Origin of the sequence: Gluconacetobacter sp. (assembly GCF_047721585.1) — a bacterium.
Classification (GTDB): Bacteria; Pseudomonadota; Alphaproteobacteria; order Acetobacterales; family Acetobacteraceae; genus Gluconacetobacter; species Gluconacetobacter dulcium.
In genome coordinates this window covers 22,065-68,193 of the sequence record NZ_JBDNXE010000002.1, presented here as the reverse complement: position 1 = coordinate 68,193, position 46,129 = coordinate 22,065, and the positions used below count along the sequence as shown (strand labels likewise).

Sequence of the window (46,129 nt, the reverse complement as noted above, 5' to 3'; positions counted from 1 at the left end):
CGTTGTGCTGTGTTGTTTGGGCGTCCTCTCTTTGGGGGGGCGTTTATATACCGGGCGCGCGGGCCGTCGCCCGGGCGGGCGCCGCGCACCGCGCCCCACGGCCTGCTGATAGAGATGGCGCGCAAACGTCAGGAACTGGAGGCCTACGACGCCTCGTCCGAATTCATCGGTGAACGTGAGGACGGGCATATCCTGTGGGAACTCGACCAGGTGCTCGAGATGGACATCGCGCGCCTCGAAGAAGCCCTGCCCGAGCTGCGCCGGGCCTTCGCCCTGGCGGCCTATCATTACTGGGAGACCTCGGTGTACCGCTGGCACCATCAGGAGCGCGGAAAGGACGCCAGGAAGAAGCTGGGATCACACCAGGACCTCACCAAGGAGATCGGCAGGCTCGGCCGGACCGCACCGGATCTGGCCTTCCATCTTCATCCTGATCTCGAAGCCGTCGCGAAACTGGCGAATGTCCTCAAACATACGAGTGCCGATTCATGGGAGTGGCTGACCGACCATTGCCCGGCAATCTTGCAGCCTCTGTTCCCTGCACTCCCGACAACCGCAGACCGCCACACGCCGCTGGCGCTGACCACCGAGCAGCTCGACTGGGTGTTCGATGTGGTCAGCCGCTCCGGGCCAGCGGGCTATCCGGGAGGTGCTGGTGCGCCGAGGATTTCCGATGCTGAGTGATATCCGGATCCTCGGTGCCCGCGCCGCGGCCCGCCGCACCCTCGCCGCGCGGGTCGATCGCCTCACCCGCGGGCGCCTCGACCTCGACCACGCCCAGCATGCCCTGCAGGCGCTGTCCGTGGCCCGTTTCGATCCGCCCCTGCCGCTGGTCCTGGCCGGCATCGAGCAGCCTGACGGCCGCTACACTCCTGACCGGCCGCTCGCCCCTGCGCTGCCCCACGCCGCCGCCGCCCTCGACGCCGCACGCGTGGCCGTTGGCGATGTCCCGGCCGGCCACGAACTGCTGATCGCCCTGGAGATCGACCAGGGCGCGCCCAGCTTCGTCGCCTGGCTGCGCCGCTGCCCGACGGCCGGGCCGGTGCCCGACCTGGGCGACAAGATGCCGCCGGCACCGGTCGGCCAGCCGGCCGCCAGCGTCGCCCAGTGGTTCGCCCTCGCCTCCAGCCAAGCGGTACCGAACCATGACGGCAGCCTGGGCACCGCCCGCAAGGCGGTGGAGGCCTTCGTCCAGCGCGGCAAGGCCGACAATACCCGCCGCGCCTACCGCGGTGCCGTGCGCGCCTGGTGCCAGTGGGCCGCCGGCCACGCCCTCCCTGCCCTGCCCGCGCGGGCCGAGGATGTCGCCGCCTATCTGGCCGACATGGCGCTGCGCAAGCGCACGCCGCGCACCATCGACCTGCATCGTGCCGCGCTGCGCTATCTCCATCACCTGGCCCGGCTCGCCATTCCCACCAGCCATCCTCTGGTCGCCGCCACCCTCGCCGGCATCCGCCGCGAGGCGCCGGGCGCCGGCCCGCAGCAGAAGACGGCGCTGACCTGGACTCCGCTCACCCGGGTGCTGGAAGAGGTGCAGGGCGACGATCTGGCCTCGGTCCGCGACCGCGCCATCCTGCTGCTCGGCTTCGCCGGCGCCTTCCGCCGCTCGGAGCTGGCCGGCCTCACGGTGGCCGACGTCAGCGTCGACGATGACGGCATGGATATCCGCCTGACGCGCTCGAAGGGCGATCCCAACCGGGACGGGGTGCGGGTCGGTATTCCACGCGGCGTCACCCGCCACTGTCCGGTCCGCGCCTACGAAGCCTGGCTACGGGCGGCGGCGATCACCGAAGGTGCGGTGTTCCGCCGGGTGTGGCTGGCCCCGGACGCCAAGGCAGGCACACCCTCCCCGCGCCCGAAAATCGGCAGCGCCGCCCTGTCCGATCGCGCGATCGCCGAGATCGTCCGCAAGCATTGCCAGGCCGCCGGGCTGGAGGGCAGCTTTGCCGGCCACAGTCTGCGTCGCGGTGCCATCAGCACCGGCGCCGGCGACGGCTACGACCTCCTCGAGCTCAAGCGCTTCTCGCGGCACCAGAGCCTGCGCATGGTCGAGACCTATATCGATGCCGCGAGCATCAAACAGCGTCACCCTGGGCGCGGTCGATTTTAACCCTCCTCTGAAACCCGTATAAGAGCTGATTGGACGGCGATCCTGATTGAGCACGTGGTCCAGAAGGCGTGCGACCGCGCTCTGTGCGCCTGGGGCCTGACCGGGGTTACGCCCCCGTCTCCCTCCTTGCCCGTTTGGCCGCATAGAGTGCCGCATCAGCGCGCTCCAGGAGCGCCTGAAATGAGATCGCCATCGGTCGCCCCACGGCTATGGCCGTTCCGACGCTCAGCGTCGCGTTTATAGGCCCACCCGGTCGCAGCCGCGCATCGTGCCGGAACGCAGCCGTGAGGCGGTCCGCAATCAAGCGGACGTCTTCCTCAGCCGTGGTGGGAAGAATACCCAGGAACTCGTCCCCGCCGATCCGATAGATCGTCTCGCTGTCCGGCAGCACACGGCGAGCGACGTCGGCGGCCATCCTGAGTAGTTGGTCGCCGGTCGCATGCCCGTGGTTGTCGTTGATCGACTTAAAGTGGTCCAGATCAAAGGTCAGGAGCGCAATATCGCCTGGGCAGCCGCCGCGGCGCGCCAGCCATTCCTCCAGGGCGCGTCGGTTTCCCAGATCGGTCAACGGATCCCGCCTGGCAAGGCGGAGGTGCTCCGCCGCCTGACGCTCTCGCGGCAGCGCGATCAGCAAGGCGGTGACCAGCAGCACCTCGATCATAGCCTGCGCATTAAACGCAACGACCGCCCACAACGCGGTCGGTTCCGCACCGAGCGGTTTCGGTAGCCAGGCCGCAAAAGGCACGCGCGCCCATTCGAGCGCCGCGCAAATGCCAAGCACCCGGGCTAGCAGCCTCGCCGCATGAATAGCCCTGCCAGATGCCAGCCAGACGTCGCGGGCGGCCAATGCATTGAAGCCTCCCACCAGCAACATGCGGGACATCGCACAAGCGACGTCGCTGGTTCTTCCCGGTTCAATGACAAAGGGTAACGCGGCCGTCGCTAAACAGCACAGCATCGCGGTCCCGATCCGTGGCCGGTACCCGACCTTAATGCGAATGGCCAGCCATCCAAAACCGTAAGCGAGAGTCAGCAGGAACGCCCCAACCGGGATCCCGGCCTCACCGGGCAGGATCCACGGCGCGGTCAGAAAAGCTCCCCCCGCCCCGCCGATCAGGAAAGGCGCGGCCAGCCAGCGAGCTTTGGAAGAACGCCCGTTGCTCACCCCCGAAACGAGAAATGCAAGCCCGATCAGCAAAGTGACTGCCGTGCTGTAACCGATGATAGCCGGGGCGTATGCGGTCATGTGGCGTATGGCTGGTGTGTTAGGACGGACATTCTGGCGTCTTCATGACTTACGAACGGCCGTTTGCGCAACCAAACTCGATAACCGAACAGGATGCCCCGAAACCACACAGGGTCATTGTATCACCCGAGCCCCCGCCCCAAGAGTCCACGCCGCACCTAAAATTGTGCAGCGCTTGATGCGAATCGGAAAGGTGTGGGCTTTTAGGGCGGATAACTCTGCGCCGCCCACGTCGTTGATGTGGACTTTCAGGGCGCAACCTGAGGACTTTTGGGGCGGGCTCTAATCTGGAAATGCCTAAAACGCAGTAGCTTAACCAGCTTTGTCCCGTGGACTTTTAGGGCACAAACTAATAAATAGATTCAAATAATATCCAAATAGCTCTTCGCCCCTAAAGTCCACGGCGACATAATCGTGCGTTACCCTCTAAAGGATGAGACATGGGACGTGTCCACAACCTGATTGAGCAGCATGGACGGCAAGGGGCCCTCTCCTTCGTCGAAGATCGCAAAGAGGTTGACGTCGCTTTTGATTTTATGAGCGACGAAACAGGTGGTGTTGGGTTTCTTTTCAGCGGGTGGTGTCAGGCTGCGCTACCACACAGAAAGCAGCCCGACGACCACGTTTGGGTAATAGAGACCGACCACACAAAATTGCTGGTCGAACCGGGCTCGCTGCACACAAGCAAGGGCGTTGTCCGCGTCGGAGTTCCTTATGGTTCGCGCGCCAGGCTCATTCTCCTTTATCTGCAAACCGAGGCTATCAAGACAAACAGCCGTGAGATCGAGCTCGGTCGGAGCCTAAGAGTATGGCTCGGGAAGCTGGGGGTCTCCATCGGCGGCAAGAGTATGAAGGAGGTCAGAGATCAAGCTCTTAGGCTTTCAAGATGCCGGATGACGCTCCAGGTCGCAAAGGGCAAACAAACAGGTATCGTCAATCAAAATATCGTCGACACGGCACTTTTCACCAATGACGATACAGGTGCTCTGCTTGAGACTGTAAAATTGTCGGAAGGTTTTTTCGAGCAGCTAAAGCATCACCCCGTACCACTGCAAGAGTCCGCTATCCGGGCCATCTCGAACAATAGCCAGGCACTTGATATCTATTGCTGGCTCGCATATAGGCTCCATGCTCTTCCATCCGATTGCCAGATTTCGTGGCCCGCGCTGTACGCGCAGTTCGGGCGAAGTTATGCACGGCTGAGAAAATTCCGTGAAAACTTTCTGGATAGCTTAAAGATTGCCCTCGCGGTTTACCCGGAGGCCGACGTTACGGCCAATGAGCACGGATTGATACTCCGGCAATCCCATCCTGCCGTCCCAAAGAGGCTTGCCAGAAAGGCGGGCCTCGTAGTTTCTGAATAGCCCGCCAATCAACGGTCGGCGGGTCATGAATCCTAAGCGCGTGTATCCTCCTCACCGCGCCCCAAAACCCCACGCGGGAAGGCCTCCACAGCATTGCAATGGGATATCAGACTAGGGCGCAGTTTCCCGCCTCTAGGTCTGTCATGCGATCAAGCTACGCCCTAAAAGCCCACACGATAGAATCGGCAGCACGTCGTCGACGACGGTAACGCTAGATGTGCACTCCGCCCTCAAAGTCCACGGATTGATAGTAGCCCACGGCGCAAGATATTTCGGCTTGGAGATATCAAGCTCGCGCAGACATCTGCCGGAAACTGCGGATCGCCCCAAAAGTCCACGGCGCCCACACCGCCGGTGACATCAGATCGCTGCCATCAAACCGCGTCTGTATTGTGGTGGCGCCCCAAGAGGCCACACACGGCTTAATCCCGCAAAGTGCGTACTCAAAGCGCCCCAAAAGCCCACGGGGCCCGCTCCCGTCGGCTTCACCTGAGGGTGAGCCCGACGGTGCCGAGAGCCATGCGTGCCAGCAATACCCACCTTGACCCCTCGGCGTAGCACCTGGGCTTTTAGTCTTCCTTCCCTACCGTGACCCGCCACAGCCATGGCGTCCGAGGAGGTTTCAATGTCCGGCCCGCTGAGAGTGGTGGTGGTCCGTCCGGCGGGCTGTGACTAAAGGCCTGGTGTAGTTGCCCGTCGAAGTCTATTCCGACCGCTTCTGAAGCTTCGCCAGTATCTGAGATATTTCCCGCACCTCCCGGCTCAGCTCGAAATACTCCGCCGAAATCTTCCGTCGCCGGGAATTCAAGCGGGCTCTCTGAGAGACAAGTTTCTCAATATCGATTACGCCTCCGTTCCCTCCACCGTCAGCCCTCGCCTTCTCTCGAAATTCTTTTCGAAACTTTAATAGTCTGGGCCTGCCGACTTCAGGTCGAATTAATCCATTCGACTTCGCGGCTTCGAGCTCAATATCCGTCATACTTGTCAGGACATAAGCTGCGGAATAACTCGCAGGTAGCTGCTCCTCCGGCACTTTTCCGGCGTGGACAAAGCGAGCCACGCTGCGCAGCATCGATGCCACAGTGTCGCCAAATGGCAAGATTTTCTCAGAACTGCCTTTGAGACGTTCTCTCTGCTCTTCGGTAAGGGACGCGTCGAGATTCAACAGCGCGTTTCCCATGGCAAGGGACGCGTGGCCAGACTTTATAAAATTTCTATAGATAATCTTACGTTGTGTTATCAGAACGCGAAGCTTTGCTTCGTCCTCAATCAACCCTGTGTCACCAAAGACCTCCCGTAGGGTCGTCAAAAGTCCTTCGTCGATCTCGATTAATTCGTTTTGTGCGACACTGCGCATATCGGACGCCATAATTTCCGACGCCTTTTCCGCAGTGAGCGGCTCATCATTACCTTTGAGTTTGCGAGCCGCGTTTCTGGAGATCTTTACGTTCACAGGTCCACCTCATGCTTAATCAAGTCCCACAAAAGTTCGACGTCCTTGGACCCTCGTGCGTCCTTGATGTCGACGGCCGTCAGCCCGCCATCATTATGAACATGCATGTCTTCAGCCACGGGTATTTCAACAGGCAAGACCCGAGCAAATTTTGCGATCTGCTGCCTCGCTTGCCTAAAACTCTTCGTCTGACGGTTAACCCTGGAGAACACCACAAACGACCTTATGCCGGCTTTCTTTAGCGAGAGCAGGTAGGGTGTATTGCTCGATATATCGTCGTGAGTTGATCCGGTGGGCACTAAAACTATATCAGCCATCTCCGCAAGACCCAGGAATGCGTCCGCGTTGTTCTCCAGTGCCGGAGGTGTGTCGATGATGACGATTTCATGCTCGTCAACGACGTCCTCCGCTCCCCTCCACTTGTTCAGAGGCATCGCAATGACGGGGAAGTCTGCAACGCTAGGTATTACTTTCTTCGTCTCGTGCCGTGCGCTCGACCACTTTGAGAAAGTCTGTTGCGGATCGAAATCGATCCCGGCCACGTCAAGTCCTTCCCGTGCGGCGCATACCGAGATGCAGCGCGATAGAGTAGATTTTGACGTCCCCCCCTTCACGCTCGCGATAAGAATGGTTTTTGCTTCTGAAGCCATTGCTAACCCCATAATTCTGTGCGCACGGGCGGTCATTTTTACACATGTAAAAAGTCCAGACAGCCGTCGACGCACGTGGCACCGGTGAACCTCTTGGGCCACTTTTACATGTGTAAAAATGACCTGCCTCGATACGTAAATACACCTCCACCTGCGGTGTCAACGTGAATGCGTCGACCTGCGTTGGTTTTTTCTCGCGCCCACCAATCGTAGAAAACGCCAGACCGACAGGAGCCCTTCCGTGGTTGCCTCGATAGGCCCCCTACTCCGGCACATTCGATTGTCGCAGGAGGGGAATGAAAGAAGCGGTGAGAAGAGCACGGAAGGAATGGGGACGCACCACATGGTGGGGAGGGGATCAATCGGGTGGGTCCTCGTCATGCTCGCCGGCTGCGCCGCCTGCGCGTGCCTGCGGTCCCGGCGCAAAGCGCCGCCGTATGATCCCCTCCCCACCATGTGGTCGCGCGAATGGGTCAAGAGAGAAAAGGACCCAGACAGTGACGCTCCATATCCTTGCCCATGGCCTCCCCGATCCGGACGGCCCCGCACGACCGGTCGCCGGCCGCCAGTTCGAGGCGCTCAGTGAGCTCGAGACACTGGCCGGTGTGACCGACCGGGTGGCCTTCTGGCGCCGGTTCAGCCACCTGCCCCTGCAATATCGCGTCCGGCGCGGCCAGGAGGTCCTGCATCAGAGCGTCCATGAGCGGATCGCGCAAGGCAAGCTGACGCCCGAGGAGACCCCAAAGGAACGGGCCCTGCGCTCGCTCAAACGGGCGACGACGGCTTTCATCGAGCCCAGTGATCCGACGGCGCAACCGCTGCCGGACGTCCTTGATGCACTCGCCCGATCGGCCGACGCGGCACGTGATGCCGGCGCGACGGCGCTCGAGATCATCGATGCCAGCGAGGGGCTGGAGCATTAGAGCCTCCCCGCCCCTGCCCTCAACACCCTGACCCGTCATAGCGGCCACCCTCCAGGTGGCCGTTCGTCGTTTCGCGCCCCCGGCCAGCTCGCTGCGCCGGGCGATCGCGCATGCCCGGAGCCCTTCCATGGCCGATTTCGGAACCCAGTTCAGCCTTTTCGACAGCACGCCCCTCAGCGGGAAAGACACCTGCCTCTATTGGGGAGAACTGGAAGGAGAAGACGCCGACGCCGCGCCGGTCGCGCTCGCCAAGGCACTAACCGAAGCACCGGCCGTCGTGCCGCATCCGCCTGACGGGCCTCCGTGGCCTGGCCACGGGTTGGCAGGCCCGCGCGCGGGATAACGTTGCCGCCATCCGGCTGCTGGGAGAGCTTGAGCGAGACGAGCGCAACGCGACCGCGGCCGAGCAGCAGATCCTCAGTCGCTTCGTCGGCTTCGGTGCCGGCGATCTGGCCAACAATCTGTTCCCCCGCGCAGGCGACACCGTTGGCCGAGGCTGGGAAGAGATCGGCGCCGAGCTGACCGCCTGCACGAGCGAGACCGAACGCGCGGCGCTGGCGAGGGCAGTGCAATACGCCCACTACACCCCGGAATATATCGTGCATACGATCTGGGACTTCCTGCTCGCACGTGGCTTCCAGGGCGGATCCGTGCTCGAGCCAGGCTGCGGCACTGGCCTGTTCATCGCAACGCGACCCGCGAAGCTCGACGGCAGCATCGCATTCACCGGCATCGAGATGGACGCAGTGACTGCGCGGATCGCCCGGCGCCTCTATCCCCGGCAGTGGATCCGCCAGGAGGATTTCACCAAGGCGAAGCTCGACAGCGGATACGATCTCGCGATCGGCAATCCGCCGTTCTCCAACCGGACCGTCCATAACGCCGACGACCGTGCCCTCTGGGGCTTCAGCCTCCACGACTATTTCATCGCCCGGTCGATCGAGGCCCTGCGGCCAGGCGGGATCGCGGCGTTCGTGACCTCGCGTCATACGCTCGACAAGAGCAGCACGACGGCAAGGGCACACATGCAGGGGATGGCAGACCTGCTGGGCGCGGTCCGGCTGCCGGCAACGGCAATGCGCGCCGATGCCGGAACCGACGTCGTGGTCGACGTCCTGGTCTTCCGTCGCCGCGCAATCGGCGAGCTGCCGGGCGATGACCGCTGGCTGGAGAGCGCGGAGATTCCCGACACCGATCTCGGCGAGGGCGCTCTGCACGTGAACCGCTACTATCTGGATCATGGCGAGCAGGTCCTCGGACGGCATGCCTGGACCACGAGCCAGTTCGGGCCGGACTATACCTGCGAGCCGATCGCCGGCGTTGCGCTGGACGAGGCGCTACCGATTGCGCTCGGCCGCATCGCACCGGACGTCCGTTTCCCAGCACCGACCGACGGTCGGATCGTGGCGCCGGCGGCCGACGGCCGCCAGATCGGCACCGCGGCGGATGGCGCCGACCTGAAAGAGGGCAGCTACTTCCTGGAAGGCGGCGTGCTGCACCAGATCGTCGCCGGACGATCGAGCCGGGTCCTCATCCGGAAAGGCGAGCAGAAGGAGGGCCTGTTCCAGAAGCACGCGCGCATCATCGAGGCGCTGGTTCCGGTGCGTGACGCTGCCCGGCGCGTGCTGCGCGCCCAGATGGAAAACCAGCCGTTCGCGAAAGGGCAGGGGGACCTGAAGCGCGCCTACCAGGCGTTCGTGCGGCAGTTCGGACCGATCAACCTGACAAAGACGACGGTGCGCGTGACCGAGACCACAGGCGTCGAGACCGAGACGCAGCGGCGCCCGAACCTGCAGCCGTTCTACGATGACCCGGATGTGTGGCTGGTCAGTTCGATCGAAGAATATGACGAAGCGACGGAGACAGGCAGGCCCGGACCACTGTTCACCGATCGCGTCATCCATGCGCCGGTGGAGCCGGAAATCCATTCCGCTCACGACGCCCTGGCGGTCTCCCTGCACGATACCGGCCGCGTCGACATCCCGCTGATCGCGGAGCTTCTCGGGCGGTCCGAGAGCGACGTGGTGACGGAACTCGGCTCGGCGATCTTTCTCGATCCCGCCTTTACCTTCCCGGGCCGGGATTCCTACGTCACGGCCGACGCCTATCTCAGCGGACCCGTGCGGACCAAGCTGGCGAAGGCTCGCGACGCCGCCAGCCATGATGGCCGCTACGCCCGCAACGTCACGGCGCTGGAGGCTGTGCAGCCCGAAGACCTGCGGCCCTCCGATATCACCGCCCGACTGGGCGCGCCCTGGCTTCCGGTGAGCGACGTTACGGACTTCGTCCGGGAGGTGCTCGGGGTGGAGACGCGGATCCACCACACCGCGCAGGTGGCGTGCTGGAGCGTCGACAAACTGCCGTTCGCCGGCAAGGCCGAGGCGACATCGGTCTGGGGCACGGAGCGCCGCCACGCGGGCGAGCTGCCGGAAGACGCGCTGACCCAGGCCAGTCCGAAGATCTACGACACCTGGACCGACCAGGACGGCGAACATCGTGTGTTGAACACGCAGGAGACGGAAGCGGCCAAGGAAAAGCTGGCAGCGATCAGGAGCGCATTCTCAACGTGGGTGTGGCAGGACGCCGAGCGTGCGGATCGCCTGGTGCGGCTCTACAACGACACCTACAACAACCTGGTCGCCCGTAAATTCGACGGCGCGCATCTCCGCCTGCCGGGCGCCAGCACGACGATCCGGCTGCGCGAGCATCAGAAGCGGGTCATCTGGCGGATCATCGCCACGGGGGGCACCTACATCGCCCACGCCGTGGGCAGCGGCAAGACGTTCTCGATGTGCGCGGCCGTGATGGAGCAGCGCCGCCTCGGTCTGATCTCGAAAGCGATGATCGTCGTGCCCGGGCATTGCCTGGCGCAGATGGCGCGCGAGTTCCTGATGCTCTACCCGACGGCGAAAATCCTGGTCGCCGACGAGACGAACTTCGTGAAGGAGAAACGCCAGCGGTTCCTGGCGCGCGCCGCCACAGGGAATTGGGACGCGATCATCATCACCCACGATGCGTTCAAGTTCATTCCGGTCGAAGCCGCGTTCGAGCGGCAGATGATCGAGGCGCAGATCGCCTCATACGAGGAACTGCTCGACCAGGTGGACGGCGAAGACCGTCTATCGCGCAAGCGCATCGAGCGGATGAAGGAGGGTATGGAGGCGAAGCTCGAAGGCCTCGCCGCCCGCAAGGATGACCTCGTGCATCTGGGCGAGATCGGGATCGACCAGATCCTGGTCGACGAGGCGCAGCAGTTTCGCAAGCTCAGTTTTGCGACCAACCAGTCCGACCTGAAGGGCATCGATCCGAACGGCAGCCAGCGGGCGTGGGACCTGTTCGTGAAGACCCGCTATCTGGCGGCGCGGAATCCGGAGCGTCCGCTGATCCTGGCCTCTGGCTCCCCGATCACCAACACGCTTGGCGAGCTCTACACCGTGCAGCGCTACATGGCGCTGGAGAGCCTGCAGGAACGCTATCTGCACGAGTTCGATCCGTGGGCGGCGAATTTCGGGGAGACCCGCACCGAACTCGAACTGCAGCCGAGCGGTCTATACAAGCCGGTGACCCGCTTTACCGAGTTCGTGAACGTCGCCGATCTGATGGCGATGTATCTGCATTTTGCCGATGTCGTGCAGCAGGAGGACCTGCGCCGATATGTGAAGCTTCCGGCAATTCATGGCGGACACCGCGAAATCGTCGTTGCGCCGGCGAATGACGACTTCCGCGCCTACCAGAAAGTGTTGGCCGAGCGCATCCGCGTCATCGAGAACCGGAAGGCGCGTCCCCAGAAAGGCGACGACATCCTTCTGTCGGTGATCAACGACGCGCGGCACGCCGCGATCGATCTGCGCTTCGTCGAGCGCGACCCCGCGAACGAGAATGCGCCCAGCAAGCTCGACGTCATGATCCGCAACGTGTTCCGGATCTGGCAGGAGACGTCGGAGAACCGCTACACCAACCCGGAAACCGGCCGTCCGTATGATCTGCCTGGCGCCGTGCAGATGGTGTTCTCCGATCTCGGCACCGCGGCCGCCGAAGGGAAACGCGGCTTCTCGGCGTATCTGTGGATGCGCGACGAGCTGGTGCGGATGGGTGTGCCCCGCGACCAGATCGCCTTCATGCAGGACTACAAGAAGGCGGCGGCCAAGCTCCGCCTGTTCGGTGACCTGAACAGCGGGCGCAAGCGGATCCTGATCGGCTCGACCGCGACCATGGGGACGGGGGTGAACGCCCAGCAGCGGCTGATTGCACTGCACCACCTCGACGTGCCCTGGCTCGTCTCCGACATCATCCAGCGTGAGGGGCGGATCGAACGCCAGGGCAATCAGAACCCGGTTATCCATATCTACGCCTACGCCCAGGAGGGATCGGTGGACGCCACGAACTGGCAGCTCCTGGAGCGCAAGTTGCGCTTCATCTCGCTCGCCATGTCGGGGGACCGCTCGATCCGCCGAATTGAGGACGTCAACGACGACGGTAATCAGTTCGCCATGGCCAAGGCGCTCGCGTCAGGCGATGCACGGCTGATGCAGAAGGCGGGGCTGGAGGCCGAGCTGGCCAGGCTCGAACGGCTCCATGCCGCGCATTACGACGACCAGTTCGCGGTGCGGCGCGCGATCCAGGCCGGCGAGCGGGACATCGCCAGGGCAAACGAGCTGCTTCCTAAGATCGAGGCGGACATCGCGCGCCGGGAGCCGACCCGTGGCGACGCATTCCGCCTCGAGGCGCCGCGTGGCGCCATGGCAGAGCGGGAGAGGGCAGGGGCCTTTCTCCTGGGGCAGGCCCGCATGGCGGAGAAGCAGGGGGAGGAGGGACGCTGGGTCCTCGGCCGCATCGGCGGTTTCGACATCGTGCTCGAAGCGTGGGTGCAGCGGTTTCGTCTGGACGAGAAGCGCAAGGTCGAGGCCACGCTGGCGATCGACTTCAGCCACGGAATCGCGGGGGTAGAGTTCGACGCTGAGACCAAGCCACTGGGGATTGTGTCCAAAATCGAGCACGCCCTGTTACGTCTGGACTCTACTCACGCCGAGACGCTGCGCAGTAGAGCGGACGCCGAGGGTCGTCTGCCGGCCTATCGCGCCCGGCTTGACGTGCCGTTCCGCGAGCAGGCGCTGCTTGACGAGAAGCGGAACGCGCTGGCCGAACTGGAGGCGGAGCTTGCGGCAACGGCCAACCCTGCCGGGAACGACAACGAAGCGGATCCGGTGAATAATGCAGCGGACGGGGACAGTGCGGCTGCTGCGTAGGAGAGGCTAGGGCAAATCAATTCACCGGCGTTCCTGGAGGATGCCGGCGATGCCAGTCTGCTAGGGTACGAAAGCCGTTGCTCACGCCGGCCTTGCCCTCATGTCAGACATCAGGTGGTTAGGAGAGTTTCCCGGAAGTGGACATAAAACATCGAGCACTCAGATGGAAACTCCTGATAGCCAACTTCCGCACGCACGCTTACTGGCTCGAGATTCGAAACTCACCAGGTGATGAGGGGGTAACGGCAGTGGCGTTCGCTTCCGGACTGGTTCCCTGAGTGCTCACGCTGCTAAGTTTCTCTCTGAACGTTTCCGTAAAGCGCATCAGAATAAGGGGCGAGTGAAAGCGGCGCACCTCCTTGATTCTGGGCAAGATTTCATCCCAAATCGCCACAATTGGCTGGAGATATTGCATATTGGCTGGACTGGATTGACCGCCTCGCAGCAGGAAGCGAACGTAGAAGTCGTCGTCTTCTGTATTGGTCGATGACCAATACAGAGTGGTGAAAAAAACAGCCTTTGCGCAAAGCACTTCAAGTAGCTCTTGATTGAAAGAGTGACCTGTCTCCATCTCAATCGCACCCAAGTACTCGCAGATTTGCGATAAAAGAAGTTCCAGTCGAGTCAAGGGCCTCGGATGAGAGCCTTCAACATCCGCTATCGGAACAATAGGCTTACTTCCGTTGAAACGGAAAAAGACCAAAGAGAGGCCGCACACCATTAGGTAAAGTGTCCCGCATAAAACTTCGGGCCGCTCCTGAGCGTCGGCAAAGCTGGGATCCTCTATATGTCGAAGCAAATCCGTGGCGTAGAAGATCGTCGCCGCGAAGTCGGCGGCAAGTTCCGTAACATGAGAGACCAGCGCTTCTCGATCATTGATAGGTTTGTGATGTGAAACCTCGAAATCGTGTACGTCAGTCGTTTGCATGGCTTCATCTCCCCTGGGCCCGAACTCGTGGCGTATGATGCCATGCTCTTGCAGGAGGTGGCCGAGCTCATGGAAATACACCCACGTGATCGCCGCGATGAACATGTTCCTGACGTGTTCGTCTTCGTTGAAGCATCCGGGGAGTTTCGCGTGATTGTCATAAAACTCGTAGGGGGCAAAATCTCCTTCTGGCCTGCTTCGCAGGAACTCGCAAAAATCTTCGATGTCACGCCACACCTGTCGCACAAACTCGTAGTATATCGTGATGCTGTGCTGCGGCGGTTTGTCGCTTTGACTTAGAGAGGACGCGTAGGCGCCATAAATTTCCTTCTCACTCCAACAAATCGACAATTTTCCGCCCAGAGGGGCGTATATTGTGTCATTTGTATCATTAGTGATGCAGCTTAAAACCTCACCTGCCAACTGATAGATCTCGGCATCTTCCATCGCGCGCTTTCCTATTTTTTAGAGGCTGTCTCTTAACTCTGTTGTAATGGAGATAGCTAGCTGTGACGAGATCTGCCTCCCGCATTCTTACGAGACGGAGTTGGAATATTAGCGCTGGGACTCATATCCGATTACTTTATGCTGCTGGCTATGAGTAAATGCTCAAAGAATGATTTGCCCGATCCGTTCACTTTGTGTCCATTTTGGTAATATTTATGCTATAAGCCGACCTTCCGCTTGCCCCCCCTTGCGGACGAAGATGTAGGGGAAAAACAAGCGGAGAGTAGGCAAAGGAAGCGCAAAGCCAGACCATCCCGTCCGCACCAAGTGGTGGGTGCTCCCCATGCTCGTCGGCTACGCCGCCTGCGCGTGGGTTGCGCTCCCGGCGCCAGGGCGCCGCACTTGGCCCGGCCAGGCTGCCCCGGCTCCCCGACCCTGAAAAGGGAAGGGAAAACGATGCTGAACGGCAACACGCACCATACGATCCTCCATGGCCACCTGTTCTGCGGGTTGGGGGGCGGCGCAAAGGGCTTCAATGCCACCAAGGCCCGCCATGGGACACTCTCCGCGGATTTCGAATGCCTCGGCGGGATTGATGTCGATCCCGCGGCGATCCGGGATTTCGAGCGCCTGGCCGGTGTTCCCGGCACGGTGCTGGACCTCTTCGATCGTGGTCAATATCGAACGTTCCATGGAACGGAGCCGCCGGCGGATTGGCGGGAGGCCGGCCCGCAGGACATTCACCGCGCGTTCGGCTTCCGCCGCCCTCATATTCTGTTCCTTTCGGCGCCATGCAAGGGATTCTCCGGCCTGCTCTCGGAGCGGACCAGCCGGACGCCGAAATACCAGGCCCTGAACAGATTGACGTTACGTGGCATCTGGCTGACGCTGGAAGCGTACAAAGACGACCCGATCGAGTTCATCCTGTTCGAGAACGTGCCGCGTATTGCGACGCGGGGCCGCGAGCTGCTCGATCAGATTGTCGCCCTTCTGCGCGCATACGGATACGCGGTTGCGGAGACGACGCACGATTGCGGCGAATTGGGTGGGCTTGCGCAGCGGCGCAAGCGCTTCCTGCTGGTCGCGCGTCATGCGCAGAAAGTCCGCCCCTTCCTGTGGGAACCCCCGAAGCGGGCGCTTCAGGGTGTGGGCGATGTGCTGTCGCGCATGAAGCTGCCCGGCGACGCCGACGCCGGGCCGATGCACCGCATTCCGCGGCTGCACTGGCAGACCTGGGTGCGCCTTGCCTTTGTCGAGGCCGGGAAGGACTGGCGATCGCTGGAGCGGCTTGCCGTCCAGGACGGATTGCTGCGCGACTACGCGCTGGTCCAGGACAGCCCTGGCTGCTCACCTGCGGCGTCCGAGATCCCCGATCCCCGGCCGAGCAATCACCGGAAGTTCGCCAACATCTACCGTGTCGTCGCCTGGGACGCGGCCACGTCCACGGTTATCGGCCGCTCTCAACCCAGCGACGGTGCGATGAGCGTCGCCGACCCACGCCCCGGTCTCGCGCGCGGCAAGGGAGACGACTATCTGACCGCCGGACATTACGGCGTGGTTCGGTGGAAGGATGGCTGCGGTGCCGTGAGTGCCGCGGCCGGCCACGACAACGGCCGCTGGGCCGTGGCGGATCCACGCCCGCCGTTGCGGGCGCACGATGACCGCCTGATTTCGGTCATTCGCGCGGAAGACGGCACCTGGCACCGGCCGTTCACGACCGCCGAGCTGGCGTGCCTGCAATCCCTCTTCGACCCGGAGGAACAGGCCGAACTCGATGGCCTGAACGACACGGCGTGGCGGGAGCGGATCGGCAATGCCGTCCCGCCGGACGCAGCACAGGCGATCGCGGAGGCAATGGGCCGCACGCTGCTGGCCGCCTGGAGCGGAGAGAGCTTCATGCTCAGCGCGGCGCCGATCTGGGTCAGGCCGATCGCGATCGCAGCCAGCGTCGATGTTCCTCTCTACCAATAATCTTTGCCGATCAGGAGATCATCATGGCCGAGTATCGGGTCAAAATCGGGTTCTGGCTGCGGGCATACGACAGCTTCACGATCGACGCCGCCTCACCGGAGGAGGCGATCGAAATCGCCAAGCGGGAGGCCCGGAAAGAAATCGAAAGCAGCGGGAAGCCGGAGCATATCGAAACCGACGCGCGGCGCGAGGGCGTGATCCTGTATGTCGATCGCGTGGGCGCAGCCCTCGATGCCGCGACGATCGCCGAGGATCTCGCGTTTGATGACGATCGGATTCATCCGGCGGAGGAATGCCCGGCAGAGCAGGAAATCCAATCTGCCTGACAAACGAGAGAAGAGGCGGAACAGCGAAGAGAAGCAGAAGAGAAAGGTGGCTGCCACGACCCCGGCGCGCGCTCAAGGCCAAGGCGAGCGCGGCATAGCCGCGGCCTTGCCCGCGCGCCGGGCCCGTGCCCGCCGGGGAATATCAGGCAGGAAAGTGATGGCAGGGTGCCGCCGCTTGTCCGGATGCCTGCGCTCTCCGAAAGGCCGAACCATGACCTCTGAATTTCGCGAAGTCGACCCGCGCACGCTGATTCCCAACCCGAACAACCCGCGCACCTCTCCGCCGAACGAAGAAAGGGACCGCCGTTTCGCCTTGAATATCCAGATCGTCGGCGTGCTGCAGCCCCCGGTCGTGCGCGAGCAGGCCGACGGAAGCCTCATGATCGTCTACGGGCACCGACGGGTGCGCTGCTCGATCATGGCGAAGCTCAAGGTGATCCCGGTGATCGTGCGATCCGGCGACGAGAAGCTCGACGACCTGGCAGCGGGCTCGGAGAACATGATTCGTGAGGACATGTCGCTGCCCGACCAGTGGCGCTACGTCGACCGGATGCGCCGCGAGAAGAACTATACCGAGCGGCAGTTGTGCAAGGCGCTGATGGTCACACCTGCCTATCTGAAGCGACTGTCGCTGTTGGCAGGCCTGCATCCGCCGATCCTCGACGCGATCGAGATCGATTACGGTCCGGACGAGCGTGCCCTGCGGGTCATCGCGCGGACGCCGGCGGACGAGCAGAGAGCTGCCTGGGCTGAGATCTGGTCCGAAACGATCGCCGACGACGCCGACCCGGCCGAATATCGCATGACCGAGGACGAGGCGAAGGATTTCGATTGGACGGACTTCGCTCACGCTCTTGAGCACACCCAGTTCTTTGCCCGCGACGCCTCATTCGACGATGCTCTCGCCCGCAAGCACGGGATCGCCTGGGAAGAAGACCTGTTTGCCGAGGGCGGCCAGGATAACCGCTACACCGTGGACCGTGAGCGCTATGCGAACGCGCAGCGCGCATGGATCGAGAGCCAGCTCGGCGAAGACGATGTGTTTCTCGCGACGCATGAATATGGGCACCCGAGGATGGAAGACGGCATGCGTCGGCTGTGGCATGCCGAGGAAGGGCCGCGCGCGTTTTATCTGGATTCCCGGACGTTGCAGGTCGGCTATGTCTTCTTCGAGCGATGGACACCCCAGCCCGGCGCAGGGGCGACCATGGGGGCGTCGGCGCCGGCTCCGAAGGTCCGCCGCGACATCTCGGGCACCGGTGAGAAGATGATCGGCCAGATCCGGACGCGCGCGCTGCATAGCGCCCTGGACGCTGCGTGCGCGACCGCGGAGCCGTGGGACCTGGTCGGGGCTCTTCTGCTCGCCTTCTGCGGAGACAATATTGCAGTCCAGGGAGATCCGACAGGCGGATATGGGGAGCAGTCCGCGCGCGACGCCGCCGCTGCCGCCCTGTTCCCGGAAGGTGTTCTGGTGAGGGATCCCGATCTCCTGCGCACGCATACGATGGCGGTGCTCCGGAGCGTGGCCAACTGCGATGTGAGCCTCCACAGCGGTAGCGGGATCGCGGCGCAGCTGCTCGGCGTGCTGTTCGATGCCGACGTGCAGATGCCGAACATGGCGTTCGACGAGTTCCTGAAGACGTTCAGCAAGGCCGGCATCACGACTGCGGTCGAGGCAGAGGGCCTGGCCGCCCAGTCCACGGGGAAGGTGATGCGCGCGGCGCTGATCGCCCATGTCGGGGAGGGACGCTGGGTGCCGGAGGCGGCAGGCTTTGCGCAGTCGACAGCCGCGTGGAAAGCGAAACTTGCGAAGGACGCGCACGATGCGGCGCGCCTCGCGGCGTACGCCGAGGACGATGACGGGGATCAGGACGAGGAGCCGTCTGACGCCGACGACGGTGACGACCAGGTGTCCGCAGAGGATGAGACGGCGCCGGAGGACGCCAATGCAGCGTGCGTGAGCGCGGCTGCGGAGACTGACGGGGCAGGGGAGGCGCTCGACGCTGTTGCCGAGCGGCTGCGGGATGAGTTCGCCTCGACCGCCGAGGGGCGCGCGCATTTCGACAGCCACGTCGTGTTCGTGAAGGCAGCGTGATCTCGGGGATCGCCAGTTGGGGCAGCGAGACCGAGCCCTTCCAGTTTGCGGGGAAGAACCCGATCCCGCGCAATGATCGGGACCCGACGATGGCCAGCTACACGGCTGGCCATCTTGGCTTCCATGGTTGGATGCGCGCGGTCGACCGCGCGATCTGGAGGTGGACCGGGCTGGGCGTATTCGATTTGCCCGACCGCTGCTGGCGTGATGCCTACGAGGAGCAGATCCCGCCGGCGGAAGCCGCACAGGAGGCGCTCGAGGACGAGGGATGCCCTCTGAAATAGGCAAGGAGCGGAGAAGGACAGGCGAAGAGCGTGGGGCTGCCAGAGCGGGCAGGCCCTGCCGAAAGGTGGGTGCTCCCCATGCTCGCCGGCTGCGCCGCCTGCGCGTGGGGTGCGCTCCCGGCGCCACGGCGCCGCTTTCGACAGGTCCTCCCCGCCCTGGCCGGCCGATCGGTATTCCAGAAGGAGAAGACCGATGTCGAATGTCTCTTTCCGCTCGTCCGGGGCTGGCCCGCGCCGGCCGGCTCCGATCCGCTGGGCCTGCACCTCAGGGCCAGTCACCTGCAGGCGGTGCTATGCCGCCTTCGAGGAAGGTGACCCCGCGTATCGGGTGGGCTGTCGTGGCTGTGCCGCGCCGGCAGGCGTCCCCTGTCGGCGCCCTCGTGGCGGGAACGAGCGGGTCTGCCATCAGCGCGATACCGATGCCATCGGGATGGGCCTGCTCGATCCATGCGACGGATTGAGCTGGGACGGCCGTCACGACAAGCCGCTGCCGTTGTTCGCGGTGCCGGTCGCCAACGCGTGCCGGGTGGTCACCGGCTCGCCGGCGAATGCCGACCCGAATGGTCTTCCGGCTGCGGCGCCGGCGGATGGACGGAGAACGAGCCTGCCGCTAGAGAAACTCTGGGCCGCCTGAATGAGCCGGTAGCGGCGAAACGGGCGATGCGTGGCTACGACATCGCCCGTCGCGGCCCCTTGATCGTAGCCGGGTCAGGCACCTCGGGGCCGTGGTGCCGAAGCCCATCAGAAGAGGAGTGTCCCCATGATCGTCCTGATCGTGGTGGACGGGAAGTGGCTTTCGAAGCTTCGTCGTAAGATGAAGAAAGCTCTCCAGGCGGCTGCAACCGTCCTGAAGAGCCTCTCCGAATAGTCACATTCCTGCACCGGCCGGGGGGTTATCTTTTCCCGGATGCCCCTCGGCCACCTCTGATGATGGCAAGCCCGGCTGCGGTTTTCAAGGGCGGTGTGTCCGGTGGACATGCCGCCCTTGGCTTATACCGATCCGCGCGCCGCAGGCCGTCCTGCGCGAGGAAAGCAGCGAAACGGAAAGAGAGAAAGGGGGAGAGGAGGGGCGTGCCAGAACATGGCGGCCGCCGCCAGAGCGTCGCCATGCTCGCGCGCTGCGCGCCCTGCGCGTGGCTCCGTGAACGGCGCTGACGCGCCGCTCTGGCCCCGGCCACCATGTCCCGACACGCGGAAAAGCATCCAGCAAGAAATAAGGAGAGCCGGATGTCCGTGCAAAACAACCCGATCGAGGTCGGCACCATGGTGTCGAGTATCCTCTACAACCGTGGTCGCGGCTACGTGACCAGGATCCAGGGCGCGCAGAGGCCCGACACTGTAAGGCGGCTGTCAGGCACGGCGATCGCCGCCGGAGGCGCTGCCACGTTCGACATCGTTTTCGAGTCCGGGAGCTACTCCCGCCTGCTTCCCGAGGCGATCCTGCATGGCGTTCAGTGGACGATTCATGACCGGGAGGAGGGGTTTGCCGACCAGGAACAGCTTGCTGCCCTGTGTCGCCATGCAGACGAGGTGATCGCACAGCAAAGAGCCCAGGCAGAGGCTGCGCAGGAAGCGTTTGAGCAGGAGATCGCCAGGCTGCGTGCAGACACGGCCCACGCCATGCTGACGCAGGGCGATACGGGCGACGGAACAATCGCCGCGAAGAACATCCGTGTCCTGCTGAAGGAGGCCTTTCCCGCCGTGAAATTCTCGGTGCGCAAAAGGCATTACGGCGCGCTCACCGTCAGTTGGGCGGACGGGCCGGATTCCAATGCTGTGGAGGCTATCACCGACCTTTTCCGGAGCGGGCACGATGGCAACGCCACGCCGTGGATGATGGTCTTCGGCCATGCCGAATACATTTTCACCTCCCGCTCTTAATCGGGCCGTCCCCAAAACACTGCATCCAGGCCGCCCGTGAGGCGGCCTTTTGCGTTTCTGGAGCCTTTTTCCATGCCGACAATCATCCTCTCCGCTCACCCCGCCCGCCGCTACGAAAGAGAGACGCTGACCGGCACTCAGATCGAGTACGGCCAGAAAGTGGTTCCCTCGGTCTGCATCGAAGCTCGTACGGTGCCGGAAATTGCCGAACAGGCGCGCGCCTTCGGCGCCTCGGTCTTCACTGCAGCACCGCGCGTCTCCTTTCTGGTCTCTGTTCAGGTGGCTCGTGGTGAACGGAAGCCACGGGGGTTCGATGTTGCCGATCGTGCCGGCCAGTTCCACGATGCGGACTGGATACACAGCGAGGTCGAAAGCCCTGTCCGGCACGTCGACGGGCCCGGTGTGCGCATGTGGGGAAGCCGCTTCGCGCCATTCCAGATGGATGGCCAGGAGCCGTTCTGGCCTGGCGCGGAGCCGGACGACTTCACCTCGCCCGCGGATGGATCGGTCGGTCTCTACGGCTATCTCCGGGCGATCAACGCGCGCGTGCAGCGTTGCACCGACAGTTGGCAGAGCCTGCCTTCTCTCGCGCATGAAGTGCCGCTGCACGACCGCTACGGAGCCCGCGTCCATCCATTCGATGTGGCAGTCGAATTGCTGGCCCGTCGGCTGTCGCCGACCGTGACTGCCGCCTGAAGACGCCCAATGCAGCGGGGCCGTGATTGCCCGCCCCGCTGCCGCACCGAAATAACCTGATAGCCGGAGAAAAACATGTCCAAGGCGGCCAACGTCCCGAATGGGGTGCGCAAGTTCCTCGACCTGAGCACTGGTCATCTTCCTGCGTCCGATCGCGTGCTGATGGTGTCCTCAGCGCTTGAAACGCTCTCCTTCAGCGCGTTTCCCGGGGTTTATGGATGGTTCGTTCATGTCCCCGAGGACGGTACCCCCGTCCGTTGGAACGGGAGTGACGCATTGGACACCGTGTTTGCGCGCGCCCGCGAACTGGACTGCGATTACGTGCTGCTCGACGCAGACGGGCCACGAGATGAGGCGTTGCCCTGGTTCGATGAGGATTGAAGGAATGGCCGATTATTTCACGAGATTCTCCGCTCGCCTTCCGATGAAGTGCGAGGAGGCTCTTCATGAGGCCCTACTCGCTCTGGAGGAGCGGCGTAACGCTGGAGAGGGTGACGACGACCCGAACTATGGTCGCTTTGACGCGGTGTATGACCATCTCGACGCCGCTGGAAAGCCGGTTGTGTGGATTCACAGCCGCGCGGGGTCACCCGACAATGTTGTCGCCTTCGTCCAGGATTGTGCGGAACGCGGTCTGACGGAGCCAGGGCTGTGGACCCTGATATGGTCGTTTGATTGCAGCAGACCCCGCCTGGACGCATACGGGGGCGGCGCCTGCATCGTCGATCTGAAGACCGGCGCGATCGTGGACAGATTGGATCTGCGGCATTGGGCCAATGTCCAGATAGCGGGATTGCGCGCAGCGGAGCGAGACGCCGCCATGCTGATTGGTGAGGGTTCTTAGTAGACGGGCCGGGAGCGGCGCGGTCCGTGAGCCATTTTGGACACAAATCTCCCCACTCCGCGGGCTCTGGGAAAACGCCCCTCGGCAAGCCCGGTATTAGGAGAGGTAGGAAAGCGTAGGGAGAGAAGGGGAGAGAGGAGAAGAGAGAGAATCCGCTCTCATGGGGCGGGGGGGGGGGGGGGCGGGGGGGGGGGGGCGGGGCGGCCGCCCCCCCCCCCCCCCCCCCCCCCCCCCCCCCCCCCCCCCCCCCCGCCCCATGAAGCTGCCGATCAGGTCGAAGAAAAGACCTGAGAGAGGCAGAGATGAAGCGAAATTCCAGCGATCTTGCCCTGAACGCGGCGCGGGCTGCGGCACGGCGATACGGGTCCGAAGCGGTGATCTTTGAGGACCTGGCGATCGGCGACCGGTTCTGTTTTGCTGGTGGTTCGAGCAAGACGATCTGCATCAAGATCCGTCGGAAGCGATACAGTCTGGATGGTCGGGTCTGCTACGCGACGGCCACGCGCGCGGTCGTGCGCGCAGGCGGCTGAAATGAAAGTGCATACCCCGAGCCCATTCACCGGGTGCGAGCATGGCTGCCGTCTCCGCGTCACGCTCGCGAGCGGACACCAGGCCGAAGGTGAACTCCAGATCTTCGGCGGGCACCGAATGCTGATTATTCGTGACCCATCCGCTCCGATGGGTCATCGGGTCGAAGGGCCCCTGCGCCGGGCCGATGTGACCAGCGTGGCGATTCTGCAAAGCCGCGACGAGGTGCGTGAGGAGAAGCGGACCCAGCGCTTCGGCAAGCTGGTCTTCACCTGGGAGCCGACGACGCGCGTGGATATCCGCACCCAACTGGAGGGCATTGCCCGCGCGATTGCCGACAACCCGCGCGGCGGCGATTTCCACCGTCGGCTTGAGCTGGAAGCTCAGTTCGCACATCTGGCCAGCCGCATCGGGCTTGGCCAGGCCAAACGGGCCTGGGTGCTGGCGGAGGGGACATGGTATCGCACGCACAACCATCCTCCCACCATGGCGGATCTGTGGGGGAGCGAGCTCGCCTCGCCGTCGTGTTTCCGTCGGCCGCGCGACGAGGACTTCGATCCCGATCCCGCCGTGCGCAACCGGCCGGCGCCCGTTCCATCCTGGGTTTTGCACGACCCTCTCTCGATCCGGAACATGCATGCCGCCTTTGAAGAGGCCGGCCTGTCTGCTCGTATCCATCGCCTTGGCGATCCGCCGCATGAGCATGGTGCGATCCTGGTGAAGATGCCGGCCAGGGGGCGCGCCCAGTTCGAGGTGACCGGCCGGCGGAACGACGCCGGCGTCATGTGCTGGAAGCACGCATGGGACGTGCTGGACACGCCGACGGGCGACAGGCGCCTCCATGTGGTGCGGCAATCTGTCGCCTACCAGAAGATGCTGGAGGTGATCCGGATCGGAAGGGCCGCGCTTCAGCTCAACTTCTCCACCATGCTCGACCTCGTGTGAGGTGGAGGCGCCGTGGACGGCGACCCCATCCGCACCCGAGCCATTTTGGACACAAATCGCTTCGGCGACGCAGGCAATCCGCCGCGCCCGATGCAGCCAGGAAAACAGAAGGAATCGTCATATGGCAACCAGGGCCAAAGCCTCTGCCGTACGCTCTTCGGCTGAACGCGCGGACATTTACCAGGAAGTCACGGACCGGATCGTCACCGAACTCGAAAATGGACGCCTTCCCTGGGTCCAGCCATGGTCGAATACCGTGGCAACGCCGTCTGTGCCGCGTAATGCGACGACAGGGCGTCGCTATTCCGGGATCAATGTTCTCCTGCTTTGGGGCAGCCAGCAGAAGTCGGGTTTCCCGACCCAGCGTTGGCTGACATTCCGCCAGGCTCTCGCAGCGGGCGGAAATGTCCGCAGGGGTGAAAAGGGTACGACCGTGTTCTTTGCGAGCACGTTCGTTCCTGATGGGCACAAGCAGGAATCCGATCCGCGGGCCGTGCCTTTCCTGAAACGGTTCACCGTGTTCAACGTGCAGCAATGCGACGACCTGCCTGCCGAGATGACGGCGGCCCCATTACCGCAACCCGATCATGTGACGGTTCCTCGTGCGGAGAGCCTCTTGCGTGCGACCGGGGCTGATCTGCGCATTGGTGGCGACAAGGCTTTCTACATGCCGTCTCTGGATTACATCCAGATTCCGCCACGGCACGCCTATTTCGACCAGATAAACTGGTACCGCACGGCACTGCACGAAGTCGGTCATTGGACTGGGAGTGTAAAACGGCTGGATCGGGACCAGACAGGCAGTTTCGGGACCCATGCTTATATGGGAGAGGAAATCGTCGCCGAGATGACCTCTGCCTTTGTTCTTGCCGAATTGAGCATACAACCGTCCGTGCGTCACGCGGATTACATAGGTGCGTGGCTTGATATGCTTCGCGAGGACAAGCGCGCTATCTTCAAGGCCGCGCGGCTCGCCACGCAGGCGGCGGATTATATTCTTGCGTTCGAAGAGGCAACGCCCGCTCGGGGCGCGCCCGAAATGATGGCAGCATAGGCCGATGCGCGCCGTGATCACCGTGTTCTGGGGCAATCCCTGCACGGTACCCCCGCCCGACATCCCGACGCTGGACGACGGGCGGACGCGCTGGTCGTGCACCATTCTCGCCGCCGGCGACAGCGAAGCGGTTCGCGCCATGTACGCCCCGGCCGTGCGACCGGGTCTCGGCTGGTCCCACGGTTGGTCCCCGCTGACGGAAGCGCCCAAGCGCTGGAGTGGGGAGCGGAAGGCCGCCGCGCGCCGTAGAAACCTCCGCCGGCGTCTGGAGCGCTCGATGCCGCTGTTCGCGGAGCAGCTGGAGAGGGAAGAGCTTGCGAAGCGGCCAGCCTATTTCGACGCGAAGAGCATAGAAGGCGAAGGAAAAGGCAGAGAGGAAAAGGGATAAACAGAAGGGGAGGCGGCTCTCATGGCGGGCCGTCCGCCGCAAGGGTGCGTCGCAGGCTCCCGGCGCAAGCGCCGCCCTTGCAGCGGCCGTCCCCCCATGAGGCCCGGAAATCATCGAGGAGAAGAAGAAAAAGGGCTCAGCGCTGTCTGGCCGGTCTTCGACTCCCGATGCCTTTCCATCGCAGCCACAGGAGCGACCTCATGGCAGACCATCGCAAAACCCCGACACGCCTGACAGATGCGTTCGAAGCGCTCGCGCTGATCGGAGGCGGATTGGCGCTCGCCTTCACCGTATGGCTGTTCATCGCCGCGCCCACATTTCTCGCCGGGATTCCGTCGGATCTCGATCACCGGCACCCGGTCCAGGTGGCCGCACGATGAACGGGCGCGCGGAAGCGCACGGTCGGTCGGAGGGCGCTACTATGGCGCCCTCCCATCCAGGCAATGAAACGATCGACGCCCTGGTAGTCGAAGCCCTCGACTACCAGGCCGAGGCGTTCGATCACGACGAGCCAGTCGACGGCGGCGATCTGGTGGAGTGGTTCGCGGCATGGCGGTTGGCCGTTCGTTTGGCGCGCGGCGTCGGGCCGAAGGCGTGAGACGATGTCCGTCCGGATCAGGAAAATTGCGAAGCTGCTTGAGGCAGCCCGTCATCGCCACGACCTCTATACCGTCTTCTCCGACTGTATGGAGGCGATGGCGATCACATTGGCCAATGCCGCGGACCCCAGCCAGCGCGACGATCGCGAAGCCCGGTATCTGAAGATTGTCGGGCGCTATGACCGTTCGACGATCGAGACATGGCCCCAGATTCTCGCAGAGCTTGCTCTCGCATTGGAGGAGAGCCCAACGGACGTGCTCGGTGCCGTCTTCGGGATGCTGGAATTGCACAATGCGCATCGCGGGCAATTCTTCACGCCATTCGAGGTGTGCCGCCCGGCGGCGCGCATGCAGATCGGGGATGGAGCTCAAGCCCGACGGATTATCGAGCAATCCGGATTCATCACCGTCCATGAGCCGGCGTGCGGTGCCGGCGCCATGGTTATCGGCTTCGCTGAAACATTGCGGGAGGCCGGGATCAATTACCAACAGCACATGCACGTCACCGCGGTCGATGTGGATCCGCGCGCCGCGCACATGGCTTACGTCCAGTTTTCCCTGCTGCATATCCCGGCCACCGTGATTGTCGGCAATTCGCTGACGCTGGAGACCCGCGAGAGCTGGTTCACCCTGGCACATATCCTCGGCGGGTGGTCACACAGGCTGGCCGTAAGAGAGCCGACGGCTCTTGAAGCCGAGCCTCCCAGAGCTCCCGTTGTCCCCGCTACGACAGCCGTTAATCCAGCGCCGGCCGCGCAGCCCGTGCTGCAACTGTCCCTGTTCTGAATTCCCGGAGACTCCGCAATGATCCGCCAATACTACGCTTCCCCCTTCCAGGGAGGGGATAACCCACTGCGCGTCGGCTGCGTTGCCGTGGGCACCATCTTTCGCCTGCCCGCGCCCGGGGACCGCTATGCGTCATGGATCCTGGAGGCGTTCCTGAACGGCCAGTGCATGGCATGCGCTTTCAACCGCAGCACGGGACGCTGGGAAGACCGTTATATGTCCCGGCGCTCCGACGCCGTCGTCATCCGTTCTCTGGCGCATGGCAAGCGCGTGACCGTTGCGCTGCGTTGGCTGCTCCATGAGGGCGGGGACGAGGCTGCCGCTGCACCGTATCCGGGCCTGCCCGATGTGCAGCGCTTCCACGGCGCCTATCGTCGTGCGGCCGAGGCCTCGCGCATGCTTCGGAGGGCGGCATGACGGTCGGCCTTCAGCTTCCATCCCTGCGCCGGCCGCCCTTGGCCGCTGGCGGCTTCGTCGCTACGCGCTGGGCCAGCGGGGAGGACAAGGCGCGGATGGGCGATGCCATCCTCGCATTCGTCGCCAGGGGCATGCCGAGGTCTGGATGGACCAGGCCTCTCTACAACCGGCTGTCACAGATGTTCGGCTTCCTCGCGCATCACGACATTCACGGATTCTGGCAGGTTCATTTCGCCAGCACCGCGGGCCGGATCGCGTTCCTCGAGCAGATCGCTCTTTATCCGTGCTGGGGCCAGCCGACGGCCGTCTGGTCGGATGTGGAGCGGGAAATCCGGGCTCGCATCCTCGAATCCGGGCTGATTGCGGCCTACCGCGCCCAGGAGAGGCAGGAGACGGCCCGCGCGGAGCGCGAGCAGCTCGCCCACCTGCTGGCGAAATACGGGGGCCCGCCCCACGGCGAACTGCCCTCTGTCGCGATCCCGGCGCAGCATGTGTCGCAGCTCGCCCTGCTGTAAGGGGAATGCACCCGGCCGGAAGCTTAATCCCGCCGGGTGCAAGGGTCATGCCGCCTCCGCGGCAACCAGATGACCATGGTCGACCAGACCTGCCTCCATGAACGGCACCGCCATCCGTGGCACGCCGCGGATGATGAATTCGGCACCGGTTGGGACCGAAAGCCACCAGGCGAGACCTTGCGGCTCCAGCCGTGGTTCGCCCTTCACAAAACGGATGCCCTTTCCCGGACGGGCAATGGTGCGACCCTTCAAAACGCCGGCGACCTGCCTGCCGCCGAGGTAGATGTCGGCGTTGAAGCGGCGGAACAATGGGTAGGCGACACTGCGTTCATTTACGGCAACTGTAAGGTCGATCTGATCGGCTACCGTCTCCGGTCGCCCGTCGACGCCAAAGAGCAGGCGGCACATCGCCCGCAGTTCGGGTTCCCATTTGGGGTCGAACCGCCATTTCCCCTTGCCGACGAAGCGGCCGCGATAGCGGCCGGCCTGGCACGCCAGTTCGGGATGGAACGGCGCGTCGAGCGTAATGTAGGCTCCGTCGACCGAAAGTATCGCCATGATGATGACCTCAGCGTGAGTCGAAACTGTCGTGATTCTATTTGCGCCGATTCGCGATGTACAGACAAAAATGTACGGGGAAGCAGAAAAGATCGTGATTGAGCAAAGAGAGTCACGAAAGAGAAGGTAGGGGTGGGGAAGGAAGTGGCTGTAGCTGCGTCGCCCTCGGGTTGCTGCGGTCTGGACCGGGCGGCACTCCCGTTAATCCCCGGCCTTCGGCCGCCTGCGGTTTCAGCGTCACCGTGAAGCGGCAAGCCGCTTCCGCACCACTGACGCCTCCAGGGATCAACACTCGCTTTCCGCCCGGTCCCTGTCGACCGCACCCGAGGACGACGCGGCATTCGCCACGTCAGGGATGAGATGCGAAGAGGAAAGAAGAGATGGCCGGTAGCGTGAACAAGGTGATCCTGGTCGGCAACCTGGGCAAGGACCCCGAAGTCCGGAACGCGCAGAATGGCACGAAGATCGTTAGCCTGACGATGGCGACCAGCGAGACCTGGATCGACAAGACCTCCGGCGAGCGTCGCGAGAAGACCGAGTGGCATCGGGTCGTGATCTTCAACGAGCGGATCGCGGACGTGGCCGATCGCTTTCTCCGCAAAGGGCGGAAGATCTACCTTGAAGGTGCGCTTCAGACCCGGAAATGGACGGACCAGAGCGGGCAGGACCGCTACACGACCGAGATCGTGGTGGACCGCTTCCGCGGTGACCTGGTGCTGCTCGACAGCGCTGCCAGCCACAGTGACGAGAGCCGTTACGGGCTGGACGAACGGCCGTCCCGGAATGCGCCGGCCCGGGATGACGGGTTTGGCGGGGGCAGCGCCGGCGTGGGCCTCGATGACGAGATCCCGTTCGCGCCATGCGTCGACTGAACTCTGCGCCGCCGTGCCTCCGGGCACGGCGGAAGGGCCGCTAGCGCGGCCGCATCCGGAAAAGGAAGAAACTCCATGTGCCAGTTCTCGACGGGAACCAGTCCCGTTCTGTCAGCCCCGCTGTTCCATCGTGCGGCAACCGCCGGCGTTCGCATCGGAGCTGCGCGCCGTTTACTCGCCGAGGCCTCCCTGCTCGAAGACGAAGCGGCGGACGCCGCCGTCAGTGCGGCAGCGCGCGCCATGTGGCGGCGCGAGGCGGACGCCTTCCATCGCTCAGCGCGCCGCCTGCTGCTCGACGCGGCACAGTGATGCTGCCGCGTGTGCAGTAAGAGCGCCGTCCAGGACAGCCCACGCTGCGAGCAGTCTGGTTCCTGTGCGCCAGACGGACATGGTGGTCGTGGCGATCAGGGCCTGACGGGAATCATCGTGCCGCGTCTGGCGATCCCCTGTCCATCCCAGGTCCTGCAACTCCGTGAGGCGACGGAGCATGCGGTCGATGAGCGGCTGGAACCAACGGGTGACGTCTTCACGCGCGGTTCGCGGGTCCGGCGGAAGCGTGATGTCGCCGAGCATCTTCATGCCAGTACGGCGACCTTCCGCCTCGACGGCGGCCGGATGTGGCGGTTCGCCCAGGCCGCGACGGGCAAGCTGGTTGTACACCGTGGCATATTCGGGCAAGAGGGAGCGCACCAGTTCAATAGTAGGCAGCGCCCGGCGTTCAGCCGGGAAGCGAAGCAGGGTGCCGCCAGGGCGGCCGGAGATGGTCACATCGCGCATGAGACGCATAGAACACCATGCTGGGCGATAAAGTAAAGGATTACAGTATGTTGCGCACGTTCCTGTTCGTTGGCGCGACCGTCATGTTCGCGGTGTCAGGTGCCTCCGCCGCCACATGCGACGGCTTCGGCTTCGATAACCAACTTCCCCGGCTCGTCAATTCAAGGCTTGCCCCGCGTACCACTCTGCTCTGCAACCGGAATTATGCTTCGCTTGTCTCGGGTCTTGCCCACGAACCGCTCTGGTCTGCGGAGCGCTTGACCGAGGAGGATATCGAGGGCGCAGAACGCATTGGCCGGGTGACGCGATATTTCCATGTCGACGCACGGGTTCCCGGAGACGATCAGGCGACGTTGGCGGACTACCGAGGGTCCGGCTACGACAAAGGCCACCTTACCCCCTCGGGCGATGCGCCCGACGTGCAGTCACAGAACGAGACTTTCTCTCTTGCGAACGTCGTCCCCCAGACGCCCGCATTGAATGAAGGGACGTGGACTGGCGTTGAGATGGCGGTGCGTGACCTGGCGAACCGGGACGGCGTTCTTTACATTGTGACCGGACCGGCTTTCCATGGACAGAAACAGGCGATCGGCAGCGACGATGTATTGGTGCCGAGCTCCACATGGAAAGCGATCTACGACCCTGTAGCGGAGAAGGCTGGCGTCTATGTCTGCAAGAACAATGATGCCCCTACCTGTACGACGGTCAGCGTAGCAACGTTGATCCAGGAAGTGGGGATCGACCCGTTTCCGGGGCTCTCAGCCGAGATGAAAGCGCAGGCACCGGATCTTCCCGTGCCTGAGGCAAGTCCTTATGCACCGCGTTCTAACGCCAGCCGGACGGGGTGGGAAGGCGCGGATGGATCGTTCATTCTCCGCGATGCGGAGAAGGCAGGCGCGCGAGCCCTGCGCGGTTTGGCGCGAAAGCTGGGAGAGAACCAATGAGCTTCACACCGTTTGTCGATCGGGGCGAGAGCGTGACGATCGACGGGCTGACGGTCGAAAATGGTGAGGAACGCGTGGCGTTCTATGGTCGGCTGTCGATTGGCAAGGACCAGGCCGGGCTGAAGGACGCCCAGGAGATGAAGACGATTATTGACGCTCTGGTGGTGCGATTGGAAGGGGAGGCGTCTCTGCCGGATCGATTGCCTTTGGATGAGAAGTCCCACCCGGTTGCCGACCCTTTCGCGTGATCACGCGGCGGCGTAGCCGCGCCGCCGGCGGATGAGGATCTGGTCGGCCAGAGCGTTTAATGCCGCTCCTTCATCGGGGTGGAGATCCAGACGCTGCGTGCCTTTTGTGCCGATCCGTCCCCATTGGCGGACGAGCACTGCGCCGCCAAACAGTTCTGGCTGAATAGAAAGCGAATAAAAACGCCACTCGTTGCGCTCCGGCCTGATCCGGCGGAAGTGAGCGCTGACGGGAAACAGATCGATTTGAGAGGTGGCCGGCCGGCGTTTACGGGTCATGCTCCCTTGGTCTCCGGACTATTCCCGCGAAGACCTAACATGCCGCGATTCCGGGTACCAGAAGAAACCGGATGAGCGCAGTTACAAACGCCTCGGGCAAGCTGAGAAGAAGAAAGTGAGGACTGGGAGAAGGCACGATGGAGACGGAGAAGGCGCTTGCTTCGAGAGGGGCGACGATCGCTCTGAGGGCGGTTGCAGGACGTGTGGGCAACCGCGGGGTGCCACAAGCCTCACTCCGGGCAAGACGCCTTCCACCCCATCTTCCTCCGCTTCGCTCCGTGCAGACGGGTCCCCTGAGAAGGCATCTTGCCCTGCGCTACGTTTGCGGCGGACCTGAAAGTGTCGGGACGAAAGGCGTCGCTGCGCTTTGCTTTCGCCCTGTCGCCTCCGGCTCGGGTCGAAACGAAAGGCTGTCGTTGCTCTTTTTTGCGTCAACAATAAATACCAGGCATGAAGTGTATTAAATTCGTGATCTCCTGTAATAAATTCCATTTATGCTTGTTTTGTATTGTGTATTCGGCGGTTTTTCGGTAGAGTGAAATAGAAATCGCGAAGGTGTTGAGCCTTTTTCTACGAAGGCCCCGCCTGAGCCTCTGGGAGGAATCCGAAATGGCACGTTTCGAACTTTCCGATGAAGATCGCTCCACGATTGTGAGTGGTGTGCCCTGTGCGGTGCTTCTCGAGCGGCATGGCTACGCACTGGATCGCCGTGAAAGCACCCGCAATTGCCTCAAGTATCGCGCGGGGAAGGGGGACACGATCATCGTGAACCACGAAGGACGCGGCTGGTGGGACACTGGGTCCGACAAAAAAGGGGACGTGTTCGATCTTATTCGTCGTCTGGAGCCGGATCTGGGCTGGCGTGACGCATGCGCCGAACTTGGAAGGCTGGTAGGCGTCGAGCCCGAAGGCGCCGTCTATGTGCGGCAGCGCGAGGCAGCGAGCGGTGCGGACGTCGCGCCGTCGCTCCGCTGGGAGCGTTGCGGGGAACTGGCGTCGGGGAGCCAGGCGTGGACATACCTGACTGTCCAGCGCGCGCTTCCCGAATGGGTGGTTCGTCGGGCCGCGGCGGCCGGCGTCATCCGGGACGGGCTGCATGCTGCCTGGTTCTGTCATCGTGACGCTCACGGGCAGGTATGCGGCGTCGAACTCCGCGGGCCAGAACGCCACCTCTGCCTGAAGGGCACGGTCAAGACGCTCTTCCGTTACATGCCGGGCGGCGCACCGATCGTGCGGCGCCTGGTCGTCACCGAGGCCGCCATCAACGCGCTTTCGTTCGCCGCCCTCGATGGGGGTCGAACGGTCGACACTCTTTACACCTCTACCGCCGGAGGCATGGGGCCCGAAACCGAAGAGGCCATCCGAGCGCATCTACGCGCCATGGCAGGCAAGAGCGGCGTCGGTCTGGTGATCGCGACGGACAACGATCAGGCCGGCGACCGCTATGCCGCGCGGCTCTCGGCGATCGCCGACGAGATAGGCGTGCCCTGGAGCCGGGAGCTGCCGGCGTGGGGCATGAACGACTTCAATGACGTTCTGCGCCGTGTTGTGGCCGAGCGCGCCGCAGCTGCTTGAGGAGAAGCGCAATGGAACTTGCGAAACTGCGCGACGCGTTTCTCGCCCACCCTCGGGCGGCATCAATCATGCGGTGCTGGGCTGGCGATGCCACCCAGATGCCATGCGTGGGCGTGGAGTGCGCGAACACCGAGGTCACGGCGCGTGGCCTGGTGGTCGGAGGCGCGATCGTAGACGGGGAATGGGACCTCGACGGAAAATTCCTCCTGTTCACCACGGACGATAATGCCACCGGTGATATCTTCATCGTGAGTGGGTCGTGCGGTGCCGTGAAAGAAATCGGACGGCTGGCCGCACAGTTTCTGAACTCGAAAGACAAAGGTAAAATAATGGACGCTGAACAGACCCGCCGGGAAATGGACGCCCTCTTCCCAGGCCTTGATCAGAATGAGCGGCTGCAGGCCTCGTTTGAAAGCCACCCCGGTTCGGCGGCGTTTCTCGAGCTTCAGCCGGAATTGGGGCGCACCATCCCATGGGTATTGGTGCGGTGTGACGTGAATGGTCGCCAGATCACCGGCCTGGTCGTCGATGGCATCGTCGTTCGCCACGGTTGGGATCTGCGGGAAGAGTTCGTCATTTTCAGCACCGATACGGGACGTAGCGGGCGCTTCATGACCATTCCGGCCGGTAGTGACGAGGTTTCGGTCGTAGGGACCGTACCCGCGCGAGCGGGAGTTGCCGTGCGAGCGGACGCTTCCGCGCTGCTGAGGGAGATGGCCGAGGTGTCCGGTGCGTGGGCCGCAAACGCCGAACTCGTGAGGTCCTGGCAGGTTTCAAGCGTGCTGCACAGGCTGCCCAGCTATCCCGACTGTTTCGCCGAGTTCCACCGGGATGGCGAGGTCACGCGTGGGTTGGTGATCGGCGGCCATGTGGGGTGGGACGGCCAGTGGGATTTCAGCCAATCCGTGCAACTGATCGTCCGTTCGGGGGATACCCTGATGCTTGACCCGACCCAGGCCGAACACATGGAGGTCCTCCATGGTCATGTGGTCCCACAATCCAACCGGTTCTGAGATGTCGACTGGTCTGACAGACGCCCAGAGCGAGGCGGCCCGCGCCTCGGGTCCGATCGTGGTGCTTGCAGGGGCAGGAACCGGCAAGACGCGGACCCTCGTTGCAGGGTTTGTCGACCGCATCGTCCGGCGCGGAATGCGGCCGAACCGCATTCTGGCTGTCACCTTCACCAACAAGGCGGCCGGCGAAATGAAGGAGCGGATCGCGCAGGCTCTTGGCCCTGGTTTCGTCGCTCAATGGGTAGGAACCTTCCATGCACACGGGCGGCGCCAGCTTCGAACGGATCCGGACATCGCGGGCCTGCGTCCAGGCTTCGACATCTGCGACGCCGAGGACAGCGCCAAGATCGTTCGCCGTCTGCTGGAAAAAGCCAGGGCGGCCGGGGTATTCGAGACCGATGACGCGGAAGAGTTTCGGCGTCGGGTAAAGTCAATTACCACGCGGATCGCTATGCTGAAGGAAGACCTGATCCTTCCGGAGACGGCCGCTGCGGCGACCGAGGGGCTGATCGCCAGCCGCAAACTCGCGGATCCCGACGATGTCATGGCGTGGCGCGATGCGGCAGCCGTTTATCCAGCCTACCAGGCACTTCTTCGGGAGGCGAATATGGCAGATTTCGCGGACCTCCTGCTATGGCCGACCGTTACGATGCTCCGGGACGAAACATATCGGCGCGATTGGGCCGCACGCTTTGATGCAGTGCTTGCCGACGAGTTTCAGGACGTCAACAGGCTCCAGTTCCTCTGGCTGAAAGCTCTGTCGCGGGACCATGGTGAGCTGTTCTGCGTCGGTGACGACGCGCAGAGTATCTATGGGTGGCGTGGGGCGAATGTCCGCATCATCCGGAACTTTCTCAATGAGTTCCCGACTGGTCGCATGATCGCCCTTGAAGAGAATTTCCGTTCGACCGGCCACATCCTTTCCGCCGCAAACGCCGTGATCGCAAGAGATTCCAATCGACTGAAGAAGGAGTTGCATACGGCCGCCGGCGAGGGGAAGCCGATTGAGATTGTGTCCTGGGCCGGGAGCGTGGAGGAAGCAAAGGGAATTGCGGCCGAGATCGGGAGGAGGGCTCTCGAAGGAGTGGCATACTCCGACATGGCCATTCTTTATCGCTTCAATTTCCTCTCACGCCTGATCGAAGAAGAGCTGCTCCGGTCGAAGATTCCGTATGAGCTCGTCAACGATACCGCGTTCTGGCAGAGGGCCGTGGTCAAGGACGCGCTCGCGCTGCTGCGCCTGTCGTGCTGCCCGGACGATCGGCAGTCCGACGAGGCGTTCCGACGGGTTGTGAATCAGCCCGCCCGAGGCGTGGGCGCGAAGTCGCTCGCTCGCCTTGAACAATTGGCAGACGACGAGGCCGTCTCGCTGTTTCGGGCCGCGGAGATCTGGGCTGGCGTGGCAACAGGCAAAAGCGCAGAGCGGGTCAGGGCGTTCCTCTCTGTCATTCGGGTAATGGAAAGCTCCAGTGAGGCGTCCTTGAGCATACGCATTCGCACGTTGTTGGACGACAGCGGTTACGCCGAGATGCATCGCGCCGCCGGAGAAGACGGGCGGTCCGCACTGGAGAACCTTCACGAACTGGTGGATCTCGCACTGGAGTTCTCTCATGCGCAGGATCTGTTCGACCATGCGGCGCTCGGGTCCGCCTCCCATGGTGATGACACGTTCGGCCGCGTTAAGCTGATGACGATCCATGGCGCGAAGGGGCTGGAGTTCGAGCACGTATTCCTGGTGGGGTGGGAAGACACGGTATTCCCTTCCCGGAATAACGCGGACCCGGACGAGGAACGGCGCCTGGCCTATGTCGCCCTGACGCGCGGCCAGCGTCGCGTGGCAATATCGTGGTGTGCATTCCGCAACGGGCGCCCGGCGTCGGAGAACTGCTTCATCGACGAGATCCCTGATCAGGCGAAACACGATGGGTGGCTTCGAGACGTCCGTCGTAATCCGCGCTTTGGCGCGCGCGCGAGAGCCAGCGCGGCGGCGCAGAATGCTGCGCTTGGGTTCTAAGGCGGTCCAGAAACGCAATAAATATCAACCAGTTGTGCGGAGTTACAAACGGAGACCGCACAATCTGGTTTATGAAATGCGATGACACCCAACCCGATTCGGCCCGGAGACGGGCCTGGTCGCGAAATAGTTGGCCGCCCGCTGGCGAGTCCAATTCGAAGTCCTTACCGTGTGATCTCCGGGAGGCGCTATGAAGCGTTTGCCGGACCCACGGCAGGTCGTGGCTCGCCCGTATGAGGCGCTTGGCGATAGTGAGCGCGAGGCGGCGCACGCTCGTGTCATGCTTCACATCCGCGACGCGCTCTATCGTGGCCCACACGGAGTCCTCGAGTTGCGTGCCGGTCTCTCGGCGGAGGAGGCAGGTGCGCTTCCGGTCGTGCTCTCTGACATGGTGCGCGCCGGCGAGATAACCGCGCTTGGACACAGCGTCTACGCCCGGGTTCCCTGGATGCCTGCGACACGTCCGGTGACGTCGACGCCCATCCAGGATCTCGTCTTCGCAGCTTTGACCCGGCACGGGACGCCCGAGATGCTGGCCACCTGGCTCGGCCTGACGCAGGAGTCAGTCAAAGCCGCCCTCGGCGCCCTCGAGCGCGCAGGCCTGGTCCAGGAAAGCTACGGGCGCACACGGCGTGGACACTGGCGAATTGTGTCACAACGCATGGCCTCTCACATCCGGCGCGGTGCTCAGGACCGGGTGTTTGCGGACGTGGCTCCCCATGAGTGACTGGATTACGTTCCCGGACGGTCACCGAGGGCGGCTGAGATGGGCGTGCGACGCGGAGCGCGCCGTGATGTGGCAACGCATGCTCGCACGCGCGCATGGAGATCTGCGACGACCAGTCTGTGATTGTGTGGCGGGAGGGCGTCGGCTTGAACTCGCCGTGCGCGAACTCACACGTCGTGACGGAGGGCGTCAAGTCCGCCGGTATTGTCTTGCGCGCATGCCCCACGATGGCACGCGCCATCAGGCAGGCTGCCCGTTCCACGAGACAGATGCACGCCGCAGCGGGCGGTCCGGCTATGAAGAGGGCGTGATCCGCGAGCTGCCGGACGGCCGCCTGAAGATCGCAATTTCCGGTGGCCTGGAGGTACGGCAGCCGGCGCCGGAACCGGTTGCCGCGCCTGGAGGCGAGCAGCCGAACGGAGCAGCGCGGCGGCGGCAGGCAAGCATGAGCCTGCTTGGGCTGCTTCACCTGCTGTGGGAAAACGGCGGCCTCAATGTTTGGTCTCCCGAGGACCGCCGGCGTCGGACCTGGTGGCCCACGGTGCGTGGATCGCTCGATCACGCGGCCGCCGGGATAGTTGTCGGACGAGAAGCCCTCTCGGATGTATTCGCGACAGTGGGCTATCGAGACGTCGATGGGCCCCGCCTGCTCGCCGAGGTGGCCCGGCGATGCGGCCAAAGCCGGCGTGTCATCCTGATAGGCGTCGTGAACCAGATCACACGTTATCAGCCGCCAGGTGCCGACGGAGCACCTCCACGCCCCCCTCGATTGCGGGTGGTCTTCGATGGGGTGCGGAATTACGGGCTCTATGTCTCGGCGCCGATCGAAGCGGAGCGCCGGCTTGCGCGTAGCTTCCCCTGGGCGTGGAGGGTCCTTGGCCAGGAGCCCCGGGATCGGGCAATCCGTGTAGCCGCCGTCGTTGCTGCGCGGGTCCAGCCTATGAGGAGCGGGGCCGGCTTTACAGCCTGGGCGGACGGCATAGCGCTGATGGAAACGGCGCCATCGCTCGTCCCGGTCGCAAGTTTCCACGAACTGCGGGTGCTGCAGGCGTTGCAGGCTGAGGGAAGGCGGTTTCGGAAGCCGCTTCGCTACGATGCTGAGCGCCAGGCTGTCCATCCCGATTTCGAACTGCTTGATACCGGCAATCCGCACGGGACGCCAATGGAGGTATTCGGCCGGGTAGATGAGACCTACGTGGTCAGGGCGACCGAGAAGCAGCGATACTACAACGCCGTCTATGGAACCCGCGGGTGGTGGGCGTGGGACGCAACACAGGACCACCAGTGGCCCGCTTTTCCTCCAATTGCCCAATCCCCGGCGCGGTCCGCGAAATGACTGCACGCGGCTTCGAGACGGTGGAAGACGATTTGGAAGCAATCGGGTGGGGGCTGCGCCAGGTGTCCCGACGCTCGGGCTTCTCCCGCGCACGGATCTCTCGGCTAAAATCGACCAGGCTTGAAGATGATGGCAGCCAGTCAGACCGCGCATTTCGCCGTTGGATAGCGGATCTCGCGCGCCTGCACCGGAGGTTCTACTCCCCGCTGTCGCCTGCCGTTCCGGCGCCCGGAAACCGGCCATGCCTGAACGGCGCCGGCGTCAACCGTGCCTTGATTATCATCGGGTGGTCCGAGCGTTTTCTCGCAGAGAGTCTGGCCATGCACCGCACAGAATTACGACGAATCCTCGAAAACGGCGGAGAGCTTAGTCCACGGCCGTCGCGCTGGCTCGACGTGCTGTGCGACGGACACATCGATCTGCCGCGCCCTGATATGACGGATTGAGATGATGGAAACCCACGGTTCGCAGGAGCGACAAGATTCTGGGTCTGGACGCTTGAGCAATACGGCGGGAGGTATTGCGGTTGAGCGCCTGAGGTCGATCATTGAACGTGTCGAACGCCTCGAAGAAGAGCGCAAGGCGCTTACAGCGGACATAGGCGATATCTTCGTAGAGGCGAAGTCAGCAGGCTTCGATGTGAAAGTCGTGCGGCAAATAATCCGTCTTCGAAAGCGTCAACCCGCGGAAGTGGAGGCGGAAGAAAATTTGCTCGCGATCTATCGGCAAGCGCTGGGAATGTAGGGATGGAGTATCGGTCCCTCGTAAAGCAACTCACACCGGCCGTGTCTATCTCACTGCCGGACGCCGTCGCACGCCGCGCTTCACGTCCGCCGCATGGCGGACGCGGACTCGTATGGGCGGCAGCGGCGGCCCTCCTGTGCGATTTGTCCGATGGCTACATCCTTGCGGACCAGTTTGGGGCACCCGGTCGCTTTGCCCTCTCAATACTTGGGCCGACCCGGCTGATCCTGTCGCCCTGGATCTGGCTGCTCATCGCTGTTGCTTCCCTCAGTGCCGGATGGTTTCTCGATCGCGCCCAGCGTGGGCGTGCACGACAGCTGCGTTTGATGGTCAGGGCATTGCGTTTCGGCGCTCTGGGGGTGGGTGGCTTCCTCCGCCTGGCCAGCTGATCCGCGATCGGTCCGGAGTCACAAACGATGGGCGTAGCCTGATCCGATGTTAGATTTTCCGCCGCGCCTGTGGACTGGTCTGGCCAGTGGCCTTCTGTTGCCGCGCGCGCTTCTCGTTCATCCGGATCTTGATCCGGATGGTCACGGGGCGAGAGTGGGAATTCTGGCGCGCGCGATAGGACTGCCGTTAATGCCAGGTGTCCCCGGTGATCGGCTTGAGCTGGCCGGTTGCATGCATGACGTGGGGAAAATATTCGTCCCGCCAGAAATTCTCAATAAGCCCGGTTCGCTCACGATGGCCGAGCGCACGATCATGAACAGGCATCCGGTGGATGGAGCCTGGTTCCTCAGCGCTGTCCGTCCCGATCTCCATCGAGACGTCCTCGATGCTGCACTTTACCACCATGAGGACTTTGACGGGCGTGGCTACCCATGTGGGCTTACGGCCCAGAGGATTCCTCTTGTGGCGCGCATTATTGCCGTCGCTGACGCCATCGATGCGTTGCTCTCCCCTCGCGTCTATCGACCAGCCTGGGTTCCAGGACGCGTTCGCCATTACCTCGTCGCTCGCAGCGGGACGCGCCTCGATCCGCTCGTGGTGTCAGTCGCGATCGACCGGTTCGATACGCTGCTCATGCTGCGCCAGGGCCGCGGGAAACGACGGGCGAAGCTGATACTTCTTGCCGAAAGGGAAACATAGTAATGTTGCGTGCCTTCCTGGACCTGCGTTTTCTCCTAGACACGGCCAGCGGCGCCGTCGCCCTCGCGTCGTTCGCGTCCTGTTGCTGTTTCGCGTTGGCACAATTGTGGCATATCGCGATACCGGCTTATCGGTTTTATTTGCTTGCCGGTGCGCCCTACGCCGCTGGCGTCTTCTTCGAGGCGCGACAGAGATCCAGAAGAAGCGGCGTTGTACCATGTGAGAAGGCGGACAGGCGAGAGAATTGACCTGCAGCCACACCTGGCGGTGCGCCGCAATGGCTCGCCCAAGGGCTGGGCGCAAGCGCCCGCCATTGCCCCGCCCCGTCAGCCGTGGCGGCCGGAATGGGATCAAGAAAAGGATCTGATCCCATGATAAATCTAAACTCCAAGATTTCCAGAGTTTTCGCCGGTAGACGATCTGCGCTTCCGGCCGATATGACCGTCCCGCCCTTGTCAGTTTCCGTGTTTCCTGGGGACGCGATCGCCGATATTCGCGAACGTCTTATAGATGACGTCATCCGAGTCCTGCGCCCGGAGGAATGGCGGGCGCAGAGATGCGAGCAATGGTACGGACTACTCCGCCCGTGGGTAGAAGCAGCCATCCCGGGACCGCCGGCAGCGCCTGCCGACCCGGCAGCGCCGCCGGCACCGTTGGGGGCGGAGCCATGGCCTCTTGCCCCTGATTCAGATGTTTACGGTGATCACGCCGGATGGTGGATCGTGGTTGACGCGACCGGAGAGCATGAGCTCAGTGAGGCTTACCCGACACGCGAATTGGCCGAGCGTGAAGCACAGAGACTAAACGGCGCGGATCCGAACGCCGAATGGTATCGGCACTGGTTCGCCTTCCAGGGAGGCGTGTCATGAGCAACTGCGCCATCAACTGGTTCCAGCTTATAGGCCCGGGCTCCAGCCTTCAGGCCGCTGCCGATCACCTGTCGCTTACTCCTTCAGCAGCGGAGTTTCATGCGTTGGAGTTCGATCTGCCGGGTTGGCATGATGGATCTGCGTGGCACGTTGCTGAGGACATCGCTGCACGCTTCCCGGATCTTACCGTGCGTTACGAGTTTCGCCCGGAATTCGACAATTTCGCCCTGCATGGTGTTGGCGCTTGGGAGGGCGGTATACCGCTCTATCGCGCACCCCTCGATATCGTCGAGAGCTGCTGCTATTCAGGTCCCGCGACGCAAGGGGCACAGCATACAATCCCGTTGATGCGGCGTACCGAAGCGCTCGCGCGAGCGGCTTGCCATTTCCCGCTCCAACACCATTTCGAAACAATCAGAAGAATACCTGCCGGCTCGGATGGGTGGCGGGTTCTCGAAAGCTATCCGCCGCACCAGTTCAGCGCCATTCACCTTCCGGATGTCGGTGCGACCGGTGAGATAGTGGTCCTCTACCCGGAGGCACGCCGTGCGATGCTGTTCCAAGGCGTGAACACAGTGGGCGCGTTCGAAGCGAACCGCAGCTTACAGACTGATGAGGTTCTGATGCTGACGTGCTTGCCGGGGTGGGCCATCGAGCAATGGGCGTTTGCCAACGGAATATCTGTTTGATCCCGGATCGAGCCCAAATGTGCAGCGAAGGCCGCCAGTGCTCCCACACCGGCGACCCTCTGTTTCCACCCCTGATGCACGCAGAGGAAGAACGTAGCCGTTCATAACAATTGGCTCGGTTATCGGCAATGTTCGGCAGTGATCGTGACGCTGCTCACACCTGAGACGCATGGGCGCCCCTTCGGGGTTCGCTCGCCCAGCCCCTCTAGGCGGCCGAGCCGCCAAGAGGGATCGAGCCCCCTGCGGGGTCTCGCCGCTTTCGCGCTAATGCTCTCCGCCGGGCCGTGGGCTGTGCTGCGTGGCGGTGTGGCGGGGGAGTAATGGGAGGCGAGGGGAGTGTGACGGTTCCTCGACCCCCCTGACACGCCTGCGGCGCGTCAGGGGGGCACGCTCCGGGGATTACGCACCGCATCCAGCTCCAGTGTGACAACAGCCCGTGCGGTCTATCAACAGGGGAGGCGACCCTCGCCGCGCCTGGGCCACCCCGCGTTCATCGCGGGCCCTCCGGTCCTGCGCTGCCCGCAGGGCGACCGGCTTGCTCAGGCCGCTCCCCTGTTGACAGACCACCCGGCCCGTCGTCTTGCCGAAGGCAGGATGTGGCTCAGAAAAGCGCTCCATCCCCTGCGCTCTCGTCACCGTTGCGGGCGCTCGCCGCCCCGCACCCAGGCAGCGATGTGGTCTAGTAAAGCAGTCGTTTTAGGTCAGTATTGCAATCGGTAAAATCAACAAATCAGACAATAAATATCGCCATTATTGGCTGTTTTCCGCCGTTTTTGCTTGCCTTAAACCGGCGATCTGTACTATTCTTTTCTTGTCGGGAGGGAATGGTTCTTCCCAACGAGGCCAGAATAGCTGGTTTGGATATACCTGTAGCTGTGGAGTGTGAGTGATGGCCGGTTCCGTCAACAAGGTGATTCTCGTCGGCAATCTCGGAAAAGACCCTGAGGTTCGCCACGCCCAGAGTGGCGCCAAGGTCGTCTCTCTGACGCTGGCGACAAGCGATACCTGGACCGACAAGGCGTCGGGCGAACGTCGTGAGAAGACGGAATGGCACCGCGTCGTGATCTACAACGACCGCCTCGCAGAGGTCGCCGAACGCTTCCTGCGCAAGGGCCGAAAGGTTTATCTGGAGGGTGCGCTCCAGACCCGGAAATGGACCGACCAGTCGGGTCAGGACCGGTACACGACCGAAGTGGTGATCGATCGCTTCCGTGGCGAACTCACCCTGCTGGACAGCAACCGGGGTGAAGGTGAGGACTTTGGGGGCGGGCAACCTGCGAATACCCCGGCTTCTCGTGGCAATGCTGGCCGTTCGGCGCCGCCCGCAGGTCGGGCGGACCTCGATGACGAGGTTCCTTTCTGAGCCTCGGACGGACAGGTGGCCGTGCGCAAGAGCGGTCACCGTCCCTTTCTCGTTGAACGACCAATACACCGGTGCCGCAATGCTTCCTCCTCACCTTTTCGGAAATCGCCCAACGTCTGCCTCTCTCGCGCTCTTGCTTCATCTGCGCGGCGAGATGGAGCGGATCGAGGCAGAGTTATTGGTCCAGTTGAGCCCGACCGACCTGGCCGACCATGCTTCCATTGCTATCGCCAACGTTCGCCAATCTGGTCTCGACGCGGTCCACAAGCATTATTGGGGGGAGGCAACGAAGGTTGTCCGCTGCCTTCTGCGGTCCAAAGCCGGCCGCGCGGCACTCGCGAGCGCCGGACTGGCCGGGGACACGCCGGCGCAGGTCCTCTCCTGCCCGTCTCGCTGAGTGAGGACTGATAATGGGCAAGAACGAGACTGCCGCTCGTAACCTCCTGGACGCCGCGTATCGCACCATAAACGCGGGCTCTGGACACGCCATGGATGCGGAGGCGCTTTTTGCCAGCCTCTTGTTTGAATTTGGCCCTGACGCGTTTACGCCGCAGGCCCTGGATCGCCTCGGCCGCCTCTATCTCGAATACTGCGCAAATTTCGGCGTCAGCCCGGCTATGAGCGACGCAAAGCCAGATGCGGACGCCGGCTGCGACCTGGCGGCGCTGCCGTCGTCGTCGGTCGGCGTCATGGTGCCGCTTGAGGTGCCCGACGCGACGCACCGCGTGGGAGCGAGCGATGCGCAGGGCCGCGCATCTGTGAGCGCGTTGTGGTCGAGGATACGCGATCTGGTCGCAGACGCCGCTCACGACGCCACCATGCACACTGACCTGGCTGCCGAGGCGCACGCCCATTATTGCGAGCGGTTCACCCGCTTCGATGCCGGCGTGACTTGGGGGAGGGCGTTTATTCGGCGGTTCAGGCTCGCTCGATAGGACGGCAGCCTTGAAGGAACCTGTTAAGAGACCTATTATTGGACCTGTAAACCGATCCTATCAGAGGCGCAGATGGTATATCCGATCCTTGCCGAGGTTGCGGCCAGCGTGTCCGAGCTTAAAAAGAACCCGATGGCGACCGTCGCCGCTGGCGACGGTGCTCCCGTCGCCATCCTCAACCGCAACGAGCCGGCTTTTTACTGCGTCCCCGCGTCCGTCTACGCCAGCATGATCGAGCGTCTTGAAGATGCCGAGCTCAATGCAATTGCGGATGCTCGCCAGGGCGAGCCCGTGATCCCGGTCGTGCTCGATGAGCTATAAGCTCGCCTTTCTCGATTCCGCTCTCAAGGAGTGGGGCAAACTGGACGGGACCACGCGCACCGCCTTCAAGAAAAAGCTCGCCGAGCGTTGCGAATTGCCCCGCGTCCCGTCAGCACAGCTCTCAGGCAGTCGCGACAGGTACAAAATCAAACTCCGGGGCGTTGGATACCGGCTCGTCTATGAGGTCCGTGATACGGAAATCATCATTGTTGTCATTGCGATCGGACGACGCGATCGCAACGAAGTCTACAGGACCGCAGAGCGGAGAGCGGACTGTTAACATCTTCCCCGCCCTAAAGAGCGGGGATTTCCAGTGAAGGAAGTTCTCGCTTCGACGCCCCGGCGATGCGTGGCTCCACGACAGGAGTGTTCCCCCTGTGAAGAATGTTGATTGCAGCATTGTGGTCGGCGTTGGCGCGGAAGCCGCACGTGGCGCAAACGAAGGACGCTTGGTTCTTGCGGCTTCGATTGTCCACGGCTCCGCAGCACGAGCACGTCTGCGAGGTATGGCGCGGGTCCACCGTCAAAAGGCGATGCGCCTTGTAGCGCAGCATCGTCTCGATCTGGTGCCAGCCCACGTTGAGGATGGCGCGGTTCAGTCCGCGCTTCTGGGCGACGTTGCGGCCCGGCGTTTCGGCCGTGCCGGCCGCCGAGCGGGTCATGTTTCGCGTGCGGAGGGCCTCGACCACCACCGTTCCGAAGCGACGCGCGATGGCAGTCGTGGTCTCATGCGCCCAGTGCTTGCGGGTGCGCGCCTGGCGTGCGCGCAGCGCCGCCACCCGGCGCTGCGCCCTGGCATGGCGCCGTGATCCGCGCCGGCGACGGCTGGCGATGCGCTGCGCCTTGCGGATCCGCCGGTCGAGCAGGTCCAGCGCCGCGGGGGCCTGGAACGCCGTGCCGTCGGAGAGCATCAGCGGCACCGCAACACCGCGATCGACGCCGACGGCGCCGCCCGGGTCCGGAGCCGCGCCGTCGGATTTGCAGGCGAAGGAGATCTGCCAGCCCAGTGGGGTGTGGGCGATCGTCGCCTCGACCACCTTGCCCGCCAGAGCGCGGGTGGCGCGGAACTTCACCCAGCCAATCTTCGGCAGCCGCACCCGGCTGTAGCGCCGATTGAGGCGCTCGATTGTCAGTTCCCGGCCGTTGAGCGTGAAGGCATCGTGAACGCCCTTTCGCTTGGGCTGCGGAAAGCCGCCAAGACCGGCGAAGGCGCGCCGATAGGCCTCATCCAGGGCCTTCAGAACGTATTGCTGGGCGGTCTGGCTCACGGCCCGGACGAAATCGACCTCCGCCCGCAGCCGTGTCAGCTCCCGGCTTTGTGTCACATAGGTCAGGTGGCCGCCGGTATTGGCCCGAAAGGCACGCCAATGGTCGCGCCGCTGCTCGAGCGCCAGGTTCCAGACCAGCCGACACACCCCAGCCGCCTGCGCCAAAAGCTCAGACTCCCGGGCGGTCGGGCGCAGCGCAAACATGTAGCCACGGAACACCATGCTTACGACACTAAGGTTTTTCGATTCACAGTACAAGAGGGACGCGCTTTCCTCCCCGGCATGAATGCCTGGGTCTCCAGCGCGGAAATTCGATGAAAAAAATATCAATGTCGATGTCAGCCAGCGACGCAGCGTCGGGCGCGTACCGAATAAAGGAGGGGCGTTTCGCCGGCTTGGCCGCAGAGACCTTGGTCGCCGCCGGTGAAGGATTCCTGGCGGTGACACTCTACAAGGCCATTGGGCGCCTGAGTGGCTTGGATGAAGCGATCAGCGAACTGAGGTCGCGGGCGCCGAAAGCAGTTGAGGACGGTAGTCTCGTCGGGCGCGAGCCGGCCCCCGACCCGGATCTTGACGCTCATATCTCGGCACTCCAGGCGCAACTTGATTTCCGATCGGCTTCCCTCGAGGCGATCTTCCAGGAGGCGTCTGCTGTCGCCGACCGTATTCTCGCGCGCATCGCGAATGCTGAATGGGTCGATGATGGTCTTGCCTGACGTGGTTGCCCGCCCGGCGGGCGGGGGAGGCCGGCGGGGTGGGGGGGGCCCCGGCGGGCCCGGCCCGCGGCTGGGGGGCCGGGGGGGCGGGGGGGCCCC

General features: G+C 63.3%; 49 protein-coding genes and 1 pseudogene. 42 read left to right on the top strand and 8 right to left on the bottom strand.

Going from position 1 to position 46,129, the window contains the following annotated elements; all coding sequences use genetic code 11:
* Positions 1-684, top strand: a 684-nt coding sequence (locus ABF821_RS00915) for a hypothetical protein (RefSeq protein WP_415528737.1), incomplete at its 5' end; no start/stop codon positions are given.
* Positions 674-2,110 carry a tyrosine-type recombinase/integrase gene (locus ABF821_RS00910; RefSeq protein WP_415528736.1) on the top strand — a complete coding sequence of 479 codons (1,437 nt, stop codon included), beginning with the start codon at positions 674-676 and terminating at the stop codon, positions 2,108-2,110. The genes ABF821_RS00915 and ABF821_RS00910, both read left to right, overlap by 11 nt.
* Before the next feature lie 106 nt (positions 2,111-2,216).
* Here ABF821_RS00910 and ABF821_RS00905 read toward each other — a convergent pair whose 3' ends face one another.
* Entirely contained in the window at positions 2,217-3,356 is a 1,140-nt protein-coding gene (locus ABF821_RS00905; protein ID WP_182973634.1) for a sensor domain-containing diguanylate cyclase, read from the bottom strand.
* A gap of 440 nt (positions 3,357-3,796) precedes the next feature.
* Here ABF821_RS00905 and ABF821_RS00900 point away from each other — a divergent pair, with 440 nt between their 5' ends.
* Positions 3,797-4,720: a replication protein RepA gene (locus tag ABF821_RS00900; protein ID WP_415528735.1), complete on the top strand. Its 924-nt coding sequence runs from the start codon at positions 3,797-3,799 to the stop codon at positions 4,718-4,720.
* 703 nt (positions 4,721-5,423) lie between these two features.
* On the opposite strand, the gene ABF821_RS00895 is transcribed toward ABF821_RS00900, so the two are convergent.
* Positions 5,424-6,173: a hypothetical protein gene (locus tag ABF821_RS00895; protein WP_415528734.1), complete on the bottom strand. Its 750-nt coding sequence runs from the start codon at positions 6,171-6,173 to the stop codon at positions 5,424-5,426.
* Positions 6,170-6,823, bottom strand: coding sequence for a ParA family protein (locus ABF821_RS00890; protein ID WP_415528733.1), 654 nt, complete (start codon positions 6,821-6,823; stop codon positions 6,170-6,172). Before ABF821_RS00890 ends, ABF821_RS00895 begins: the two co-directional genes overlap by 4 nt.
* 497 nt (positions 6,824-7,320) lie before the next feature.
* Between ABF821_RS00890 and ABF821_RS00885 the strand changes: the two genes are divergently transcribed.
* Complete coding sequence (locus tag ABF821_RS00885) at positions 7,321-7,746, top strand: hypothetical protein (RefSeq protein ID WP_415528732.1); 426 nt, start codon at positions 7,321-7,323, stop codon at positions 7,744-7,746.
* Positions 7,747-7,873: 127 nt separating this feature from the next.
* A pseudogene (locus ABF821_RS00880) lies at positions 7,874-12,992 on the top strand (Eco57I restriction-modification methylase domain-containing protein).
* 199 nt (positions 12,993-13,191) lie between these two features.
* Here the strand turns inward: ABF821_RS00880 and ABF821_RS00875 are convergent.
* On the bottom strand, positions 13,192-14,367 hold the full coding sequence (locus ABF821_RS00875; protein ID WP_415528731.1) for a hypothetical protein: 1,176 nt from the start codon (positions 14,365-14,367) through the stop codon (positions 13,192-13,194).
* 456 nt (positions 14,368-14,823) lie between these two features.
* Between ABF821_RS00875 and ABF821_RS00870 the strand changes: the two genes are divergently transcribed.
* From ABF821_RS00870 to ABF821_RS00785, 18 genes are all read left to right on the top strand, one after another.
* Complete coding sequence (locus ABF821_RS00870) at positions 14,824-16,338, top strand: DNA cytosine methyltransferase (RefSeq protein WP_415528730.1); 1,515 nt, start codon at positions 14,824-14,826, stop codon at positions 16,336-16,338.
* A 23-nt stretch (positions 16,339-16,361) separates the two neighbouring features.
* Complete coding sequence (locus tag ABF821_RS00865; protein ID WP_415528729.1) at positions 16,362-16,664, top strand: hypothetical protein; 303 nt, start codon at positions 16,362-16,364, stop codon at positions 16,662-16,664.
* Between the two features lie 211 nt (positions 16,665-16,875).
* Positions 16,876-18,759 (top strand): ParB/RepB/Spo0J family partition protein, encoded by a 1,884-nt coding sequence (locus tag ABF821_RS00860; protein WP_415528728.1) that lies wholly within the window; start codon positions 16,876-16,878, stop codon positions 18,757-18,759.
* The gene (locus ABF821_RS00855) at positions 18,756-19,043 is read left to right on the top strand and encodes a hypothetical protein (RefSeq protein ID WP_415528727.1); all 288 of its coding nucleotides are present in this window, start codon (positions 18,756-18,758) and stop codon (positions 19,041-19,043) included. The genes ABF821_RS00860 and ABF821_RS00855 overlap by 4 nt, the downstream gene beginning before the upstream one ends.
* Before the next feature lie 193 nt (positions 19,044-19,236).
* Positions 19,237-19,677 carry a hypothetical protein gene (locus tag ABF821_RS00850; protein ID WP_415528726.1) on the top strand — a complete coding sequence of 147 codons (441 nt, stop codon included), beginning with the start codon at positions 19,237-19,239 and terminating at the stop codon, positions 19,675-19,677.
* 593 nt (positions 19,678-20,270) lie between these two features.
* Positions 20,271-20,924: an LPD29 domain-containing protein gene (locus tag ABF821_RS00845; RefSeq protein ID WP_415528725.1), complete on the top strand. Its 654-nt coding sequence runs from the start codon at positions 20,271-20,273 to the stop codon at positions 20,922-20,924.
* A gap of 72 nt (positions 20,925-20,996) precedes the next feature.
* Positions 20,997-21,620, top strand: coding sequence for a hypothetical protein (locus tag ABF821_RS00840; RefSeq protein WP_415528724.1), 624 nt, complete (start codon positions 20,997-20,999; stop codon positions 21,618-21,620).
* 75 nt (positions 21,621-21,695) lie between these two features.
* A complete protein-coding gene (locus tag ABF821_RS00835; RefSeq protein ID WP_415528723.1) occupies positions 21,696-22,001 on the top strand; it encodes a hypothetical protein in 306 nt (101 codons plus the stop codon).
* A gap of 4 nt (positions 22,002-22,005) precedes the next feature.
* Positions 22,006-22,464 carry a hypothetical protein gene (locus ABF821_RS00830; protein ID WP_415528722.1) on the top strand — a complete coding sequence of 153 codons (459 nt, stop codon included), beginning with the start codon at positions 22,006-22,008 and terminating at the stop codon, positions 22,462-22,464.
* Between the two features lie 302 nt (positions 22,465-22,766).
* Positions 22,767-22,994, top strand: coding sequence for a hypothetical protein (locus ABF821_RS00825; RefSeq protein WP_415528721.1), 228 nt, complete (start codon positions 22,767-22,769; stop codon positions 22,992-22,994).
* 118 nt (positions 22,995-23,112) lie between these two features.
* A complete protein-coding gene (locus ABF821_RS00820; RefSeq protein WP_415528720.1) occupies positions 23,113-23,937 on the top strand; it encodes a hypothetical protein in 825 nt (274 codons plus the stop codon).
* Between the two features lie 121 nt (positions 23,938-24,058).
* Complete coding sequence (locus tag ABF821_RS00815) at positions 24,059-24,991, top strand: ArdC family protein (RefSeq protein ID WP_415528719.1); 933 nt, start codon at positions 24,059-24,061, stop codon at positions 24,989-24,991.
* A gap of 4 nt (positions 24,992-24,995) precedes the next feature.
* Positions 24,996-25,379 carry a hypothetical protein gene (locus ABF821_RS00810; RefSeq protein ID WP_259654923.1) on the top strand — a complete coding sequence of 128 codons (384 nt, stop codon included), beginning with the start codon at positions 24,996-24,998 and terminating at the stop codon, positions 25,377-25,379.
* 200 nt (positions 25,380-25,579) lie between these two features.
* Positions 25,580-25,759 carry a hypothetical protein gene (locus tag ABF821_RS00805; RefSeq protein WP_183010643.1) on the top strand — a complete coding sequence of 60 codons (180 nt, stop codon included), beginning with the start codon at positions 25,580-25,582 and terminating at the stop codon, positions 25,757-25,759.
* Positions 25,760-25,800: 41 nt separating this feature from the next.
* On the top strand, positions 25,801-25,977 hold the full coding sequence (locus ABF821_RS00800) for a hypothetical protein (RefSeq protein WP_415528718.1): 177 nt from the start codon (positions 25,801-25,803) through the stop codon (positions 25,975-25,977).
* 4 nt (positions 25,978-25,981) lie between these two features.
* A complete protein-coding gene (locus ABF821_RS00795; protein ID WP_415528717.1) occupies positions 25,982-26,764 on the top strand; it encodes an N-6 DNA methylase in 783 nt (260 codons plus the stop codon).
* An 18-nt stretch (positions 26,765-26,782) separates the two neighbouring features.
* Entirely contained in the window at positions 26,783-27,181 is a 399-nt protein-coding gene (locus ABF821_RS00790; protein WP_415528716.1) for a hypothetical protein, read from the top strand.
* On the top strand, positions 27,178-27,696 hold the full coding sequence (locus ABF821_RS00785) for a hypothetical protein (RefSeq protein ID WP_415528715.1): 519 nt from the start codon (positions 27,178-27,180) through the stop codon (positions 27,694-27,696). The genes ABF821_RS00790 and ABF821_RS00785 overlap by 4 nt, the downstream gene beginning before the upstream one ends.
* A 45-nt stretch (positions 27,697-27,741) precedes the next feature.
* On the opposite strand, the gene ABF821_RS00780 is transcribed toward ABF821_RS00785, so the two are convergent.
* A complete protein-coding gene (locus tag ABF821_RS00780) occupies positions 27,742-28,254 on the bottom strand; it encodes a hypothetical protein (RefSeq protein ID WP_183010639.1) in 513 nt (170 codons plus the stop codon).
* A gap of 380 nt (positions 28,255-28,634) precedes the next feature.
* On the opposite strand from ABF821_RS00780, the gene ssb (ABF821_RS00775) reads away from it, so the two are divergent.
* Both ssb (ABF821_RS00775) and ABF821_RS00770 read left to right on the top strand, forming a co-directional pair.
* Positions 28,635-29,126: a single-stranded DNA-binding protein gene (gene ssb, locus ABF821_RS00775; protein WP_415528714.1), complete on the top strand. Its 492-nt coding sequence runs from the start codon at positions 28,635-28,637 to the stop codon at positions 29,124-29,126.
* A 75-nt stretch (positions 29,127-29,201) separates the two neighbouring features.
* Positions 29,202-29,435 carry a hypothetical protein gene (locus tag ABF821_RS00770; RefSeq protein WP_415528713.1) on the top strand — a complete coding sequence of 78 codons (234 nt, stop codon included), beginning with the start codon at positions 29,202-29,204 and terminating at the stop codon, positions 29,433-29,435.
* On the opposite strand, the gene ABF821_RS00765 is transcribed toward ABF821_RS00770, so the two are convergent.
* Complete coding sequence (locus ABF821_RS00765; RefSeq protein ID WP_415528712.1) at positions 29,400-29,903, bottom strand: hypothetical protein; 504 nt, start codon at positions 29,901-29,903, stop codon at positions 29,400-29,402. The two genes, ABF821_RS00770 and ABF821_RS00765, sit on opposite strands and share 36 nt — an antisense overlap.
* Positions 29,904-29,920: 17 nt before the next feature.
* On the opposite strand from ABF821_RS00765, the gene ABF821_RS00760 reads away from it, so the two are divergent.
* On the top strand, positions 29,921-30,847 hold the full coding sequence (locus ABF821_RS00760) for a DNA/RNA non-specific endonuclease (protein WP_259654931.1): 927 nt from the start codon (positions 29,921-29,923) through the stop codon (positions 30,845-30,847).
* On the top strand, positions 30,844-31,095 hold the full coding sequence (locus tag ABF821_RS00755) for a hypothetical protein (RefSeq protein WP_415528711.1): 252 nt from the start codon (positions 30,844-30,846) through the stop codon (positions 31,093-31,095). The genes ABF821_RS00760 and ABF821_RS00755 overlap by 4 nt, the downstream gene beginning before the upstream one ends.
* Here ABF821_RS00755 and ABF821_RS00750 read toward each other — a convergent pair whose 3' ends face one another.
* Complete coding sequence (locus tag ABF821_RS00750; protein WP_183010696.1) at positions 31,096-31,371, bottom strand: WGR domain-containing protein; 276 nt, start codon at positions 31,369-31,371, stop codon at positions 31,096-31,098.
* A gap of 609 nt (positions 31,372-31,980) precedes the next feature.
* On the opposite strand from ABF821_RS00750, the gene ABF821_RS00745 reads away from it, so the two are divergent.
* The 14 genes from ABF821_RS00745 to ABF821_RS00680 all read left to right on the top strand — a co-directional run bounded on the left by ABF821_RS00745 (position 31,981) and on the right by ABF821_RS00680 (position 44,326).
* Positions 31,981-32,946 carry a DUF3991 and toprim domain-containing protein gene (locus tag ABF821_RS00745; protein ID WP_415528710.1) on the top strand — a complete coding sequence of 322 codons (966 nt, stop codon included), beginning with the start codon at positions 31,981-31,983 and terminating at the stop codon, positions 32,944-32,946.
* 11 nt (positions 32,947-32,957) lie between these two features.
* Entirely contained in the window at positions 32,958-33,959 is a 1,002-nt protein-coding gene (locus ABF821_RS00740) for a hypothetical protein (RefSeq protein WP_415528709.1), read from the top strand.
* Positions 33,925-35,973, top strand: coding sequence for an ATP-dependent helicase (locus ABF821_RS00735; protein WP_415528708.1), 2,049 nt, complete (start codon positions 33,925-33,927; stop codon positions 35,971-35,973). Before ABF821_RS00740 ends, ABF821_RS00735 begins: the two co-directional genes overlap by 35 nt.
* A 190-nt stretch (positions 35,974-36,163) precedes the next feature.
* Positions 36,164-36,700 (top strand): DNA glycosylase AlkZ-like family protein, encoded by a 537-nt coding sequence (locus ABF821_RS00730; protein ID WP_183010693.1) that lies wholly within the window; start codon positions 36,164-36,166, stop codon positions 36,698-36,700.
* Positions 36,693-38,036, top strand: a complete 1,344-nt coding sequence (locus tag ABF821_RS00725; RefSeq protein ID WP_415528707.1) for a DUF1173 family protein — start codon at positions 36,693-36,695, stop codon at positions 38,034-38,036. The genes ABF821_RS00730 and ABF821_RS00725 overlap by 8 nt, the downstream gene beginning before the upstream one ends.
* On the top strand, positions 38,033-38,482 hold the full coding sequence (locus ABF821_RS00720) for a transcriptional regulator (RefSeq protein ID WP_415528706.1): 450 nt from the start codon (positions 38,033-38,035) through the stop codon (positions 38,480-38,482). The genes ABF821_RS00725 and ABF821_RS00720 overlap by 4 nt, the downstream gene beginning before the upstream one ends.
* A 4-nt stretch (positions 38,483-38,486) precedes the next feature.
* The gene (locus tag ABF821_RS00715) at positions 38,487-38,780 is read left to right on the top strand and encodes a DUF2312 domain-containing protein (protein ID WP_415528794.1); all 294 of its coding nucleotides are present in this window, start codon (positions 38,487-38,489) and stop codon (positions 38,778-38,780) included.
* Between the two features lie 41 nt (positions 38,781-38,821).
* A complete protein-coding gene (locus ABF821_RS00710; RefSeq protein ID WP_415528705.1) occupies positions 38,822-39,169 on the top strand; it encodes a hypothetical protein in 348 nt (115 codons plus the stop codon).
* Between the two features lie 46 nt (positions 39,170-39,215).
* Positions 39,216-39,869 (top strand): HD-GYP domain-containing protein, encoded by a 654-nt coding sequence (locus tag ABF821_RS00705; protein WP_415528704.1) that lies wholly within the window; start codon positions 39,216-39,218, stop codon positions 39,867-39,869.
* A gap of 865 nt (positions 39,870-40,734) precedes the next feature.
* Positions 40,735-41,427, top strand: a complete 693-nt coding sequence (locus ABF821_RS00700; RefSeq protein WP_415528703.1) for a hypothetical protein — start codon at positions 40,735-40,737, stop codon at positions 41,425-41,427.
* A gap of 889 nt (positions 41,428-42,316) precedes the next feature.
* Complete coding sequence (gene ssb / locus ABF821_RS00695; RefSeq protein WP_415528702.1) at positions 42,317-42,790, top strand: single-stranded DNA-binding protein; 474 nt, start codon at positions 42,317-42,319, stop codon at positions 42,788-42,790.
* Positions 42,791-43,200: 410 nt separating this feature from the next.
* The gene (locus ABF821_RS00690; protein WP_415528701.1) at positions 43,201-43,725 is read left to right on the top strand and encodes a hypothetical protein; all 525 of its coding nucleotides are present in this window, start codon (positions 43,201-43,203) and stop codon (positions 43,723-43,725) included.
* 72 nt (positions 43,726-43,797) lie between these two features.
* Positions 43,798-44,046: a type II toxin-antitoxin system Phd/YefM family antitoxin gene (locus tag ABF821_RS00685; protein ID WP_415528700.1), complete on the top strand. Its 249-nt coding sequence runs from the start codon at positions 43,798-43,800 to the stop codon at positions 44,044-44,046.
* A complete protein-coding gene (locus tag ABF821_RS00680; RefSeq protein WP_415528699.1) occupies positions 44,036-44,326 on the top strand; it encodes a type II toxin-antitoxin system RelE family toxin in 291 nt (96 codons plus the stop codon). The genes ABF821_RS00685 and ABF821_RS00680 overlap by 11 nt, the downstream gene beginning before the upstream one ends.
* A 13-nt stretch (positions 44,327-44,339) precedes the next feature.
* On the opposite strand, the gene ABF821_RS00675 is transcribed toward ABF821_RS00680, so the two are convergent.
* The gene (locus ABF821_RS00675) at positions 44,340-45,536 is read right to left on the bottom strand and encodes an RNA-guided endonuclease InsQ/TnpB family protein (protein WP_415528698.1); all 1,197 of its coding nucleotides are present in this window, start codon (positions 45,534-45,536) and stop codon (positions 44,340-44,342) included.
* 107 nt (positions 45,537-45,643) lie between these two features.
* Between ABF821_RS00675 and ABF821_RS00670 the strand changes: the two genes are divergently transcribed.
* Entirely contained in the window at positions 45,644-46,030 is a 387-nt protein-coding gene (locus tag ABF821_RS00670) for a hypothetical protein (RefSeq protein ID WP_415528697.1), read from the top strand.
* The last annotated feature ends 99 nt before the right edge of the window (positions 46,031-46,129 follow it).

Bases quoted from the DNA above. Each gene is read 5' to 3' on its own strand.
- ABF821_RS00910 (WP_415528736.1), top strand. From the start codon at position 674: ATGCTGAGTGATATCCGGATCCTCGGTGCCCGCGCCGCGGCCCGCCGC.
- ABF821_RS00905 (WP_182973634.1), bottom strand. From the start codon at position 3,356: ATGACCGCATACGCCCCGGCTATCATCGGTTACAGCACGGCAGTCACT.
- ABF821_RS00900 (WP_415528735.1), top strand. From the start codon at position 3,797: ATGGGACGTGTCCACAACCTGATTGAGCAGCATGGACGGCAAGGGGCC.
- ABF821_RS00890 (WP_415528733.1), bottom strand. From the start codon at position 6,823: ATGGCTTCAGAAGCAAAAACCATTCTTATCGCGAGCGTGAAGGGGGGG.
- ABF821_RS00875 (WP_415528731.1), bottom strand. From the start codon at position 14,367: ATGGAAGATGCCGAGATCTATCAGTTGGCAGGTGAGGTTTTAAGCTGC.
- ABF821_RS00870 (WP_415528730.1), top strand. From the start codon at position 14,824: ATGCTGAACGGCAACACGCACCATACGATCCTCCATGGCCACCTGTTC.
- ABF821_RS00865 (WP_415528729.1), top strand. From the start codon at position 16,362: ATGGCCGAGTATCGGGTCAAAATCGGGTTCTGGCTGCGGGCATACGAC.
- ABF821_RS00860 (WP_415528728.1), top strand. From the start codon at position 16,876: ATGACCTCTGAATTTCGCGAAGTCGACCCGCGCACGCTGATTCCCAAC.
- ABF821_RS00850 (WP_415528726.1), top strand. From the start codon at position 19,237: ATGTCGAATGTCTCTTTCCGCTCGTCCGGGGCTGGCCCGCGCCGGCCG.
- ABF821_RS00845 (WP_415528725.1), top strand. From the start codon at position 20,271: ATGTCCGTGCAAAACAACCCGATCGAGGTCGGCACCATGGTGTCGAGT.
- ABF821_RS00840 (WP_415528724.1), top strand. From the start codon at position 20,997: ATGCCGACAATCATCCTCTCCGCTCACCCCGCCCGCCGCTACGAAAGA.
- ABF821_RS00835 (WP_415528723.1), top strand. From the start codon at position 21,696: ATGTCCAAGGCGGCCAACGTCCCGAATGGGGTGCGCAAGTTCCTCGAC.
- ABF821_RS00830 (WP_415528722.1), top strand. From the start codon at position 22,006: ATGGCCGATTATTTCACGAGATTCTCCGCTCGCCTTCCGATGAAGTGC.
- ABF821_RS00825 (WP_415528721.1), top strand. From the start codon at position 22,767: ATGAAGCGAAATTCCAGCGATCTTGCCCTGAACGCGGCGCGGGCTGCG.
- ABF821_RS00820 (WP_415528720.1), top strand. From the start codon at position 23,113: ATGCTGATTATTCGTGACCCATCCGCTCCGATGGGTCATCGGGTCGAA.
- ABF821_RS00815 (WP_415528719.1), top strand. From the start codon at position 24,059: ATGGCAACCAGGGCCAAAGCCTCTGCCGTACGCTCTTCGGCTGAACGC.
- ABF821_RS00810 (WP_259654923.1), top strand. From the start codon at position 24,996: ATGCGCGCCGTGATCACCGTGTTCTGGGGCAATCCCTGCACGGTACCC.
- ABF821_RS00805 (WP_183010643.1), top strand. From the start codon at position 25,580: ATGGCAGACCATCGCAAAACCCCGACACGCCTGACAGATGCGTTCGAA.
- ABF821_RS00800 (WP_415528718.1), top strand. From the start codon at position 25,801: ATGGCGCCCTCCCATCCAGGCAATGAAACGATCGACGCCCTGGTAGTC.
- ABF821_RS00795 (WP_415528717.1), top strand. From the start codon at position 25,982: ATGTCCGTCCGGATCAGGAAAATTGCGAAGCTGCTTGAGGCAGCCCGT.
- ABF821_RS00790 (WP_415528716.1), top strand. From the start codon at position 26,783: ATGATCCGCCAATACTACGCTTCCCCCTTCCAGGGAGGGGATAACCCA.
- ABF821_RS00785 (WP_415528715.1), top strand. From the start codon at position 27,178: ATGACGGTCGGCCTTCAGCTTCCATCCCTGCGCCGGCCGCCCTTGGCC.
- ABF821_RS00780 (WP_183010639.1), bottom strand. From the start codon at position 28,254: ATGGCGATACTTTCGGTCGACGGAGCCTACATTACGCTCGACGCGCCG.
- ssb (WP_415528714.1), top strand. From the start codon at position 28,635: ATGGCCGGTAGCGTGAACAAGGTGATCCTGGTCGGCAACCTGGGCAAG.
- ABF821_RS00770 (WP_415528713.1), top strand. From the start codon at position 29,202: ATGTGCCAGTTCTCGACGGGAACCAGTCCCGTTCTGTCAGCCCCGCTG.
- ABF821_RS00765 (WP_415528712.1), bottom strand. From the start codon at position 29,903: ATGCGCGATGTGACCATCTCCGGCCGCCCTGGCGGCACCCTGCTTCGC.
- ABF821_RS00760 (WP_259654931.1), top strand. From the start codon at position 29,921: ATGCTGGGCGATAAAGTAAAGGATTACAGTATGTTGCGCACGTTCCTG.
- ABF821_RS00755 (WP_415528711.1), top strand. From the start codon at position 30,844: ATGAGCTTCACACCGTTTGTCGATCGGGGCGAGAGCGTGACGATCGAC.
- ABF821_RS00750 (WP_183010696.1), bottom strand. From the start codon at position 31,371: ATGACCCGTAAACGCCGGCCGGCCACCTCTCAAATCGATCTGTTTCCC.
- ABF821_RS00745 (WP_415528710.1), top strand. From the start codon at position 31,981: ATGGCACGTTTCGAACTTTCCGATGAAGATCGCTCCACGATTGTGAGT.
- ABF821_RS00740 (WP_415528709.1), top strand. From the start codon at position 32,958: ATGGAACTTGCGAAACTGCGCGACGCGTTTCTCGCCCACCCTCGGGCG.
- ABF821_RS00735 (WP_415528708.1), top strand. From the start codon at position 33,925: ATGGTCATGTGGTCCCACAATCCAACCGGTTCTGAGATGTCGACTGGT.
- ABF821_RS00730 (WP_183010693.1), top strand. From the start codon at position 36,164: ATGAAGCGTTTGCCGGACCCACGGCAGGTCGTGGCTCGCCCGTATGAG.
- ABF821_RS00725 (WP_415528707.1), top strand. From the start codon at position 36,693: ATGAGTGACTGGATTACGTTCCCGGACGGTCACCGAGGGCGGCTGAGA.
- ABF821_RS00720 (WP_415528706.1), top strand. From the start codon at position 38,033: ATGACTGCACGCGGCTTCGAGACGGTGGAAGACGATTTGGAAGCAATC.
- ABF821_RS00715 (WP_415528794.1), top strand. From the start codon at position 38,487: ATGGAAACCCACGGTTCGCAGGAGCGACAAGATTCTGGGTCTGGACGC.
- ABF821_RS00705 (WP_415528704.1), top strand. From the start codon at position 39,216: ATGTTAGATTTTCCGCCGCGCCTGTGGACTGGTCTGGCCAGTGGCCTT.
- ABF821_RS00700 (WP_415528703.1), top strand. From the start codon at position 40,735: ATGAGCAACTGCGCCATCAACTGGTTCCAGCTTATAGGCCCGGGCTCC.
- ssb (WP_415528702.1), top strand. From the start codon at position 42,317: ATGGCCGGTTCCGTCAACAAGGTGATTCTCGTCGGCAATCTCGGAAAA.
- ABF821_RS00690 (WP_415528701.1), top strand. From the start codon at position 43,201: ATGGGCAAGAACGAGACTGCCGCTCGTAACCTCCTGGACGCCGCGTAT.
- ABF821_RS00685 (WP_415528700.1), top strand. From the start codon at position 43,798: ATGGTATATCCGATCCTTGCCGAGGTTGCGGCCAGCGTGTCCGAGCTT.
- ABF821_RS00680 (WP_415528699.1), top strand. From the start codon at position 44,036: ATGAGCTATAAGCTCGCCTTTCTCGATTCCGCTCTCAAGGAGTGGGGC.
- ABF821_RS00675 (WP_415528698.1), bottom strand. From the start codon at position 45,536: ATGGTGTTCCGTGGCTACATGTTTGCGCTGCGCCCGACCGCCCGGGAG.
- ABF821_RS00670 (WP_415528697.1), top strand. From the start codon at position 45,644: ATGTCGATGTCAGCCAGCGACGCAGCGTCGGGCGCGTACCGAATAAAG.